Origin of the sequence: Streptomyces sp. NPDC058632 (genome assembly GCF_042717095.1) — a bacterium.
Classification (GTDB): Bacteria; Actinomycetota; Actinomycetes; order Streptomycetales; family Streptomycetaceae; genus Streptomyces.
In genome coordinates this window covers 1-40,743 of sequence record NZ_JBHXQZ010000027.1, presented here as the reverse complement: position 1 = coordinate 40,743, position 40,743 = coordinate 1, and the positions used below count along the sequence as shown (strand labels likewise).

Sequence of the window (40,743 nt, the reverse complement as noted above, 5' to 3'; positions counted from 1 at the left end):
CCCGGCCCCCCCCTCCAGGCGGGCCGCGCGGGGCGGGGGGGGCCCCCCCCCCCCCCGCCCCGCGGGACCCCCGACCCTGCGGCCGGCCTCCCGCGCGGGAGGCGGTGTCAGGTGCGGGAGGCGACGCCGCATTCCTCGGCTGCCCCGTCCAGTTCCTGGCTTCGGTCGTACGGATCCCGTGCCTCCCCCGTCGTCGTGGGGCCCACGCCCAGGTCGGCGAGGAAATACGGACGGATCACTCCGTCGCCGTCGCGGCAGTCGTCGTTGCTGATCTCGCCGTTGATGTCGGCGAGCCAGATGTGTCCGTCGGTCGCCTGGAACCTGGCGGGATCCACCGCCTCGACCTCGATCACCCGACGCACGATCACACGGGCCACCTCGCCGCCACCGGGGCGGTGGAGCGCGTACACGAAGGTGTAGTCACCCTTGACCACGGCCTTCCCGGCGGTTCCGCGCACGGGCTCGACCGCCAGACGGCCACGGACCCTCACATCATCCATCAGTTCGACCTCATCGGGGTCGAACCGGGTGAACAGCCACACCGGGTCGTTCTCCACCGTGGGCTCGCGCAGTCCCGCGCGCAGATCGGTGAGGTAATCCCCCATCAACGGGTCGAGGAGGGCCAGCGCCTTCTTCGGCTCGGCGCCCATGACCACCTCACGGTCGAGGTTCGAGGCGATCAGGAAGTCCCTCGCTCCCTCCAGGGCCGCCTCGACAGCGGCGGCCGAGACACCGTTGACGGCCTTCGCCTTCTCTTCCGGCAACCGGACCGCCTCCGTGCCCGACTCCCACCGCGCGGCCGGAGATCCGGCGAACGGCCGCTCACGGGTCGGCATATCGGCGAGCTCCGCGGGCGGGGCACTGCTGGGGCGGGCGGTTTCGGGGACCAGCGGCGCGATGGAGGCGCCGGTGACCCCGTCCGACGTGCCCGACCCGTCACCGAGGCCGCCGGGGAGCCAGGAGAGCGCGCCGGACGGGTCGACTGCGACCACGGCCACGGCAGCGGCCACCAGCACGCCGACGACGCTCCAGCCCTTGCGCCGGCGCGTGGCCCTGCCGTCCATGTCCTGCCAGGCGGGCCCGGTACGCCATCCTTCAGGCCGGGCGGGCGGGGCGGCGGGCCTGTTCCGGCCCCAACCCCGTTTCTTGCCGCCGTTGGACCTGGCCTGGGCCTCGTCCATGGCACGCAGCCGTTCGGTCACCGTCCGCGCCCGCGCGGACGGTTCCTTGGGAGCGGAGCCACGGATGTCGCGCTCACTGTCCTCGACGAATCTGCCCCACACGTCGTCGGGCAGGGGAGAGGACTCCGGTCTTGCGGGTTCCTCGGGCGGCTGCTGCTCGGGCACTGGGTGACGCGCTTCCTGTCAGGCGATGTCGGATTCCGTCCACGCGGATCGGAGAGTGAGCGTACGCCGGTGTTGATCAGTTCATATGAGTGATCCAGCTCACATAAAGCCCCTGTCGGACCCGGGACAACCATTCACAGGGTTCGGTGATCAAACCCACCGGAACCACGGGCCACTCCCGCGCCCCACCGCGGAGGCCTCCACCCGACGCGTACCGCAACCGGCGGTACACCCGACTTCCCGAGGTCTTCATGAAGCTCCGCCGTGCCATGGCTGTCGCCGCAGCGACAGCAGTGATAGCCCCGGCAGCGCTCCTCGCGGCTCCGGCCGCCTACGCCACCGAGTCGGCGACCCCGTCGCCGAGCGTCACCTCGACCGACGGGCCCGGGGCGGGCGAGGACGGTTCGGAGAAGACGGACACCCCGCCCACCTCGTCGGCCCCGGCCGAGCCGACCGACGACACGGACAACCCCGACACCCCCGACGACACCGAGACCGACGGGTCCGGGGACGACGAGGAGCCGGAGCCCGCTCCCAGCGACTCCGAGGACGAGGCGGAGCCGGCCCCGAGCACCTCCGTCTCCCCGACCTCCCCCGCGCCGAGCACGTCCACGCCGAAGGAGTCGGAGTCCCCGGAACCCGAGCCGCCCATGTGCGAGGACACCAAGGTCGACGTCGGCATCTCCGGTCTGCCCGGCAAGATCGCGACGGGCAGTGGCTGGCACGAGTTCTCGCTGGACGTGGTGAACACCTCCGACTCGACGCTCGAGCAACTCCGATACCTCGCCGGAGCCGCCGCCGACGCGGAGGGCGCGGCCCTGTTCAAGAGCAGGCAGATCGAGCTGCAGGCCTGGAACCCGGACGGCAAGAGCTGGGCCACCCTCGACAAGGACGGCTACGCGGTCGGTTACATCGGCTACAGCACCGAGCTCGAGCCCGGCTACCAGGTCAACATCCCGATGCGGCTCAACGTGAAGGCCTCCGCCCCGGTCGGCGCCGGCTTCACCATCGGCATGACCGTCTACGGCGACAGCGACGGTGAGTGCACCGGCGACGGCTCCATGGCGTACAAGTTCCAGATCGTGGGCGCCGGTACGGACACGGACGGCACCAAGCCGCAGGAAGGCGGCAAGGCACCCGTCACCGACAAGAAGCCGGTCCTCAGCAACACCCCGAAGATCACCGGAAGCCTCGCCGAGACGGGCGCCGGCTCCGACCTGCCGATGATCAGCTTTGTCAGCGGTCTCGCCCTCGTGGCCGGCACCGGCGCGGTGTACCTGGTGCGTCGCCGCAAGGCCGGCGCGGTGGCGTAAGCACGCCGCACGGCGGTTGACGCCGGACCAGTCAGGGTGAAGGACCTGCGCTCGGAGGGGGGCGCAGGTCCTTCACCCTTTCCCGTCTCTTGACGTCCTACTTCTCCCTACTTCTCCCTACTTCTTCGGCGGCATCGCCGGCATCCCCAGGAACGGCAGCTTCAAGGCGCCGAAGGCGTCCGCCGGGACCGCCGGGGACTTCGGCTCGACCGGCTGGAGCCGCTCGTAGGCCGCGCCCTGTTCCGGCCGCTGGTCGGGCTCGCCCTTGTTGGGCCAGTACGACATCGCCCGCTCGGCCTGGGCCGTGATCGTCAGGGACGGGTTCACTCCCAGGTTCGCCGAGACCGCCGCTCCGTCCACGACGGAGATGCCGGGGTGGCCGTAGAGCCGGTGGTACGGGTCGATCACGCCGGTCTTCCGGTCGGAGCCGATGGGGCAGCCGCCCAGGAAGTGGGCCGTGAGCGGCATACCCGTCAGCTCGCCGATGTTGGAGCCGGCGAACCCGTTGATCTCGGCGGCCAGGGCGGACGCGCCCTCCGTGGCCGCCTTGATCTGCTTGGGGTTGGCGGCACCGTGCCCCTGCCGGGCGGTGAGCAGCCCGCGCCCCGGGCCGGACGGCTTCAGGTACGTCGTCAGGGAGTTGTCCAGCGACTGCATCACCAGACCGATGATGGTCCGTTCCGACCAGCGCCGGTTGGAGAGCGAGCGCACCAGCAGCAAGGGGTGCCTCGCCGCGTTGCCCAGCCAGCCCAGGACCCTGGCCGGGCCCGAGTCGCGGCCCGCGTAAGGGACCTGGAGGATCGAGAGGCCGCCCATCGAGTTCGAGCCGCGACCATAGCGGACCGGCTCGATGTGGGTGTTCTCGTCGGGGTGGATCGACGACGTGATGGCCACGCCGCGGGTGAAGTCGGCCTTGGGTGCCCCGGACACCTTGCGATAGCGGCGGTCGTCGGTCTGCGCGCCGACGAGGGCCTCGGAGTTGGTGCGGGTCAGCTCGCCCAGCCTGTCCGAGAGGTGCGGCAGCTGTCCGTTCGCCTTCATGCGGTGCAGCAGCGTCTGGGTGCCGTAGGTGCCGGCGGCCAGCACGACCCGGCGGGCGCGGAAGGTCCGGCCGCCGCCCTTGCGGCGGTTGTCGGTGGGGAGGGTGGCGACGGCGAATCCGCCCTGCGAGTCCTCCGTCACCGACATGGCCGTCGTCATGGGGTGGACGACCGCGCCGGCCTTCTCGGCGAGGTGCAGGTAGTTCTCGTTGAGGGTGTTCTTCGCGCCGTGCCGGCAGCCCGTCATGCACTCGCCGCACTCGGCGCAGGCCCGGCGTGCCGGCCCCACCCCACCGAAGTACGGGTCGGGCACCTCCTGCCCCGGCTTCGCCTTCGCCGTCGCCTTCCCGCCGGCGTCCTCGCCGTCGCCGAAGAAGACGCCGACCGGGGCCATGTGGAAGGTGTCACCCACACCCATCCGCTCGGCCGCCGCCTTCAGGTGCACGTCGGTCGGGGTCGTCGTCGGATTGAGCCGTACGCCCAGCATGCGTTGCGCCTGGTCGTAGTACGGCTCCAACTCCTCCTGCCAGTCGGTGATGTCGCGCCACTGCGGGTCGTCGAAGAAGGGTTTCGGCGGTACGTACAGGGTGTTGGCGTAGTTGAGGGAACCGCCGCCGACGCCCGCGCCGGCCAGGACCATGACGTTGCCCAGCAGGTGGATGCGCTGGATGCCGTACATGCCCAGCCTGGGGGCCCACAGGTAGTTCTTCAGGTCCCAGGAGTTCTTCGGGAGGGACGCGCGGGTGAAGCGGCGGCCCGCTTCAAGAACACCGACGCGGTACCCCTTCTCGGTCAGGCGCAGGGCCGTGACGGAGCCGCCGAAGCCCGAGCCGACGACGAGGACGTCGTAGTCGTACGCGGTGGACGCGGTGGACGCTGTGTCGTCTTCGTGTTCGTCGTTCCGTTCCTGGACGGAGTTCTCCTGTGACACGTGCTCTCCTCGTTGAAAGCTGCGGTGCCGGCCCGGTCGGCGCGGTGCCGGCTAGCGGAAACGGAATGCCTTCATCAGGCGCAGGCTCCGGCTCATGAACGCCGCGTACTGCTCGTCGTCCATGCCGAGGGCGGGGGCCATGGGCAGCAGCCGCTGGTGGGCGACGGTCTGGGCCTCCGTGTACTTGAGGATGCCCTCGGAGCCGTGCCGGCGGCCGAGGCCGGAGTCCTTCATGCCGCCCATCGGCGACTGGACGCTGCCGTAGGCGGGCGCGTACCCCTCGTTGATGTTGACCGTGCCGGTGCGCAGCCGGGCGGCCACCTCACCGCCGCGCCGGGCGTCCTTCGTCCAGACCGAGGAGTTCAGGCCGTACGGGGTGGAGTTGGCGCGCTCGACGGCCTCGTCGTCGGACCCGAAGCGGTAGAGGGAGACGACCGGGCCGAAGGTCTCCTCCGCGCAGACGCTCATGGACTCGTCGACGCCGTCGAGGATGGTCGGCTCGTAGAAGTAGGGGCCGATGTCCGGGCGTGCCGTGCCGCCCGTGATCACCTTGGCGCCCTTGGCGACGGCGTCGTCCACGTGCCGGGTGACCGCGTCCAGCTGGCGTTCGCCGACCAGGGAGCCCATGTCGGCGCCGTAGGCCAGGGAGGTGCCGAGGCGGATCGCGCGGGTCCGGGCGGCGAAGCGCTCCAGGAAGGCGTCGGCGACCGACTCGTGGACGTACAGCCGCTCGATGGAGATGCAGAGCTGGCCCGCGGAGGAGAAGCAGGCGCGGACGGCACCCGCGGCGGCCCTGTCCAGGTCGGCGTCCTCCAGGACCAGCATGGCGTTCTTGCCGCCGAGCTCCAGGGACACCCCGACGAGCCGGGCGGCGGCGATCTGGGCCACCTCGCGGCCGGTGCGGGTGGAACCGGTGAAGGACACGTAGTCGGCGCGCTTGACGACCTCCGGACCGACGACGGGCCCCTCGCCGAGCACGACCTGGAAGACGTCGGCGGGCAGTCCGGCCTCGATCAGCAGGTCCCGGGCCCACAGGGCGGTGAGGCAGGTCTCCGTGTCGGGCTTCATCACGACCGCGTTGCCCGCGACGAACGCCGGGAGCGCGTCGCCGACGGACAGTTCGAGCGGGTAGTTCCAGGGGGCGATCTGGCCGACGACACCGCGCGGGTGACGCCGCTCGACGGCCTTCGTGAGGGCCGGCACGGCGCCCGCGTGCCGCTTGGGCCGGAGGTACGCGGCGGCCCTGCGGCCGTAGTGACGGGCGGCGACGGCGACGGCCTGGACCTCCTCGTGGGCGTGCAGGCGGGCCTTGCCGGTCTCCAACTGGATCAGGTCGAGCACCTCGGCCTGGCGTTCGAGCACCAGGTCGTGGAAGCGGAGCAGCACAGCGGCCCGCCGGCGTACCGGGATCCGCTCCCACACGGCCTGGGCGGCGCGGGCCGCCTCGAAGGCCCACCGCACGTCCTCGGGGGTCGACTCGGGCAGGTCGGCCAGCTTCTCACCGGTGAAGGGCGTGTGGTTGGCCGTCCGCCCGGACCCGACGACGCCCTTGGTGAGCTGGGCGACCAGCTCGGGCGTGACCACGTCGACCGCGGTGCGGGCGCCCTCCGGGGCGGCGGCGAGAGGATTGGTACCGGTCGTGTCCCAGGTCTGCGCGTCCGTCATGAGCCGCAGGGTATGCCCGCGCGAACACTTTGTGTACCCGTCGGTAACAGATTCACCGACTGCTCACACACCACGCCAGTGAACGCTGGCAGCAAACCCGCTGATCAGGGCGTTGCCGACCGGACCGCCCCGATCTCGAGCCGGTCGCGGGCACCCTTGAACACCGCCGTCCCCTCCTTTTCCCTTGGTGTGCCCTTGGGCATGTCGGCACGGAGCTCGTACATGCGGTTGTCGTCGGCGAGGATCATCAGCTGCATGATCCGGCTGCGCCGCTCGTCCGGGCCGTACGTCGTGTCGGCGAGGACGGCTTCGTACCCCTCGAAACTGGTACGGGTGTACTGCGTGCGCGCGTCCCCCTCGTACGCGTCCCAGTCCGCGTGCGCCTGTTGCGCCTGGGCCATCGGGGACCGGGGTGCCCGGTCCCACTGGGTGAGGCGGACGTCGACGCTGTCCCGGGAGTTTCCGTCGTTGAACCCGTAGACCACGATCCTGGGCTGTTCGCGCGCACTGCCTTGGCGGGCGAACTCCTGGTAGCCGTGCGGGAGGGAGAGGACGGCCGCCATGGCGGTCTCGCGGTGGGCGGTCCAGAGGGGCGGGGCGGGAGCGACCGTGGGGGTGGGCGTGGGGGTGGACATCGAGGTGGCGGAGGCGGAAGCGCGAGCGGTGGGCTCGGTGGCCGCCCCCGTGTCCGCCACGAGGGTGGCGGCGGACCAGGCACCGCCTACGAGCAGAGCGCCGAGGGCCGCCACGGGGGCGGGGCGGAGAAGGCGGCGCGCGAGGGACTGGGGCGTGGGGGCGCCGGGATCGGAGGTACCGGGATCGGGGGCGGGCTCGGATTCAGGTTCGCGTTCGCGTTCGGGCTTGGAGACGTCGGGCGTCGACTCGGACTCCGGAATCGCCTCGGGCATCGGCTCCGACTCGGGCTCCGACTCGGGCTCGGGGATCGGCTCAGGTATTGACTCGGTTATCGGCTCGGGCCCCAGCTCCGGCCCCGGTCTCGGCTCCGGTACGCGTGGGTCGTCGTCGAGTGCGGGTGCCGGCGCCGGTACCGGCGCCGGCGCTGCGGTGGAGCGGCCCAGCCGCACCGTTCCGGCGTCGTCCGTCAGCTCCCGTATGCCGGAGGCGTCCTGGCTGCTCGCCACGGATGCCGCCGACGCGGGTTCCGGCCACCTGCTCGTCGCCGCCTCCAGTTCCGCGGCGACCTCTTCCCCGTCCGGCCGGTCCTCGGGCTCCTTCGCCAGCAGCCGTACGATCAGCGGCCCGAGCCCGCCGGCCTGCTTCGGCTCGGGCGTGTCCTCGGTGATGATCGCGGCGAGCGTGGACTCCAACGTCGTACGGCGGAACGGGGACCAGCCCTCGACCGCGGCATACAGCAGAACGCCCAGGGACCACAGGTCGGAGGCGGGACCGGCGAGGCGGCCGGACATCCGCTCGGGTGCGACGAACTCCAGCGAACCGATGAACTCCCCGCTGGCCGTGAGGGATTCCTCGCCCTGGACGTGGGCGATGCCGAAGTCGGTGAGGACGACGCGCCGGTGCGGTCCGAGCAGGACGTTGGCGGGCTTCACATCGCGGTGCACGATGCCGACGGCGTGCGCCGCCCGCAGTGCGCCGAGGACGGCGAGGCCGATACGGGCAGCCTCGGCGGGCGGCAGCGGACCGCGCTCGAGCAGCTCGTGCAGCGACTCGCCGCGGACCAACTCCATGACGATCCAGGGGAGTCCGTTGGTACCGTCCCGCCCCTCCGGCTCCTTGGCCCCGTCGTCCTCGATCACGACGTCGTGGATGGCGACCGCGGCGGGATGGTCGACGCGGGCTGCGGCGCGGGCCTCGCGGTGCAGCCGGTGGGCGGCCCGCCGATGCCTCTCGTCCCCGGGGTGCCCCGGTAACCGCGGCTGCTTCACGGCGACTTCACGCTGGACGAGTTCGTCGAGCGCCCGCCAGACGGTGCCCATGCCGCCGGAGCCGATCTGCTCGATCAGCCGGTAGCGACCGCCGACCAGGCGACCCCGGGCGTCCGTCGCGCCACCGTCGTTGCTCATGCCCCATCAGTACCGTGCGGGGCACCGCGTTGTCGACGCGGTGCCCGTACCGGGCGCGGCACGGCCCCTCCCGGACCGGATCAGGGCTTGTCGACGTCCAGGTTGGCGATCACGGTCTTCGCCACTTCGCGCCCGCGCTCCGTGAAGTCGCCCTTGCCCGGGTAGCTGATGGTGAGCTTGTACATGTCCTCGTCGGACGTCATGTAGTAGAAGATCCGCATCTCGCGGGGAAGGGGGTTCTGGCTGTCGTTCGTGGTGTAGACGACGGTGTTCTCCGCGGCCTTCCTCCCCTTGTACGTGAGGTCCGGCTTCGGCTCCGTCCTCGCGTTCTCCGGCATGCCGAGGGCGTAGCTGCCGGTCTCCTTGAAGTCCTTGTTGTCGTCGTACATCTCGGCGTCGGCGGAGGCCTCGATCTCGTTGCCGGCGTCCTCGGCCTTCCGGTCCAGCGTCAGACCGATCCAGATGCTGCCGCTGTGGTCCGTGTACCTGACCCAGCGCTCCTTGTCGCCGCCCGGGGAGTCCTCCGGGTCGGGCACGGTGCGCTGGTAGTCCTTCGGTACCGACACGGAGGCAGCGACGTCCCTCTCCTCGTGGGTCTTCCAGTCGTCCGGCAACGGCCCCGCGAACGGATCCGCGATCACCAGGTACGCGGCCACCGCTCCGGCGACGACCGCCGCGCCCAGTCCGGTCAGCGTTCTGTAGCCGATCCGGATGCCCTTGCCACCGGATCCACTGCCGGAACCGGTACCGGAGCCGTCGCCGAGGCCGTCGCCGAGGCCCGGGGCGTGGACGATCTGCGTGGGCCGGGGCGCGGGCGGGTTCGCGACGGCGTCCAGCAGCGCGCGGACCCGGGCGGCGTTCGGACGGTGCGCCGGGTCCTTCTGCAGCAGGCCCGTGATGACCTCGGCGAGCGGCCCCCGCGCGGCGGCGGGCGGCGCGGGCGCGGCGTTGAGGACGGACTGGAGGGTCGCGGGCGTGTTGCTGCGCCGGAACGGCGAGACGCCCTCCGTGGCCGCGTACAGCACGACGCCGAGGGACCACAGGTCGGAGGCGGGCCCGGGTCGCTGGCCCAGCACCCGCTCGGGCGCGATGTACTCGGGCGAGCCCACGAAGCCGCCGGTGTCGGTCAGGCTGGTCTCGCCCTCGATCTGGGCGATGCCGAAGTCGGTGAGGACGACCCGGTCGTGCCGGCCGAGCAGCACGTTGTCCGGTTTCACGTCCCGGTGCAGGATGCCGGCCGCGTGCGCGGCCTCCAGCGCGCCGAGCACCTCCAGGCCGACCCTGGCCGCCTCGCGCGCGGAGAGGGTGCCCTCCTCCTGCAGGACGGCGCCCAGGGAACGTCCCTGGACCAGTTCCATCACGATCCACGGCTGCCCGTCCACGACCGCGACGTCATGGACGTTGACCACCGCGGGGTGATCGAGCCGGGCGGCGGCACGGGCCTCGCGGCGCATGCGTTCGAACGCGTTGGCACGTTCGCGTTCGGGAAGGTGGTCCGGGACGCGGGGCTCCTTGACGGCGACCTCGCGGTCCACCGTCTCGTCCGCCGCCCGCCACACCGTGCCCATGCCGCCGTGCCCGAGCTTGGAGAGCAGCCGGTAACGACCGGCGATGAGCCGGCCGGCGCCGAGGTCGTCCTGCGACGACCGAGGGGGCGACGGCTCATGGCGGGGCGGCCGCGACGGCGCCGACGGCGGTGCAGGCGGCCGGCCGGACGCCTGCTGCTGCGGATGCGGCTGCTGCGGAACCACCTGCGTGGGTGTCGCGTACGGGTTGCCCGGATGCGGCACGGACGCGGGCGGGTTCGGGTTCGGGTTCGGCGGTTGCAGACCGAAACTCGTTGGTTCGTCGGCCGCGCCGTGGCGGGCTCCCCCGTTGCTGCTCATGCTCCATCCATATCGCGCCAGGCCCTCGCGGAGCCACAGCGGGTGCCGTCCGGTCACAGACCCGTGACGCCGTTCGCGGCTTATCCGCCTTTTATGCGACTACGCGCCCGACGAGGAGGTGCCGGACATCACGGACCGCGAAGGTGTCACCGATGTCACCGCGGCGGAAGACGGGGTGGAAGAAGGCGTGGGAGAGGCGGACGGACCCGCCGTACGGGGCGGGTGGGGCCCCGGAGGCCGGCTCGCGGGCGTCAGCGGTCCGGTGCTCGACGGCGTACCGCCCCCGCCCCCGTCACCGCCGCGGTCCAGGAACAGGAGCGCCGCGGACGCTCCCGCCCCCACCAGCGCGGCGACGGCCAGCGCGGCCAGCGCGCCCACGAGCACGCTCCTCGTGGGCCGCCCCGGCGAGCGCACGGCGGCGAGGCCGCCGGACACGCGCCCCCGCCCGCGTGCCGGGTGTCCGGGCGGCAGGTGGCCGAACGGCGGGGACTGCGGTGTGCGGCCCGTCTCCAGGAAGGACCGCAGCATCCCCTCCGCGCGGTCCGCGTCCAGCCGCCGGGCGGGGTCCCGTTCCAGCAGGCCGCGCACGACGGGCAGGATCGGCCCGGCTTGCGCGGGTGGCCGTATCTCGTCGGCCACGACCGCGTGCACGATTCCGCCGATCGAGTCCCGGCGGAACGGCGACTCGCCGCTGAGCAGTGTGCACAACAGCGCGCCCAGCGACCACAGATCGGACTCGGGTCCGCTCCTGGCCCCGGACATCCGCTCGGGGGCGGTGTACTCGGGCGAGCCGACGAAGGAGTCGGACTCGGTGAGCGTGGTGGCACCGGCGACCTGGGCGATGCCGAAGTCGGTGAGGACGACCCGGTCGGTACCGCGCTCCAGCAGCACGTTCGCGGGTTTGAGATCGCGGTGCAGCACACCCGACGCGTGGGCGGCACGCAGTGCGCCGAGCAGGGCGATGCCGATGCGCGCGACCTCCACCGCGTCGACCGGGCCCCGTGCGGCGAGACGGTCGGCGAGCGAACCGCCGTCGATCAGCTCCAGGACGATGTACGGGCGTTCGTCGTCCTCGACGACATCGTGGACGACGATGATGTGCGGATGGCTCAGCTGGGCGAGCGCCCGCGCCTCCCGCAGGGTGAGGTCCCGCTGCCGACGGGCCTCCGTCGCGGTGAGCGTCTCGTCCAGGGGGAGTTCCTTGACGGCGACGCCACGCCCGAGCAGTTGGTCCGTCGCCCGCCACACCACGCTCATGCCACCGCGCCCGAGCCTCGCCTCCAGGCGGTAACGGCCCGCGATGACACGGGCGTTGTGCCGCGCGGACCCGCTTCCGGGTTCCCCCTCGGTCACCATGGGCCCATCATGCCCCACCGGATGTCGTCCCTCCGGTAGGCCTATTCGGCCAAGCGCCGCCGTCGCGGCCCCGAACGGCCGGATCCCCCCGGGACCGGAGCCCCCCGGGACCGGAGCCCGTCTCAGTCGGGTTCCCGCCATCCCCGCAGGACCGTTTCGAACTGCCGGCTCGTCGTGACCCAGTCCTCGGCCGGGGACGCCATGTAGATCGCGTACTCGACCCCGTCACGGGAGATGTACATCTGATCCACGGCCCGGTACGGCCCGGGGAACTCCGTGTCCTTCGCCAGTGCGGTCCAGGTGTACTCCAGCCGCGCGCTCTCGCGGTCGCGGTAGACACGGCGTTCCAGCGTCACCTGCCGGTAGTCGACCAGCCGCTGTCCTATCTGCTCGTCCAGATCGCTCAGATGCTCGTACGAGTCGTCGAAGTCGGGAGGGTCGTTGACAGCGATACGGAGGAGGGTCCTGCCGCCGTCGGGCGTGTAGTCGACCTGACGGGTCGCCTCGTCGAAGACGATCCGCTCCCAGTCGTCGCCGGGCAGGGCGACGCTGAAGCCGAACGGATCGTCGCGGCGCACCCAGCCCGCCGGCAGCCCACCCGTCTGCTCGCTGCCGCCCGCGCCGGTCTCTCCGGACGACGGCGACGGCGTGGACGTGGGGGTGGGGGTGGAGGTCGGTCCGTCGAAGGGTGACGCCGAGCTGCTGTTGTCCTGTTCCTTGCCGTCGCCCCCTTGCACGAGCAGCAGCGCCGTCCCTCCGCCGACGAGCGCGGCCAGGACCGCGACCAGGGCGATCGGACGCCCGCGCCCGGGCCGCCGCGGCCCGGCGGGGGCGACGCCTCCGGAAGGCGACTGGACGGCCGTGGCACCGGAACCGTAACCCGCCCCGGGCCCGTACGCCGCCGATCCCGAGGGCCATGGAGACGGCGATGACGCCGGCATCGGCACCGGCATCGGCGACTGCGAGGGTGCCGACGCCTGCGACGACGACGGCGATGTCTGTGCCGACGGCGTCCGGCCGCCGTCGGCCTGCGTCAGGACGTATGTCTGCGCCGAGACGGGCCGCCGCCCCTCCGCCGCCTCGGCGAGCATCTGCTCGGCCGCCGCCGCGTCGGGCCGCGTGACCGGATCCTTGCGCAGGAGTGCGCTGATGACGGGCGCGAGCGGGCCGGCGTGCCGCGGCTCGTCGGGCTCCTCCTCCACGACCGCCTGCATGGTGGTCAGCGGAGACGTGCGGCGGAACGGAGATCTGCCCTCCACCGCCGTGTACAGCGTCGCGCCGAGCGCCCAGAGGTCCGAGGAGGGGCCGGGATCCTGGCCGCGGATCCGCTCGGGTGCCAGGTAGTCGACCGAGCCGACGACTTCTCCGGTACGGGTGATCGCCGTGTCGCCCTCGATCTGCGCGATGCCGAAATCGGTGAGCAGCACGCGTCCGTCGCCGCCGAGGAGCACGTTGCCGGGCTTGACGTCGCGGTGCACCACTCCGGCGGCGTGCGCGGCGCGCAGGGCGCGCAGCACCCACAGGCCGATGCGGGCCGCCTCACGGGGCTCGACGCACTTCCGCTCCTTGACGGCGTCGGCGAGCGAATGGCCTTCGACCAGTTCCATGACGATCCACGGCCGGCCGTCGTGCTCCAGCACGTCGTGCACGGTGACGACCGCGGAGTGGTTGATCCGTGCCGCCGCGCGTGCCTCGGCGCGGGTCCGCGCCAGCATCATGGCCTGGTCCGCGTCGGAGACGTAGAGCGCGGCGGTCAACTCCTTGACGGCCACCGACCGGTGCAGCACCTCATCATGCGCGCGCCACACCCGGCCCATGCCACCGCTGCCGATGGCATCGCCCAGCCGGTAGCGGCCCGCGACGAGCAGGCCCTGCATCTGATTCACCTTGCCCCGCAATGGTCTTGACAAGGTCAGGTTAGGTTTCCGGGGCCCGGCCTGGGAACAGCGGGCGGGCCATGGAAACCGCACTGTGATGGTTGCCACTGCGGGGAACGCGCGGTGGCGGATGCGACAGCGGCGACTGCCGGGGCGTGCGGCGCCGGGTCAGCCGGTGAACCGGTAGGTCACCGAGGCCTGCTCGAACAGCCGGGTCACCTCGTCCCGTTCACCCTCCGGGCCGCGCACCTGCAGTACGTGGTACCGGCCGTCGATCAGCGCGGCGAGGTTGCGGATGTACAGCTCGCCGCTGTCGCCGGTCCAGGTGAACTGGCCCTCGGCCATGGCCCGCCCGCCCACCTCGATGGTCTTCAGACCGGTGGAGGTGGCCCAGCTGGAGTCGCGGTACGGCTGGAGCTCGCGCTCGTCGTCCCGCTGATAGGCCATCGGGTCGTCCCCGTACTGCGCGGCGCTGTCCCGGCCCGGGACGACGATCAGCTCGAAGTCGCCGCTGGAGTAGAGGACCTGACCGCTGCCGTTCTTCCCGGTGCGCTGCCAGCCCTCCGCCACGGCGACACGGAAGCCCTCCGGGTCCTTGCGCAGGGTGAAGCCCTCGGGGACATCGGGACCGTCGGGGTCGGTGGTCTGCGTCTCGTCGGCCGCGTCGGACTCCCCGGTGCCGCCCTCCGGGTTCTTCGGGTCCCCCGGTTCCGCCGGGGAGTCGCCGGAGCCGGATCCCGGCGCGCCGCCCGCATCCTGCGAGGGAGACGCCTCGCCCGCCGCGCCGGTGCGGTCGGCCGCCCCCGCGCCCCCGGTCTCCTCACCGGCCTTCGGCATGAACATCACGGCGTACGTGATCGCCGCGGCCATGACGAGCAGCACCAGCAGGAGCAGCGTGCGGCCCAGCCGGCGCGGGGACCCCGCCTCCTGCTTGGCCCGCTTGTGCCGTCCGTGGTGCGCCGGCAGTCCGGCGCGGCGCCTGCGCACCAGCTCGCCCCGGCGGCGCACCATCGGCAGCCGGCTGGTGTCGACCGGCGGTGCCGCTATGACGTGCACGCCGGCTTCCGGCTCGGGCGCCGACCGCACCAGCGAACGCAGCCAGCCCCGCAGTTCCTCGAAGTCGAGCCGCTCGGTGGGATCCTGGCGCAGCAGTGACTCCACGACCGGCCTGAGCGGCCCGCACTCCTCGGCGAACGCGGGCGGCTCGGCGCACACCATCTGCACCAGCTCGGCCGTCGACTCCTCCGGGTAGGGCGCGTGTCCCTGTACGGCCCGGAACAGGAGCGCGCCCAGCGCCCACAGGTCCGTCGCGGGGCCGATGGGCGCGGCCAGCTGCCAGTTCTCGTGCACGGGCCCGGCCTGCTCCGGCGCCCACCGCTCCGTCACGGGGCCGACGACGGCCATCCGCGCCTGTCGCGCCCGCTCGGCGGCCAACGCGGTGGTGGGGCCCCGGCGCGCGGGTGCGTGGGCCGCAGACTCGTCCCAGCGTGCGGCGGGCGGGGCGGCTCCGCCGGGCGGCAGGGCCGTACCCCCGTGCCGGCCGGCGGCGGGGGGAGCGCTGCGGGGCGTGGCGCCGTGCCGGCCGGTGGCCTCCACGCCGTACGGGTCGGCTGTCTGCCCCGGCGGGACCGCACCGGAGCCGCTCCCGCCCGGAGTGGCCGACGAACCATGGGTGTGCGGTGCGAGGGCGGCCCGGTCGCCGTCCCCGGTGGCGGGAGCGGCGCCGGGCAGGGCTGCCCGGCCCGACCGCTGCGCCTCCTGCACCCGGGCGGCGGCACGGGCACCGGCCCGGTACGCGGCGATCGCTCCCGCGCGGGCGGCCCTGACGTCTCCGGCGCTGTCGATGGCCCGCGCGGCCGCCGCGGCCGATGTCCCGGTGTCCGGGTCCGTCGCCCCGCCCCCGGGAAGCCGCCCGGCCCGCGCCTCGATGGCGGCCCGTCGCGCGGCATCGGGATGTGAGTCGGAGCCGGAACCATAGGCGGGACCGGAGCCGTGTACGGGGTCGGGGTCGGCGGTGAAGCCGGGCGGCCATGACGCAGTGCGCCCCGGTTCCTGTGCCGGAACACCGGTTCCCGTGGGCGCGACGGGTCCCAACGCCCCGGCTGCCGAGCCCGCACCCGCCCTCGGCACCACAGGGTTCGGAACAGCCCTGCCCGGAACAGCCGTACCCGCAGCGGCAGTACCCGGAGCGGTAGGTGCCGCAGCGGTAGGTGCCGCAGCGGTAGGTGCCGCAGCGGTAGGTGCCGCAGCGGTAGGTGCCGCAGCGGCAGCATCCGGAGGAAACGTGTCGGGGACGGGCACCGGGTCGTACCCGCACAGCGCCTCTTCCGCCGCGCCGACCGCGAGCCCGGTCAGCATCACGCGGCCGTCGTCGCAGACCAGCACCGTACGCGTGGTGATGTTCCGGTGCACCCAGCCGTGGCCGTGCAGTACCCGCATGGCCATCAGAACGTCGGCGGCGACCTCGGCCGCCCGGTACGGGGTCAGCGGCTGCTCGGCCAGCAGCGCCGCCAGCGGCCGGGCGGACACCAGTTCGCTGACGATCCAGAGGGAGCCGCCCTCCGCGAACACGTCGAAGACCTGATCCAGCCGAGGATGGTCGGGGATGGCCGCCGCGGCCTGCGCGGCCTCGACCGCTCGCCGCACCACGGGGTCGGTGGGCCGCCGTGTGCTCGCGCGGTCGGCCGTACGCCCGACAGACCGGCGGGCACTTCCGTCGCGCGCCGTGAAACCGTCGGGCAGCCCTTCCGCGTCGAGCACCTCGGCCTCGACGACCTCCGGCAACGGGATCTGCCTGACGAGGACTTCCTGTCCGCTGTAGGTGTCGAAGGCGCGGGTCTCGGTCAGTTCGTACTCGTCGGACGGCGGCAACGGCAGGCGGTAGCGGTCGGCGAGAACCCGCCCCGCGTATTCGTCCACTGCGCCTCCCCCGGCATTACGGTCGGTCAGGTCCGCTCGCCAAGCGGCCTGTTCCGGCAGCGTACGGTCCGCGGACATTCACGATACGTGCCGGAGGCAACCCGAAGAGAGGGGATGTCACATCTCACTCCCCATTCCGGCGGCCGCTCATGCTCAGGACTTGGGTTCAAAGGACTGCGTCAGCGCCTTCCAGGTCTCCTTGCGCTGCTCACCGCCCCAGCCCTCGGCCTTCGCCGTGTACATCAGCGCATACCCGACCCGGCCGTCCACGACGAACCCCCGGTCGATGGTCCGGTACTTCGTACCGCCGTCCACGTAGGTGAACTCCCAGTCGGCGGTGTTCCACCCCCGGTAGTCCACCGCCTCTATCCGGATCCTCTTGTACTGCGAACGCACCATGCCGCGTTCCTGGTTCTCCCAGTCGGCCACCGGGTCGTCCTTCGGAGTGGACGTCCAGGCGACGAGCAGCCTCTGTCCGTCGGGCCCGGTGAACCGGTCCCCGGCGCTGTCCGTCGACTGGTACTTCCAGCCCTCGGGCAGCCCGATCGTGTACCCCTGGCTCCCGTTGTGCGTCGCCACCACCGAGGTGTCCCCGTCAGCCCTGGCCGACTCCCCGGACCCGCTGTCGCCTGCCCCGGTGCCGGCGTCGGCGTCGCCGGATCCCGCTCCCGTGCCCTTCGATTCGGCTGCCTCGCCGTCGGTTCGGGTGCCGTCGTCCGCGCCGCCCCCGGAGCCGTCGTCCTTCTTGGTCTCGGCGCTGGGTGCCTGGCCGGAGGCAACCTGCTCCGTGCCGTCCTTCGCTCCCGCGCCGCCCTCGTCATCGCCGCCGAGCGTCAGGGCCAGCACGGTACCGATCACGGCGAGCACCACGACCACCGCGATGAGGACCAGCGTCCGCCGCGGCACCACATCGGTGAGCGACGCCTTCGGCGTGGGCCGCGCCGGCAGGTCCGGCGGCGTCATCACGGGCCACCCCGAATCCCGGGCACCCGACGTCGAGTTCGTCGCCGCCCCGGAAGCCGAGCCAGGAACCGAGCTGCGCACCGAGCCGGGCCCGCGGTTCGCCGCCGGACCACTCGGCCGTCCCCCGCTCCCCTTCCCGGCCCCGGTTCCAGCCCGAGGCGTGGTCGGCGTGGTGGCAGGGTTGGCCGGGTTTGCCGAGGCGTTCTTGCCGGCCGTCGAACCGCCGGTACGGCTACCGGGCTTGGCGCGCGTCGCAGCCGCCGAACCGGCCGCCCCTGCCGACACCGCGGCCTTCCGTACGGACCGCATCGCGCCGCGCAGCCGCTCCCCGGCCTCCTCGCCGCTCCGCCTGCCTCCGCCACGCCCGCCGGGCTGCTCGGGCAGCGGCACGACCTTCGTCGCGTCCGCCGGTTCCGAGTCGCCGCCCTTGGTCGCGGATGCGTTGATCACCGCGTTCAGCATGGCCCGCGCAGTGGCGTCGTCGAGCCGCTGGGCCGGGTCCTTGGTGAGCAGTCCGTGGATGACGTCCCTGAGCGGTCCGGCGTTCCTGGGCTCCTCGAGCGGCTCGGTCATCACCGCCGTGAGCGTCGCGATCGCGGATCCCTTGTCGTACGGCGGCGTCCCCTCCACCGCCGCGTACAACAACCCGCCGAGCGACCACAGGTCGGCCGCCGGCCCCGGTTTGTGCCCGCGGGCCCGCTCCGGGGAGATGTACGAGGGGGCGCCGACCAGCATGCCGGTCGAGGTGATGGACGGGTCGCCCTCGACCTGGGCGATGCCGAAGTCGGTGAGCACCACCCGGCCGTCCTCGGCGATCAGCACGTTCGACGGCTTCACGTCACGGTGCAGGATGCCCTCGCGGTGTGCGGACCGCAGTACGTCGAGCACCGCGAGCCCGACCTCGGCGGCACGCCGGGGTTCCAGCAGGCCGTCCTCCCGGATGGCCTCGGCGAGCGACTTGCCCTCGACGAGCTCCATCACGATCCAGGGCCGGTCGTCCTCCTGCACCACGTCGAAGACCGTCACGGCACTGTTGTTACGGATCCGCGCGATCGCCTTGGCCTCGCGCAGCGTCCGTGTGATGAGCCGCCGCTTCTCCTCCTCGTCGATGCTCGACGGGAACCGAAGCTCCTTGACGGCGACGGTCCGCCCCAAGGTCTCGTCCTCGGCGCGCCACACCGTCCCCATGCCGCCGCGGCCGAGCACATCTCCCAGCCGGTACCGCCCGGCGAGCAGACGTGCGCTCTCGTCCTGACGGGTTGTCCCCGCCCGCTCCGGCTCCGACATGCGTCCCCTCATGCAACCCGCCCCGACAGAGCCTTCATTGTCCCTCACTCGACAAGTGCTCCACGCCCAGGGTGCCCCTGGCCGTACCCCGCGCCCGGCGCACCCGGAACCCGGGTGGAGGACGTACTCCGCGGCCCTGCATGATGTCCCTCCGACAAGAGAGGAACCGGATGCCGCCGCCTCGGACGCTCCTGGCCATCGCTGTGTCCGTGGCCTTGCTCGCCCTGGCACCGACGGTCTCCTCGGCTCTGTCGGCCCATCCCGCCGACGTGCTCCTCCCGCTGCTGGTCACACGGGGTGGAGCCCCGGCGGCGGCCCTGCTGGCCGTGGAGGAATCCGGCCCGCGCTACGCCCAGGCCGGCGAGGGCATGGGCCGGACCGACCACTTCCGCGCCGGCAGCGTCACGAAGACGTTCATCGCGACGCTCGTGCTGCAACTGGCGGACGAGCACCGCCTGTCGCTGTCCGACACCGTGGAGAGACATCTGCCGGGACTGGTGCGGGGAGCGGGCAACGACGGCCGCGCGCTGACCCTGCGTTCCCTGCTCAACCACACCAGCGGTCTGTACGACTTCGCCGAGGAGACCCGTGGCACGGCCCCCGTCACTGCCCGTCAGGCACTGCGTATCGCCCTCACCCACTCCCCGGCCGCCCCCGGCCGCTACTCCTACTCCAACACCAACTACGTCCTGCTCGGCCTGGTCGTCGAACACGTCACCGGTCACTCGTACGCCACCGAGGCCGAGCGGCGCATCATCGCTCCACTGCGTCTGACGGGCACCTCCTTCCCCGGCTCCCGCTCCTCCCTGCCCTCTCCGCACGGCCGCGCGTACACCGCCGACGGAACCGACGTCACCGCACTCGACCCGCGGGTGGCCGGTGCCGCGGGGGAGCTGGTGACCACGCTCGCCGACCTGGACCGTTTCTACGCGAGCCTGCTCGGCGGTGAACTGCTGCCCCCGCGCCGGCTGCGCGAGATGCTCGACACCCGTGCCACACACGGCTCGTACGGCATGGGCCTGTACCCCGTGGAACTTCCGTGCGGCACCACCGTGTGGGGGCACAACGGACACATGTCCGGCAGCTACGTGCGCAGCGCGGCCACCGTCGACGGCCGGCATGTCCTCACCTTCCGGGTGAACACGGACGCGATAGCGGACCCCGGCCTCGAACCCGCGGTACTCGCGGCCGAGTTCTGCCCTCGCACCCCGTAGAACGGCCGGGTTCCGAACGGAGATCCCAGTTCACGACACTCCTTCGAGTGAACGTGACCCCGAACCCCGAACCCCGAGGGCCGGGGGCCGGGGGCCGGGGGCCGGGGGCCGGGGGCCGGGATCGTCCTGCCCCGGCGGACGGCCCTTCCCCTACAACGGAATGATGTCCGGAGCCCCCAGCCGTGCCGCGTCCGCCGTCAGGTCGTCCGGCTGCCGCTGCGACTCCCGTTCGGCCTCCACCCGCTTCTCGTAGTGCTGCACCTCGCGCTCGATCCGGTCCTTGTCCCAGCCCAGCACCGGCGCCATCAGCTCGGCGGCCTCCCGTGCGCTGCGCGTTCCCCGGTCGAACGTCTCGATGGAGATGCGGGTCCGCCGGGTCAGCACGTCGTCCAGGTGCCCTGCCCCCTCGTGCGAGGCGGCGTAGGTGATCTCGGCGCGCAGGTAGTCGTCGGCCGCCTGCAGCGGTTCGCCCAGCGAGGGGTCCTCCGCGATGAGTTCCAGGACCTCTTCGGCCAGCGACCCGTACCGGTTCAGCAGGTGCTCGACCCGCACCACGTGCAGTCCGGTGCGTGCGGCGATCCGTGCCCGCGCGTTCCACAGCGCCCGGTATCCCTCGGCGCCGACCAGCGGTGTGTCCTCGGTGACGCAGGCGGCGACCCGCACGTCGAGCCCGTGCACGGCCTCGTCCACCGCGTCCTTGGCCATCACCCGGTAGGTCGTGTACTTGCCGCCCGCGACCACCACGAGTCCGGGTACGGGATGGGCCACGGTGTGCTCGCGCGACAGCTTGCTGGTCGCGTCGGACTCACCGGCGAGCAGCGGCCGGAGGCCGGCGTACACGCCCTGGACGTCGTCCCTGGTGAGCGGGACCGCGAGGACCGAGTTCACATGTTCGAGCAGGTAGTCGATGTCCGCGCTGGACGCGGCCGGATGCGCCTTGTCGAGGTCCCAGCCGGTGTCCGTGGTTCCGACGATCCAGTGCCGGCCCCACGGGATGACGAACAGGACGGACTTCTCCGTGCGCAGGATGAGCCCGGTGGTGGAGTGGATGCGGTCCTTGGGGACGACCAGGTGGATCCCCTTGGAGGCCCGTACGTGGAACTGGCCCCGCTCGCCCACCATCGCCTGGGTGTCGTCGGTCCACACACCTGTGGCATTGACTATCTGCTTGGCGCGGACTTCGTACTCCCCGCCGCCCTCGACGTCCTGCACCCGGGCGCCGACGACCCGTTCGCCCTCGCGCAGGAATCCGGTCACCCGTGCGCGGTTGGCGACCTTCGCGCCGTACGCCGCCGCGGTGCGCACCAGCGTCGCCACGAACCGGGCGTCGTCCATCTGGGCGTCGTAGTACTGGAGCGCCCCGACCAGGGCGCCCTTCTTCAGACACGGTGCCACGCGCAGCGCGTGACGGCGGCTCAGGTGCCGGTGCACGGGCAGCCCCCGTCCGTGTCCGGGGGCCATCGACATGGTGTCGTAGAGCGCGACGCCCGCCCCGGCGTACAGCCGTTCCCAGCCCTTGTGCTGCAACGGGTAGAGGAACGGCACAGGTTTCACCAGGTGCGGGGCGAGCTTCTCCAGCAGCAGACCGCGCTCCTTCAACGCCTCCCGTACGAGGGCGAAGTCGAGCATCTCCAGGTAGCGCAGGCCGCCGTGGATGAGTTTGCTGGACCTGCTGGACGTGCCCGACGCCCAGTCACGTGCCTCGACCAGCCCTGTGGACAGGCCGCGTGTCACGGCGTCCAGTACGGTGCCGGCGCCGACCACGCCACCGCCCACCACCAGTACGTCCAGTTCACGCTCCGCCATGGATGCGAGTGACTCGGCGCGCTCCGCCGGCCCCAGTGTCGCTGTCCTCACCGCTGCCTCCCGCTCGTCGGTCGCATCGGCCGCACCCGTCGGGCGAAGCCCGGTCCCCCTTCCCCCATGCCCAGATTCTCGCCGGGTTGCCCGATTCCAGCCACCACGCGCCCCCAACCTGTGGACAACTCTCACCGCGACTCAGCGAAACTCGGCCGACCAATACCGCATATCGGTCATATTTACTCCTAGTCTGACATTGCGCTCGCTCGTTCTGTCCACCGAGCTTGCGCGCCTGTCCCGCTTCGGTTATTGGGAAGGACGGCCCACGCCATGCCCGCAGATCTCGCCGTCATCGGACTCGGCCCCTACGGCCTGCCCCTGGCCCAGGCCGCCGTCGCCGCCGGCATCCCCACCATCGGCTACCGGACCGGCCCGGAGACCGCCTCCCTCAGCCCCGCCGAACTGCGCCGCATGGCCGCCCAGGGGTTCCGCGCGATCACCGGCCCCGCCGAGCTCGGCCGGGTGCGCACCGCCGTCATCTGCGCGCCGGTCCCGCGCGGCGCGGAGGGCGGGCCGGACCTCGGCCCGGTGGAAGCGGCCGCCCGCACCCTGGCCGCGCGGCTGCGCCCGCACACCACGGTGATCCTCGAGTCCCCGGTACCCCCCGGAACGACCGAGGAACTCCTCCGCCCCCTGCTCGAATCCGGATCCGGCCTCCGCGCGGGCCGCGACTTCCACCTCGCCTACTCCCCCAGCCGCGTCGACCCGGGCAACCGCGACTTCACCCCCGCCAACACCCCGAAGGTCATCGGCGGTCTCACCCCGGCCTGCACCGAGTCGGCCGCCGCCTTCTACGGGAGGCTCACCGACAAGGTCGTCCGCGCGCGCGGCCCGCGGGAGGCGGAGACCGTGCAGTTGCTGGAAACCAACTTCCGGCACGTCAACACCGCCCTCGTCAACGAGATGGCCGTGCTCTGCCACGACCTGGGCGTCGACCTGTGGGACGTCATCCGCTGCGCGGAGACCAAGCCCTTCGGCTTCCACTCCTTCCGCCCCGGCCCCGGCGTCGGCGGCCACGCCCTCGCCCAGGACCTCACCGCCCACACGGGCCGCACCCTGCGGATGGCGGAACTCGCCCAGCAGGTCAACGGCCGGATGCCCCACTACGTCGTCCAGCGCGCCGCCGCGCTCCTCAACGAGCACGGCAAGTCGGCCCGCGGCGCACGCGTGCTCCTTCTCGGCGTCACCTACAAGGCCGACCTCGCCGACCAGCAGGGCAGCCCCGCGCGGGAGATCGCGATGCGGCTGATGGAGCTGGGCGCCTCCGTCAGCTACCACGACCCGCACGTCCCGTCCTGGAGCGTGCTCGACCGCCCCCTCCCCCGCGCCGACTCCCTGTACGAGGCCGCCGCCGACGCCGACCTGACGATCCTGCTCCAGCAGCACCGCACGTACGACCTCCAGGGCCTGTCCGTGAAGGCCCAGCTGCTGCTGGACACCCGCGGGGCCACTCCGACGGGGGCGGCGCACCGGTTGTGAGAGGGACGAGGGGGGGCGCCCACGGCGTCCCGTGCTTCAAGAGCTGATGGTGGGCGGCACACGGCGCAGGTATTTTGGGATTCAGGCGGGGACCACCGCAGAAGGCACTGCGGCAGGCTCCGGATGGATCACGGAGCGCCCACCCCTATGTCTCGTAGGGGTGGCCGCTCACCATCCAAAAATCCGCAGGACCCACCTCCCCCGGCACCGGACCGGCCATCGGCGAATCCGGTACCGTACAAAGAGGTGGAGCCCACCGCAGAGGCTACTGCGGCGGGCTCCGGATGGATCACGGAGTGTCCACCCCTATGTCTCTTAGGGGTGGCCGCTCACCATCCAAAAATCCGCAGAATCCACCTCCTCCGGCACTTCACCGTCCACAGACGGATCCGGTCCCAGCGGGTGGGCTTGCGGTGGCGACCCATGGGCACGCCCCCTTCCACGAGGCCGCCCGTCAGCCCGGTTGGGCGGTCCGTTCGGATCGGGCCGGGCCCCGAAGGGCGGGGTCCGGATCGTGTCCTTGGAAGGGGGCGTCCCGGAGAACTGGGCCGCCGGACACGGACATTACCGCCCCGAATCGGCCCATCTCCCGATATTCACGCCGAAGGCAACCGCGCGCCCTCCTCGCGCCCCACGCGCCCCCATCACCACGCACCACCCTCGTGGACATGCGACGGGGCCCGGCCATCCGTTGTGGATGGCCGGGCCCCGTCCTCGCTCTCAAGGGCGTCGTGCGCACCGCGCTCCGTGCGGGCGCGGCATCACGTCATCGCCGGTGCTGCGAGTCCGCCACCGTCACCTCGACGCGCTGGAACTCCTTCAGGTCGCTGTACCCGGTGGTGGACATGGCGCGGCGCAGGGCGCCGAAGAGGTTCATCGAGCCGTCGGGCGTGTGCGACGGCCCGGTGAGGATCTCCTCTATCGTGCCGACGGTGCCGAGGTCGACCTTCTTGCCGCGCGGCAGCTCCTCGTTCACCGCCTCCATGCCCCAGTGGTTGCCCTTGCCGGGACCGTCGGTGGCGCGCGCGAGCGGGGAGCCCATCATCACCGCGTCGGCGCCGCAGGCGATGGCCTTGGGCAGGTCGCCCGACCAGCCCACGCCACCGTCCGCGATCACGTGCACGTACCGGCCGCCGGACTCGTCCATGTAGTCGCGGCGGGCGGCCGCCACGTCGGCGACCGCGGTGGCCATGGGGACCTGGATGCCGAGCACGTTGCGGGTGGTGTGCGCGGCGCCGCCGCCGAAGCCCACCAGGACACCGGCCGCGCCGGTGCGCATCAGGTGCAGGGCCGCGGTGTAGGTGGCGCAGCCGCCGACGATCACCGGCACGTCGAGTTCGTAGATGAACTGCTTCAGGTTGAGCGGCTCGTGCGAGCCGGAGACGTGCTCCGCGGAGACGGTCGTCCCGCGGATCACGAAGATGTCCACGCCGGCGTCGACGACGGCCTTGGAGAACTGCGCGGTGCGCTGCGGGGAGAGCGCGGCCGCGGTGACCACGCCCGAGTCGCGCACCTCCTTGATGCGCTGCCCGATCAGCTCTTCCTTGACGGGGGCGGCGTAGATCTCCTGGAAGCGGCGCGTGGCCGTCTCGGCGTCCAGCTCGGCGATCTCGTCGAGCAGCGGCTGCGGGTCCTCGTAGCGCGTCCACAGTCCTTCGAGGTTCAGCACGCCGAGGCCGCCGAGCTCACCGATACGGATCGCCGTGGCCGGCGAGACGACCGAGTCCATGGGGGCCGCCAGGAACGGCAGCTCAAAACGGTAGGCGTCGATCTGCCAGGCGATCGAGACCTCCTTCGGGTCCCGCGTACGGCGGCTGGGAACGACGGCGATGTCGTCGAAGGCGTACGCCCGGCGGCCGCGCTTGCCGCGCCCGATCTCGATCTCAGTCACGTCTGTGGCCTCTCCCTGATGCGTTGCAGCGCCTTCCAGTATCCCCGACCGTCACGCCCCGCATCACCCCGCGTCGCTCCGCGTCCCCCCGGACGAACGACGAGGGCGGCCCGGACCTCTCCCGGGCCGCCCTCGGACGACTGGAACGAACCTGTCGCACGCCCGTGCGTCACACGCGCGTACGTCACACGCGCGTACGTCACACGCGTGTGCGTCACACGCCCGTGCGGGCCGTCAGCGCCTGCGGCTGTGGTGCTGTCAGCGCTCGCTGCTGTAGTTGGGTGCTTCGACGGTCATCTGGATGTCGTGCGGGTGGCTCTCCTTGAGCCCCGCGGAGGTGATCCGCACGAACCGGCCGTTCGCCTGCAGGTCGGGCACCGTCCGGCCGCCGACGTAGAACATCGACTGGCGCAGGCCGCCGACCAGCTGGTGGACCACCGAGGAGAGCGGGCCGCGATAGGGCACCTGGCCCTCGATGCCCTCGGGGACGAGCTGCTCGTCGGAGGCGACGCCCTCCTGGAAGTAGCGGTCCTTGGAGAACGACCTGCGGTCGCCGCGGGTCTGCATCGCGCCGAGCGACCCCATGCCGCGGTACGACTTGAACTGCTTGCCGTTGATGAACAGCAGCTCGCCCGGCGACTCCGCGCAGCCCGCGAGCAGCGAACCCAGCATCACCGTGTCGGCGCCCGCGACCAGGGCCTTGGCGATGTCTCCGGAGTACTGCAGGCCGCCGTCGCCGATGACCGGGACACCGGCCTCCTTGGCGGCGAGCGCGGCCTCGTAGATCGCGGTGACCTGCGGCACGCCCACGCCGGCGACGACACGCGTGGTGCAGATGGAGCCGGGGCCCACGCCGACCTTGATGCCGTCGCAGCCCGCGTCGACCAGGGCCTTCGCGCCGTCGCGCGTGGCGATGTTGCCGCCGATGACGTCGACGCCGGCGGAGTTCGACTTGATCTTGGCGACCATGTCGCCGACGAGGCGGGAGTGGCCGTGCGCGGTGTCGACGACGATGAAGTCGGCGCCCGCCTCGATCAGTGCCTGGGCGCGCTCGAAGGCGTCGCCCGCGACGCCGACCGCGGCGCCGACCAGCAGCCGGCCCTCGCCGTCCTTGGCCGCGTTCGGGTACTGCTCGGCCTTCACGAAGTCCTTGACCGTGATCAGGCCCTTGAGGACGCCGTGGTCGTCGACCAGCGGAAGCTTCTCGATCTTGTGGCGGCGCAGCAGCTGTACGGCCTCCGCGCCCGAGATGCCGACCTTGCCGGTGACCAGCGGCATCGGCGTCATGACGTCGCGCACCCGCCGCGAGCGGTCGGTCTCGAAGGTCATGTCGCGGTTGGTGACGATGCCGAGCAGCTTCTTGTTGCCGTCGGTGACCGGGACGCCGCTGATGCGGAACTTGCCGCACAGGGCGTCGGCCTCGGCGAGGGTGGCGTCCGGGTGAATGGTGATCGGGTCGGTCACCATGCCCGACTCGGAACGCTTCACCAGGTCGACCTGGTTCGCCTGGTCCTCGATGGACAGGTTGCGGTGCAGGACACCGACGCCACCCTGGCGGGCCATCGCGATCGCCATGCGCGATTCGGTCACCTTGTCCATGGCGGCGGACAGCAGCGGGACGTTGACCCGCACGTTCCTGGAGACGTGCGAGGCGGTGTCGATCTCGTCGGGCGCCATGTCCGACGCGCCCGGCAGCAGCAGCACGTCGTCGTAGGTCAGCCCGAGTGTCGCGAATTTACCGGGCACTCCGTCGACGTTCGCAGTCATGACACCTTCCCCAAATGGCCTTGATCGGTGCGGATGTCCATGCTAACGGGAAGGAGAGCTGTCTCATTCCATGGTTCCGCGAGGCTCCGGTCTTCGTATGTTCGTACGGAATCGACCGCGAGCCCGTTCAGCGCCCGCGGGGCGGCCGGGCGGCGGACGGTCCCGGCAGTGGCGGCAGTGGCGGTTACTGCTCCGCCAGCGCGCGCAGCCGGCTCAGGGCGCGGTGCTGGGCGACCCGGACGGCACCGGGTGACATTCCCAACATCTGGCCGGTTTCCTCCGCCGTGAGGCCCACGGCGATCCGCAGCAGAAGCAGCTCGCGCTGGTTCTCGGGCAGGTTGGCCATCAGTTTCTTGGCCCACTCGGCGTCGCTGCTGAGCAGAGCGCGCTCCTCCGGGCCGAGGGAGTCGTCGGGACGCTCGGGCATCTCGTCGGAGGGCACGGCCGTCAGACCGGGGTGGCGCATGGCGGCTCGCTGCAGGTCGGCGACCTTGTGTGCGGCGATGGCGAAGACGAACGCCTCGAACGGGCGGCCGGTGTCCCTGTAGCGGGGCAGTGCGAGGAGCACCGCCACACAGACCTCCTGGGCGAGGTCCTCGACGAAGTGCCGGGCGTCGCCCGGGAGCCGGGACAGCCTGGTGCGGCAGTACCGCAGTGCCAGGGGGTGGACGTGGGCGAGCAGATCGTGCGTGGCCTGCTCGTCTCCGTCGACGGCGCGGTGGACGAGCGCACCGATCGCCCCGTGGGCCGTGCCCGCCTCGTCGTCGCGCATCGGTCCATGGTGCCTTGCGGGCGTCGGCTCCGCGGCACCCCGCCCGTTGTTGTGCACCGAAGCGTTATGAGCAGGTGCGCCGGAACTCATCGCCTGCGCCCTCCCCTTCCGCTCGACCGACTTGTCCCCGAGGAACTCCACACCTCAAGGATGCGTCATCCGCGGCGAAACAGGCACAGGGCACTCGGCAACCGGCTTCGGCACCCTGGTGGACCAGGCGTTTCACGCCTCTGCCGACGAGGTGCGCGCGGACGCCCGCGGGACCTGTCGTCCGGATCGGTCCGGGGCCGCCCTGCGCGGTACGCGTCCTGCCGGAGCAGCGTCCGCGTCCGGCAGGGTGACGGCAGCCCGCGCCAGGGGCGTCGCCCGTGTCCGGCGCGATCCCGCGCGGGCGCGGTCCACGCCTGTGCGGTCCGGGCGGGCGCTTCCACGTGCCCCCACCCGCCGACCACCACTCGGTGCCGTACACCGAAGCCGGTCCGGTCCGGCCCGGCCCGAAGGACAGGCCCTAGCGCACCAGGCCCCACCGGAATCCGAGCGCCACCGCGTGGGCCCGGTCCGACGCGCCGAGCTTCTTGAAGAGCCGCCGGGCGTGCGTCTTGACGGTGTCCTCGGAGAGGAACAGCTCGCGGCCGATCTCGGCGTTGGAGCGGCCGTGGCTCATGCCCTCGAGGACCTGGATCTCACGCGCGGTGAGCGTGGGCGCGGCACCCATCTCCGCCGAACGCAGCCGCCGCGGGGCGAGCCGCCAGGTCGGGTCGGCGAGAGCTTGCGTGACCGTCGCACGCAGCTCCGCGCGGGAGGCGTCCTTGTGCAGATAGCCGCGGGCGCCGGCGGCCACCGCGAGTGCCACGCCGTCGAGGTCCTCGGCGACGGTGAGCATGATGATCCGTGCGCCGGGGTCGGCGGACAGCAGCCGCCGGACGGTCTCGACACCGCCCAGGCCGGGCATGCGCACGTCCATCAGAATCAGGTCCGAGCGGTCGGCTCCCCAGCGGCGGAGCACTTCCTCGCCGTTGGCAGCCGTCGTCACGCGCTCGACGCCGGGCACGGTCGCGACCGCGCGGCGAAGCGCCTCTCGGGCAAGCGGGGAGTCGTCGCAGACGAGGACGGAAGTCATGACCGCCCTCCGCAGCTGATGCGCGTCACCTTGAGCCTCCAGGCTGGTACGAAATCGTCACCTGTGCGGTCGACCGCTTCGGACACCTGCCCGAGCGCTTGTTCCTTCAACCGCCTCGCACTCTCAACGACGGTCACCCGAAAGAGTTACGGGGCCGTCTGCCGACTTCGGCACTCTACGTGAGGGGACGGACACGGTGCAGACACGCGCGGCACACCCTCGAACTTTCATCACAACCCATGCCCCGTTTGGACCCTTTTCTTCCCATTCACTGGTGTCTGAGGCTAGATTCGCAATGAGTCATATTTTCATCTCCTTGGATCGTAGTTGTACGGTCGTGGACACAGGATCCGCCCAGAACGGCTACAAGGGGTCACAATGGCAGATTTCTCCCGCCTTCCAGGACCGAATGCGGACCTGTGGGACTGGCAGCTCCTGGCCGCGTGCCGCGGGGTGGACAGCTCGCTCTTCTTTCACCCCGAGGGCGAGCGGGGTGCGGCACGAAGCGCTCGCGAGCACTCGGCCAAAGAGGTCTGCATGAGGTGCCCGGTACGCGCCGAGTGCGCCGCCCACGCGCTGGCCGTACGCGAGCCGTACGGCGTGTGGGGCGGACTGACCGAGGACGAGCGCGAAGAGCTGATGGGCCGGGCGCGCCACCGATTGGTGCCGGCCTCGCCGGCGCCCGCGACATCGAATGCACCGGCGGCATCGGCGGTGTCGACACCGGTCTCCACGCCGGTCGCGACAGCGGGCGGGCACGCCTCTTCGAACAATTGAAAGAACGTTTCTTCACCTCGGGCACACACACGTGCCCTTCGTTTTTTGTGTCGGCCGCCCGTGAGGGCCGGGTGGTTCCCGGTCAGCGGCCGCCCGCGCGCGCCAGTTGGTCGAGCGTCGCGCCGACCGCGGGCACCTGGGCGAGGTCGGGGAGGGTCAGGGCGACGATCTCCCGCCGCACCGCGGGCTCCAGGGTGACGGTACGTACACCCCTGGGCCGTACGGAGTCGACGGCCAGCTGGGGCAGGACGGCGACCCCGAGTCCCGCACCCACCAGTCCCGCGACCGCGGGGTAGTCGTCGGTCGCGAAGTCGATGCGCGGGGTGAAACCGGCCGACTCGCACACTTCGACCAGTTGCCCCCGGCAGCGCGGACAGCCGGCGATCCACGGCTCCTCGGCGAGTTCCCCTATGGACAGGGACGCCGCGTGCGCCAGCGGGTGCCGCTCGGGCAGGAGCCCCACGAGCCGGTCCGTGAGCAGGGGCCGCACGACGAGGTCGTCCCACTCCTCGGCGCCCGACGCCCCTTCGTAGCGGAAGGCGAGGGCCACGTCGCAGTCCCCCTCCCGCAGCATCTCGACGGAGCGGGGCGGCTCGGCCTCCTCCAGGGAGACACGGGTGCCCGGGTGGGCGTCGCGGAGCGCGGCGAGGGCTGTCGGGACGAGCGTCGAGCTGCCGCTGGGAAAGGACACGAGCCGTACCCGCCCCGCCCGCAGCCCGGCGATGGCGGCGACCTCCTCCTCGGCGGCGGCCAGCCCGGCGAGGACGCCGGAGGCATGGCGCACCAGCGCGTCCCCGGCCTGCGTCATGCGCATCTCCCGTCCGGTGCGGACGAGCAGCGGTGTGCCGACGGACGCCTCCAGCGCCTTCATCTGCTGACTGACGGCGGGCTGGGTGCAGCCCAGTTCCCTGGCCGCCGCCGAGAACGAACCGGTGGCGGCCACGGCGCGCAGTACGCGGAGATGACGGGCTTCGATCACACTCCAAGAATAAGCCGCCCTTTGGCGGGGCACTGAATATTGAGTCGACGCTTTGATCCGGCATCGCCTACGGTGCGCCCTCATGAAGCTTCTGTCTGTGAACCTGGGTCGTCCCAAGGCCGTGCCGTACACGGACCACCCCGAGGGCGTGACCGGCATCGACAAGCGGCCGGTGGACAGGCCGGTGCGGGTGGCGGCGCCGGGACCGAAGGGGTTCGGCGCGAGCGGCCTGGCCGGGGACGCGGTGTGCGAGACGCGGCACCACGGGGGCGATGACCAGGCGGTGTACGCGATGGCCCGCGAGGACCTCGACGAGTGGGAAGGCGTGCTGGGGCGCACGCTGCCGAACGGCTCGTTCGGCGAGAACCTCACCACGGAGGGGGTCGACCTGTCCGGTGCCCGGATCGGCGAACGGTGGGCCATCGGGCCCGAGGTGGTGCTGGAGGTCACCTCCGGCCGTATTCCCTGCCGTACCTTCCAGGGCCATCTGGGTGAGAAGGGCTGGGTGAAGCGGTTCACGCAGCGCGGCGCGCCGGGCGCGTACCTGCGAGTGATCCGGCCCGGTGAGGTCCGGGCGGGCGACGCGATACGGATCGCGCACCGGCCGGATCACAAGGTGACGGTCGCTCTGCAGTTCCGGGCGACGACCACCGAGCGGACCCTGTTGCCGCGGCTGCTGGCCGCGGGGGACGCGCTGCACCCGGAGGCGATGGCGACGGCGCGGACGTACCTGGAGAAGTACGGAGAGAAGTACGTGGCGGAACTGGACTCCTGACGAACAGCCGCCGCGCACCGGCCACCCGTCACCGGCTGCCGAACAGGAAGTCGGGGGCGGGTGGAGGGGCGGGCGTGGGGGTGGCTGACCCGGACGGGCTTCAGTTCACCGGTCGGGGCGGCGGTGCCGAGCGGACGCCCGGACTCCGGGTAACTAGTCTTGAGCCATGACAACCGCTCTGATTACGGGTTCGACGGCCGGGATCGGTGCCGCGTTCGCGCGGCGGCTGGCGGCCGACGGGCACGACCTGGTGCTGGTGGCCCGCGACCTCGGCAGGCTTCGGGAGCAGGCGACCGAGCTTCACGACCGTCACGGTATCGAGGCGGAGGTGCTGTCGGCCGACCTGTCCGAGGACAAGGGCATCGAGGCGGTGGCCGAGCGGCTGGGCGACCGCAGGAACCCCGTGGACCTGCTGGTCAACAACGCGGGTTTCGGCAACAAGGGCCGGTACCTCGAAGTCTCCATGGCGGACGAGCTGAGGATGCTCAAGGTGCACTGCGAGGCGGTGCTCCGGCTGACGACGGCTGCGGTGGAGTCGATGCGGGAGCGCGGGCGCGGGGGCGTCGTGAACGTCGCCTCGACCGCGGCGTTCGTGCCGCGCGGGACCTACGGGGCGTCCAAGGCGTGGGTCGTGCAGTTCACCCAGGGCGCGGCACAGGACCTGGCGGGCAACGACGTCCGTCTGATGGCTCTGTGCCCCGGCTTCGTCCGCACCGAGTTCCACGAGCGGGCGGGGATGGGGACGGACAACATCCCGAACTGGATGTGGCTGGACGCGGACAAGGTGGCCGAGGCCGCCCTCGCCGACCTGGCCCGCGGCAAGACGGTGTCGATCCCGGACCCGCGCTACAAGACCCTGATGGGGGCGGCGAAGCTGGTACCGCGGGGCATGCTGGGCGGGCTCACCTCACGGTCGGGGCGGAAATACGGACCGCGGTGACGGCGGGGCCGCGGTCTGCGCATCTCGCAGGCACCGGCGGGTGTCCGCCCCGAGACCGGTATCACCACCGCGGATCTGCTCTCCCGGGTCCGTGCGCGGTTCCCCGGCCTCACGGTGCTGGACGAGACGACGTACGGGGAGCCGACGATCGCCGGGCGGGGGAAACGGGTGGCGAGGGATCCGAAGCGGGACGGCCGGAGGGTTCCGAGACGTGAGTCCACACTGCGCCGCAGGCCGGCGTACCGGGACGCGTTACCGACGATTCTGGTGGTGTGCGGGGCGCGGAACACCGAACCGGCTTGCCTCAGAGGCCTTTTGAGGGCGGTCGACAACCGCGCCGTCCGGCGGGCGTCCGACCCGCCCCCGGCGACGGGCTGCGGGGCCCGCGCCGGACGACCTCACCGCGCCGGACGTGACACCCCCTCGTTTGCGACTGGTGGCAGCGTTCTCGACCGGCACCCCGTGTTCGGGGTCAGGTGCGGCGGGCGGCCCATACGGTGCGCTCGGTGCGTACCGTCAGGTCGTCGCGGCGCAGGATGCCGTGCGGGCTGCCGGTGTCGAGGAGCCGGTCGAGCGCGGTGAGGTCCTCGGGGGAGAGCCTTTCGGCGATGACACTGCGGATGCGCCGCAGGATGCCGAGGGCGTAGAGGCCGATCGCTTCGCTGCGGGAGCCTTCGATGTTCACGGCGATGGTGCGTTCGTCCTCGACCGTGAAGCCGGCGGCGGTCAGCATCGGGCCCCAGTCGGCGCCGCGGTGGGGCATGTGTTCGGCCTGGAGACGGTCGGCCGCGGCGTGGACGCGCTCTTCCAGGCCGGGCCGGTCCGTGGGGGCGTTTTCGGGCAGGAAGCGGGGGTGGCCGGCCAGTTCGACGACGGCGAACAGGCCGCCGGGCGCGAGCGCGTCGTGGACGGTGCGCAGTGCGCGGTCGGGGTGGGCCATGTGGTGCATCGAGGCCGACGCCCATACCAGGTCCGGTGAGCCGAGGTCGGGCCAGTCGGCTTCATCGAGGTCGGCCTGGACGGTGCGCACGCGCTCCTGGACGCCGCGGGTGCACACCTTTGTGCGCAGGCGCTGAAGGTGTTCGGCGGACGCGTCGACGGCGGTGACGTGCGCGTCGGGGAAGCGGTCGAGGAGGGCGAAGGTGCCCGCGCCCGTGCCACAGCCCAGATCCACGATGTGGTGTGGGCCGGTATGCAGTGGCAGCCATGCGGTGATGGAGGCTGTGTGCTCGGCGAGGACCTCGGCGTCCAGGTCGAGGATCTCCGCCTGGCCGTCGGTTCCGTGCTCGTGGTGGTGACCGTGCGAAGCGCCGTGGTGGGGGGTGTGCGCGTGTGCTTGGTTCATGCTCTTCACGCTAAGACGGTTATGCGCCTGCGGCACGAAATCTTCCCGTTTACGCAAGATGGTGGTCGGGTGTGCTGCCCGACGCGCAAGAGGTCACCGCCGCGGAGGCCGTCGCGCGGCCCGCGCCGTCATTCGGGAGTGCCCTGAGCGTCGCCGCCGCCGTCGCCGTCGCGCTGGTGACCCCGGCGGGCATCGCGGTCGAAGATGCCCAGGATCTCGCAGGGCCCGCCCTCGGCGCCGATCGCGTGCGGCATCATCGTGGGGAACTCGGCGGCCTGGTTGGTCCCGAGGCGGAAGCGGCGGTGGCCGAGCATGAGGATCGCGGTGCCGGACAGGACGACGAGCCATTCGCGCCCCGGGTGGGCGCGCATGCGGGCCGGGTTCTCGGGTGGCGGTTCGGTCATGCGCTGGCGCACCACGCTCATCCCGGGGTCGGCCTTGACGGGCCAGCGCATCTGGCCGTGGGCGCTGTCGATCGTCGGGCTGGTGACCACGTCGTCGGCGGCGGTCTCCACGAGCTGATCCAGTGTGGTGTCCAGGGCGCGGGCGAGAGTGACCAGCTGATCCAGCGCGAGGCGGCGCCGGCCGTTCTCGATGCGGCTCAGTGAGGACTGGCTGAGGTGGGCGCGGGTGGCCAGTTCCTCCAGCGACCAGCCCTGCGCCACCCGCAGAGCACGGATGCGTTTGCGTACGAGGCTGTCCAGCTCTCCACCTTCTTGCGTCATGAGCAACATCGTATGCCCCTGATGCAATGCGGGGTTGGCATCGCGTGCGGACGGTCCGGCCCTGCTCCGGCGCCGACTCGACATGCCCGTTTTGAGAAGAATGCATGAGTGCGAACCAGCCCGTACGGGCCGCGCAAGCCGGCGGCGGGGGTGTCACCGACGTGCGTCGGCTGCGCACGATCCTGATCGCCGTCTCCATCGCCCTGATGGTGGTCATCGCCTCGGCGACCGGGTTGAACGTCGCGCAGACCCACATGGCCGTGGAGTTCGGCGCCTCCCAGAGCACGGTTCTGTGGATCATCAACATCTACCCCCTTGCCCTGGCCGCGCTGCTGCTGCCGCTCGGCGCCGTCGGCGACCGCCTGGGCCGCAAGCCCGTGCTCATCGCCGGGCTGGGTGCCTTCGGCGTCGCCACCGTTGTCGCGGGCCTGGCCCCGACGGCGGAGGTGACGCTCGCCGCGCGCGTGGCCGCGGACACCGCCCGGGAAGGCGTCGCCAACGCCGTCGAAGCGGCGGGCAGCACCGGCCCGCACGCACAGGACCTGCTCCACGCGGCCCAGCAGTCCTTCGAGGCGCAGGACCGGCACGACGCGCACTTCCGGGCGAACCCGTCGAAGAACGACCGGGACCGGCTGCTCGACTCCTTCGACTCGCTCGCGAAGTCGCACCGCACGGTAGGACGCACAGGCATCATCCACACCGAAACCAGCACAAGTTGCGACGAACGAGTGAACGACCCTCCCACCCTCCGGGCAGGGTCCGTCCCCTTGAAGTGCGGGCCGAGGCCGCCGCCTTACCGGAGGGCGAAGGCGCCGGTCACGGCGTGGAGCGCCACCTCATGCAGTTCCGGCCGGCCGACGCGCAAGGAAGCGGTCCGGCCCGTCTCGTCGATACGGCGTGCGTGAGTGCGGTCGGAAGCCGAACCCCACCCTCTTCACTCAACGCGTCCACGCGCGCACGTTCCGTGCGGTACGGTCGCCACAAGTCGGCCCCCGCAACGGTTGCAGCCGTTGGCGAGGGCCTGAACCACCAGTGGACAGGACCTCCACCCGTGATTTATCGGCACCATATCGCGCCCTCGCGCGTTCACTCAGCTCTCGCACGAGATCATCCGGCACCCGCGTCTGTCCTCCGACGCCGTCCGACTCCTGACCTGGCAGCTCTCCCTTCCCGAGGGAGCCCGCGAGTCCCTGTCGCGCACCGCCGAACGTGCGGGCATCCGTCCGTGTGCCTTCACCCGGGCCAAGAACCAGCTCAAGGCCGAGGGCTTCGTCCACGAACGGCGCCTCCAGGGATCCGGCGGCCACTGGGCCACCCAACAGCTCATCTCCAGCACCCCGCTGAGCGCGACCGAAGCCGCCAAGCTCCTCGCCCACACGCCCGTGGGGACCGTCACGGAACGGGTGCCGCCGCAGGTCGCACCGAGTCGTCGTTTCCCGGCCGTCGGCCACCCGACCCCTCGGCCCACCGACGGTCATCCCAATAAAAACCTGTGGGAAAACACCTCCAACCCACCCCCCGAACCCCCCAGGTCCGAGCCGGAACCGGAGCCCGGACCGGAGCCGGAACCGGCGCCCGAGGCGACGGCCCCGGAGACCGCCCCACCTCTCCTCGAAGAGGCCCGCGCCCTCGTCTCCACCTTCCCCGGCCTCTCCCCCGCCCTGCGCCACATCCCCCGCGCCATGCACGCCGAACTGGCCGGCCTCACCGCCCGCTGGCTCGCCGCAGGGCACCCGCCCGCCGCCGTCCGCCTGCACATCCTGCGCGGCCTCCCCGACGACGGCAGCACCGTCCACCGCCCCGGCGGCCTGCTGCGCTACCTCCTGCGCGACGTGCCGCTGCCGGAGCCTGCCTCCTCCGCCGACGGCGCGCGTCCTCCCGTACCGCCGGACCCCGCTCGGCCCGGCCCCGGCCGCCTGTCCGCGCGGCTGACCGCCCTGCGGGAGTGCGAGGGCGAGCACGTACAGGCCACGCTGTTCCGGCCGGTCGACGACGAGGCACTGTGCCACGACTGCCTCCGGCGCAGCCTGCAGGTTGCGTAAGCGGGAGCGGGAGCGGGAGCGGGCGACGTTCGTCGATGGTTTTGGGCAGCACTTGGCGATCGGACGGCTCCAAGATGTCGATGAGAACCGGCAACTCCGGGCAGCCGCTGGTGATTTCGGCGTGCCAACTGCGGTAGCCGCCGGTGCGCGTGCGATCCGGGTTCAGGCGCCGGAGAAAAAGATCGCTCACCGGCGATGACTTTGCTCCGGAGCGAAAGTCTCCTTGGGGAACGCCCCTGCCGGACGCCCGCTGTTCGGGCCGGGGACACCGCAGATCACGATCCTTGACAGGAGTCCAGCCCATATGACTGATCCGGCACTGACAGCGGACCGCAATCGCGAGACCGGGATCTGGCCCTTGATCCGCACCGAGCGAGCGGCGCTGGCGGCCGATCTCGCGGATCTGACGGACGAGCAGTGGGCAACGCCGTCGCTCTGCAGCGGTTTGACGGTGCGTGAGGTGCTGGCGCACCTGACCGCGGGCGCGAGCCTCAACACCATGAGCTGGCTGGCGGGTGTGATCCGCTGCCGGTTCGACTTCGACAAGCAGGTGGCCGTGCGGCTGGCCGAGCAGCTCGGCGCGACCCCGGGCGAGACCCTTGGACGTTTCCGGCGCGTCGTCCCGAGCACGACCAAGCCTCCCTTGCCTGCCATCGCCATGCTGGGCGAGACGATCGTGCACGGAGAAGACATCCGGCGCCCGCTGGGCATCCGTCGCGACTATCCGATCGGGGTCGTCACGGAGACGGCCGAGTACTACCAGGGCTCGGACCTCGTGGTCGTTGCCAAGGGACGCATCGGCGGCCTGAGACTTGTAGCGGATGACGGCCCGTTCACGACCGGTTCCGGGCCTCTCGTGTCCGGCCGCACCTTGACCCTGGTAATGGCCATGACTGGGCGCGCGACGTACTGCGACGATCTCGAAGGCGACGGTGTGGAACTCCTCCGCAGTCGCTGCGGGACGGCGTGACATGGCTCTGGAAGCTTCACTGCGAACTGCTGCACCCCTGGTCGGCGCGGGCCTGGACCGCATCATCCACGCCGACTGCACCGAGGGCCTCGATCCACTCGACCTGGCCGCTCGCGCCGACGTCTCCCTCACCCTCGTCAATGGCGAAACCGGGCTGTCCGTCGTCGATCTCCTGGAGCGCCCTTGAGCCAACACCCCTCGTACGTCGTTCCGCCCCTCGTTGTCAGTGACGCCTGGCACGATGCGCGCCATGGGAACGAGAGACGTCAGTGACGAGGCGTACGTGGTCGGCCTGTGCAACCAGGTCCTCGGCGAGGAGGCCCTGACCCAGCACAAGTTCGACTGGCTGCTGGGTGACCCCGGGGCCGGAGGCCGACGTGCCAGGCTGCCGGTCGACGCGTACTGGCCCGGCCACCGACTGGTGGTCGAGTACCGGGAACTGCAGCACGATCAGCCCATGCCCCACTTCGACAAGCCGGACAGGCTCACCGTCAGCGGAGTCCACCGGGGCGAGCAGCGGGCCCTGTACGACGCCCGCCGTGACACCGAGATCCCCGCCCACGGGCTGCGGCTGATCGTGATCCGCCCCGCCGACCTCGACGCGGACGGCCGCGGGCGGCTGCGGCGCAGCCAGGAGGCCGATCTCGCGGCGCTGCGGACGATCCTGGCCCGGGCCGGCGACGAGGACCGGGTCACCGACGCCTTCCGCACCTGGCTGCTCACCGAGGGCTGGACACCGGTCGAACCCACCGACCGCTGGACCGACGTCGAAGCCGTGCGCGGCGACGAGCGGCTGATCTGCGAGGCCAAGGGCCGCACCGGCGAGAAGGGCATCGACGCCGACATCGCCTACGGGCAGCTGTTGCGCCGGATGACGAGTCAGGACCCCCGGATACGGTACGCACTCGTCGTGCCGTCCTCGTCCGTGAAGGCCGTCGAACGCGTTCCGGTCCATGTCCGGGCGCTGCTGCGCATCGAGGTGTACGAGGTGACGGACGAAGACAGGGTGCGTCCGCTGCCGGCCTGAACGGGCACGCCATGAAGGGGCGGCACAAGCGCGGGCGACGGGCAGCCGCCCCCGACAAGTCCCACACTCTCGCCCACCGCTCCCACAGAGCGCCGCCGTGGGGGCGTCGGACCTGGTGAACGGGGCTGCCGCCACGGGATCTTCGTGGCATGACGAGTTCCCCCAGCGGCAGCGACCGGCTGCTTCCGCCGTCCCCTTCGCCGAGCAGAGAGCCCTCACCCTCCGCTTCTCCGCCACCCCCGCGGGGCGCCCGGCTCGCCCGGGGCCTCGCCTCCCAGCAGACGGACGCCTGGGGCTGGACCTACGGCAGCCCGGTGCACGACACCGTCGAGCTGGTCGTGGCCGAGCTGGCCGCCAATGCCGTCACCCACGGCCGGGTCCCCGGCCGGGACGCCGGTGACGTGCGCCGGCGGACGCCGTGGACACCGCCTCCGCCGGTCTTGTCGCCCCTCAGCGCCGGAGCCGCGGAGGCAGCTCGACCCAGCGGCGTGGGCTGCTCAGTCCGGCCGCGTCCCGGCCGTCGTCGATGCTCAGGCCGGCCGCGGCGCACGCGTAGGCCATGATGTCGGCGCCGTGGGGGAACGCGTGCCCCCGCTGCCAGAAGCGGAAGGTCCAGAAGGCGGCCGGGTCCGACGCGTGCGGCCCCAGGCCGATCTCCTCGGACTCGACGACTTCGCCGTCCCGGGCCAGGGTGCCGAAGGTGCCGCCCTTCGGGTTGAAGTACACCCCGTAGGCGGCGGTGCCCGCCGATATCGCCTTCAGCACGGCGTTGTCGCTCGGCATGTACCCGTCCTGCGCGATCGCGCAGCCGCCCGGGGCGCCGTCCACACCCAGGACGCCCACGTAACGCAGGGACTCGTCGTAGTCCGCCGGGTCGAAGGGCGCGTCGTCGAGTGCCTCCCTCGGGCACCGCGCGGGGTCGGCACCGAGCCGCCGGATCACCTCGTCCTCGCTCAGGCCCCGTACGAAGCAGATGCCGAGCCCTTCCGTCCACAACCGCTCCTCGCCGAAGGCCGCTATGAGCGCGTCCGCCCTCTGCTGGGCAGCGGCCTCCTCGGCGGGCAGCTCCACCGCCCCCGGCAGGTCACGCACAAGAGGTGCGAGCGACGTGGTCGACAACAGCCGACCGGGCGACCAGGGCCCCGACTGCGGTGTCCACACATCCGCCCCGGCGTCGATCAGGGCGCGGACGGTGCCCTCGTCCACGTTCTGGGCGGCATACCACAGTGGGGTGTGCTCACTGTGGTCGCGTGCGTCGACGACGCCGTACGCGTCCTTGTCGGTGGCCTCGTTCTCGTTCTCGGCCACCTCGTGCGTCAGGAGCGCCGTCACCGCTTCCGTCGTGCCCCACTCCGCCGCCAGGTGCAGCGGGGTGGTGCCGAGCTGTCCGACGGTGGCGGCCACAGGCGCGCCTCCGGCGAGCCGGGCCCGGATCAGATCCGCGTCCCCCCAGTCCCGGTAGCCGATCTGCTGCCAGTCGGCCCGCGGCACATAGCGCTGCCGTGCCTCCTCCTCCCGGCGCAGCGTCTCCAGCTGGTGCCGGGTCAGGGGCGGTGCCAGGAACGTCGGCGGCCCGCTCATCTCCATCGTCGCGAAGGTGCCCGACTCCTGTGCCGGCTCCGGCAGCTCGGGGTCCGACCACACCTCGAGCGCACGGCTCGACGCGGCACGCAGCGTCGCCACGTCGATGGCGGTACGGGTCTCGGCCATCGACTCGTCCGGCCACTCGACCACCAGCTCCGCTTCCCCGGGGGGCGGGAGTTCCGCCAGGTACAGGTCGACGTCGGTCTTGAACAGGGACCTGTGGGAATGGTGCAGGCCCGGATCGAGCGGAATGAGCCCGACCGCTTGGTCCGTCTGTGCCACGCGCGCCTGCCCCTGCGGCCCGGTGAACGGGATTCTCCGCGACACCTTGCCGTCCAGCGAGGTCACGCGACGGCCGTCGGAGAACCGCAGCCCCACCCGGAGCCCGGACTGCCGCTGCGCGTCCGCACCCTGACGGCGGACGCTGCGGAAGACCGCCAGATGCAAGGTGACCGACCGCGGCCACACGGACCATCCCGTCAGCAGCACCCTGGTTTCCGGACCGGCACCGACGACTTCCAGCTGCGGCACCCGCGCGGGTGCGAACCGGTCGACGGGCGGCGCATACCGCCCCTCGTCCTCTCCGGGCGGCCGTATGGTCACCAGCACGGCCCGCTCACCGGCCTGTTCCTCCGGCAGCACAAGATCATCGAAGAATCCCATGCGCCGAGCGTGGCACAGGGCACTGACATTGCCACCGACAGTGCCGTCGACTGCGAACACGGGCGCAGCACGGAGGCGCGGGGCCCGGGGGGGGGGGGGGCGGGGCCCCTAACACCCCCCCCCCCCCCCCCCCCGCGTCCGGGATCTCAGGTGCCGCTGGATGCCGCCGCGCACTCCGCGCACGTGCC

General features: G+C 71.9%; 28 protein-coding genes and 1 pseudogene. 11 read left to right on the top strand and 18 right to left on the bottom strand.

Annotated elements, in window-relative coordinates; translation table 11 throughout:
• Positions 1 to 107 precede the first annotated feature (107 nt).
• The gene (locus tag ACFWVE_RS13065; protein WP_384012196.1) at positions 108 to 1,346 is read right to left on the bottom strand and encodes a hypothetical protein; all 1,239 of its coding nucleotides are present in this window, start codon (positions 1,344 to 1,346) and stop codon (positions 108 to 110) included.
• A gap of 269 nt (positions 1,347 to 1,615) precedes the next feature.
• On the opposite strand from ACFWVE_RS13065, the gene ACFWVE_RS13060 reads away from it, so the two are divergent.
• A complete protein-coding gene (locus ACFWVE_RS13060; RefSeq protein WP_384012193.1) occupies positions 1,616 to 2,659 on the top strand; it encodes a hypothetical protein in 1,044 nt (347 codons plus the stop codon).
• Positions 2,660 to 2,776: 117 nt separating this feature from the next.
• Here ACFWVE_RS13060 and ACFWVE_RS13055 read toward each other — a convergent pair whose 3' ends face one another.
• The 8 genes from ACFWVE_RS13055 to ACFWVE_RS13020 form a co-directional block, all read right to left on the bottom strand.
• On the bottom strand, positions 2,777 to 4,630 hold the full coding sequence (locus tag ACFWVE_RS13055) for a GMC oxidoreductase (protein ID WP_384012190.1): 1,854 nt from the start codon (positions 4,628 to 4,630) through the stop codon (positions 2,777 to 2,779).
• Positions 4,631 to 4,681: 51 nt separating this feature from the next.
• Complete coding sequence (locus tag ACFWVE_RS13050; RefSeq protein ID WP_384012187.1) at positions 4,682 to 6,295, bottom strand: succinic semialdehyde dehydrogenase; 1,614 nt, start codon at positions 6,293 to 6,295, stop codon at positions 4,682 to 4,684.
• Between the two features lie 104 nt (positions 6,296 to 6,399).
• Entirely contained in the window at positions 6,400 to 8,337 is a 1,938-nt protein-coding gene (locus ACFWVE_RS13045; RefSeq protein WP_384012184.1) for a serine/threonine-protein kinase, read from the bottom strand.
• A gap of 80 nt (positions 8,338 to 8,417) precedes the next feature.
• Positions 8,418 to 10,223 (bottom strand): serine/threonine-protein kinase, encoded by a 1,806-nt coding sequence (locus tag ACFWVE_RS13040; protein ID WP_384012181.1) that lies wholly within the window; start codon positions 10,221 to 10,223, stop codon positions 8,418 to 8,420.
• A 99-nt stretch (positions 10,224 to 10,322) separates the two neighbouring features.
• Complete coding sequence (locus tag ACFWVE_RS13035) at positions 10,323 to 11,579, bottom strand: serine/threonine-protein kinase (protein ID WP_384012178.1); 1,257 nt, start codon at positions 11,577 to 11,579, stop codon at positions 10,323 to 10,325.
• 122 nt (positions 11,580 to 11,701) lie between these two features.
• The gene (locus tag ACFWVE_RS13030; RefSeq protein ID WP_384012176.1) at positions 11,702 to 13,456 is read right to left on the bottom strand and encodes a serine/threonine-protein kinase; all 1,755 of its coding nucleotides are present in this window, start codon (positions 13,454 to 13,456) and stop codon (positions 11,702 to 11,704) included.
• A gap of 168 nt (positions 13,457 to 13,624) precedes the next feature.
• A complete protein-coding gene (locus tag ACFWVE_RS13025; RefSeq protein ID WP_384012173.1) occupies positions 13,625 to 16,375 on the bottom strand; it encodes a protein kinase in 2,751 nt (916 codons plus the stop codon).
• A gap of 153 nt (positions 16,376 to 16,528) precedes the next feature.
• Entirely contained in the window at positions 16,529 to 18,625 is a 2,097-nt protein-coding gene (locus ACFWVE_RS13020) for a serine/threonine-protein kinase (RefSeq protein ID WP_384012170.1), read from the bottom strand.
• Between the two features lie 170 nt (positions 18,626 to 18,795).
• Between ACFWVE_RS13020 and ACFWVE_RS13015 the strand changes: the two genes are divergently transcribed.
• Positions 18,796 to 19,839 carry a serine hydrolase domain-containing protein gene (locus ACFWVE_RS13015; protein WP_384012167.1) on the top strand — a complete coding sequence of 348 codons (1,044 nt, stop codon included), beginning with the start codon at positions 18,796 to 18,798 and terminating at the stop codon, positions 19,837 to 19,839.
• A gap of 150 nt (positions 19,840 to 19,989) precedes the next feature.
• On the opposite strand, the gene ACFWVE_RS13010 is transcribed toward ACFWVE_RS13015, so the two are convergent.
• Entirely contained in the window at positions 19,990 to 21,696 is a 1,707-nt protein-coding gene (locus ACFWVE_RS13010; protein ID WP_384012162.1) for a glycerol-3-phosphate dehydrogenase/oxidase, read from the bottom strand.
• 273 nt (positions 21,697 to 21,969) lie between these two features.
• Between ACFWVE_RS13010 and ACFWVE_RS13005 the strand changes: the two genes are divergently transcribed.
• Positions 21,970 to 23,178, top strand: coding sequence for a nucleotide sugar dehydrogenase (locus tag ACFWVE_RS13005; protein ID WP_384012159.1), 1,209 nt, complete (start codon positions 21,970 to 21,972; stop codon positions 23,176 to 23,178).
• 766 nt (positions 23,179 to 23,944) lie between these two features.
• On the opposite strand, the gene ACFWVE_RS13000 is transcribed toward ACFWVE_RS13005, so the two are convergent.
• From ACFWVE_RS13000 to ACFWVE_RS12985, 4 genes are all read right to left on the bottom strand, one after another.
• Positions 23,945 to 25,069: a GuaB3 family IMP dehydrogenase-related protein gene (locus tag ACFWVE_RS13000; RefSeq protein WP_384012157.1), complete on the bottom strand. Its 1,125-nt coding sequence runs from the start codon at positions 25,067 to 25,069 to the stop codon at positions 23,945 to 23,947.
• A 258-nt stretch (positions 25,070 to 25,327) separates the two neighbouring features.
• Positions 25,328 to 26,836, bottom strand: coding sequence for an IMP dehydrogenase (gene guaB, locus ACFWVE_RS12995; RefSeq protein ID WP_384012154.1), 1,509 nt, complete (start codon positions 26,834 to 26,836; stop codon positions 25,328 to 25,330).
• A 184-nt stretch (positions 26,837 to 27,020) separates the two neighbouring features.
• Positions 27,021 to 27,608 carry a sigma-70 family RNA polymerase sigma factor gene (locus ACFWVE_RS12990; protein WP_266080582.1) on the bottom strand — a complete coding sequence of 196 codons (588 nt, stop codon included), beginning with the start codon at positions 27,606 to 27,608 and terminating at the stop codon, positions 27,021 to 27,023.
• A gap of 508 nt (positions 27,609 to 28,116) precedes the next feature.
• Complete coding sequence (locus ACFWVE_RS12985) at positions 28,117 to 28,728, bottom strand: response regulator transcription factor (protein WP_003948568.1); 612 nt, start codon at positions 28,726 to 28,728, stop codon at positions 28,117 to 28,119.
• Between the two features lie 378 nt (positions 28,729 to 29,106).
• On the opposite strand from ACFWVE_RS12985, the gene ACFWVE_RS12980 reads away from it, so the two are divergent.
• Positions 29,107 to 29,505, top strand: coding sequence for a WhiB family transcriptional regulator (locus ACFWVE_RS12980; protein WP_384012148.1), 399 nt, complete (start codon positions 29,107 to 29,109; stop codon positions 29,503 to 29,505).
• An 82-nt stretch (positions 29,506 to 29,587) separates the two neighbouring features.
• Here ACFWVE_RS12980 and ACFWVE_RS12975 read toward each other — a convergent pair whose 3' ends face one another.
• Positions 29,588 to 30,484, bottom strand: coding sequence for a LysR family transcriptional regulator (locus ACFWVE_RS12975; RefSeq protein ID WP_384012145.1), 897 nt, complete (start codon positions 30,482 to 30,484; stop codon positions 29,588 to 29,590).
• Between the two features lie 82 nt (positions 30,485 to 30,566).
• Here ACFWVE_RS12975 and ACFWVE_RS12970 point away from each other — a divergent pair, with 82 nt between their 5' ends.
• Together ACFWVE_RS12970 and ACFWVE_RS12965 are read left to right on the top strand one after the other, a co-directional pair.
• On the top strand, positions 30,567 to 31,259 hold the full coding sequence (locus ACFWVE_RS12970; RefSeq protein ID WP_384012140.1) for an MOSC domain-containing protein: 693 nt from the start codon (positions 30,567 to 30,569) through the stop codon (positions 31,257 to 31,259).
• Positions 31,260 to 31,425: 166 nt separating this feature from the next.
• Positions 31,426 to 32,199, top strand: coding sequence for an SDR family NAD(P)-dependent oxidoreductase (locus ACFWVE_RS12965; protein WP_384012135.1), 774 nt, complete (start codon positions 31,426 to 31,428; stop codon positions 32,197 to 32,199).
• Positions 32,200 to 32,671: 472 nt separating this feature from the next.
• On the opposite strand, the gene ACFWVE_RS12960 is transcribed toward ACFWVE_RS12965, so the two are convergent.
• Together ACFWVE_RS12960 and ACFWVE_RS12955 are read right to left on the bottom strand one after the other, a co-directional pair.
• A complete protein-coding gene (locus tag ACFWVE_RS12960) occupies positions 32,672 to 33,544 on the bottom strand; it encodes a class I SAM-dependent methyltransferase (protein ID WP_384012131.1) in 873 nt (290 codons plus the stop codon).
• A 128-nt stretch (positions 33,545 to 33,672) separates the two neighbouring features.
• On the bottom strand, positions 33,673 to 34,269 hold the full coding sequence (locus ACFWVE_RS12955) for a helix-turn-helix domain-containing protein (protein WP_384012126.1): 597 nt from the start codon (positions 34,267 to 34,269) through the stop codon (positions 33,673 to 33,675).
• Between the two features lie 104 nt (positions 34,270 to 34,373).
• Between ACFWVE_RS12955 and ACFWVE_RS12950 the strand changes: the two are divergent.
• The 5 genes and pseudogenes from ACFWVE_RS12950 to ACFWVE_RS12930 all read left to right on the top strand — a co-directional run.
• Positions 34,374 to 34,742: pseudogene (locus ACFWVE_RS12950) on the top strand (MFS transporter); the annotation flags it as partial.
• 909 nt (positions 34,743 to 35,651) lie between these two features.
• The gene (locus tag ACFWVE_RS12945) at positions 35,652 to 36,311 is read left to right on the top strand and encodes a hypothetical protein (RefSeq protein WP_384012121.1); all 660 of its coding nucleotides are present in this window, start codon (positions 35,652 to 35,654) and stop codon (positions 36,309 to 36,311) included.
• 304 nt (positions 36,312 to 36,615) lie between these two features.
• Positions 36,616 to 37,281 carry a maleylpyruvate isomerase family mycothiol-dependent enzyme gene (locus ACFWVE_RS12940; RefSeq protein ID WP_384012116.1) on the top strand — a complete coding sequence of 222 codons (666 nt, stop codon included), beginning with the start codon at positions 36,616 to 36,618 and terminating at the stop codon, positions 37,279 to 37,281.
• Between the two features lies 1 nt (position 37,282).
• Positions 37,283 to 37,468 (top strand): hypothetical protein, encoded by a 186-nt coding sequence (locus ACFWVE_RS12935; protein WP_384012112.1) that lies wholly within the window; start codon positions 37,283 to 37,285, stop codon positions 37,466 to 37,468.
• A 63-nt stretch (positions 37,469 to 37,531) separates the two neighbouring features.
• A complete protein-coding gene (locus tag ACFWVE_RS12930; RefSeq protein WP_384012109.1) occupies positions 37,532 to 38,308 on the top strand; it encodes a hypothetical protein in 777 nt (258 codons plus the stop codon).
• Between the two features lie 450 nt (positions 38,309 to 38,758).
• Here the strand turns inward: ACFWVE_RS12930 and ACFWVE_RS12925 are convergent, their stop codons facing one another.
• Positions 38,759 to 40,555, bottom strand: a complete 1,797-nt coding sequence (locus ACFWVE_RS12925) for an ankyrin repeat domain-containing protein (protein WP_384012104.1) — start codon at positions 40,553 to 40,555, stop codon at positions 38,759 to 38,761.
• Positions 40,556 to 40,743 lie beyond the last annotated feature (188 nt).

Excerpts from the sequence above, each read along its gene's own strand:
- ACFWVE_RS13005 (WP_384012159.1), top strand. The coding sequence starts at position 21,970 with ATGCCCGCAGATCTCGCCGTCATCGGACTCGGCCCCTACGGCCTGCCC.
- ACFWVE_RS12925 (WP_384012104.1), bottom strand. The coding sequence starts at position 40,555 with ATGGGATTCTTCGATGATCTTGTGCTGCCGGAGGAACAGGCCGGTGAG.
- ACFWVE_RS13035 (WP_384012178.1), bottom strand. The coding sequence starts at position 11,579 with ATGGTGACCGAGGGGGAACCCGGAAGCGGGTCCGCGCGGCACAACGCC.
- ACFWVE_RS13050 (WP_384012187.1), bottom strand. The coding sequence starts at position 6,295 with ATGACGGACGCGCAGACCTGGGACACGACCGGTACCAATCCTCTCGCC.
- ACFWVE_RS12985 (WP_003948568.1), bottom strand. The coding sequence starts at position 28,728 with ATGACTTCCGTCCTCGTCTGCGACGACTCCCCGCTTGCCCGAGAGGCG.
- ACFWVE_RS12955 (WP_384012126.1), bottom strand. The coding sequence starts at position 34,269 with ATGACGCAAGAAGGTGGAGAGCTGGACAGCCTCGTACGCAAACGCATC.
- ACFWVE_RS13045 (WP_384012184.1), bottom strand. The coding sequence starts at position 8,337 with ATGAGCAACGACGGTGGCGCGACGGACGCCCGGGGTCGCCTGGTCGGC.
- ACFWVE_RS12960 (WP_384012131.1), bottom strand. The coding sequence starts at position 33,544 with ATGAACCAAGCACACGCGCACACCCCCCACCACGGCGCTTCGCACGGT.
- ACFWVE_RS13060 (WP_384012193.1), top strand. The coding sequence starts at position 1,616 with ATGGCTGTCGCCGCAGCGACAGCAGTGATAGCCCCGGCAGCGCTCCTC.
- ACFWVE_RS12980 (WP_384012148.1), top strand. The coding sequence starts at position 29,107 with ATGGCAGATTTCTCCCGCCTTCCAGGACCGAATGCGGACCTGTGGGAC.
- ACFWVE_RS13040 (WP_384012181.1), bottom strand. The coding sequence starts at position 10,223 with ATGAGCAGCAACGGGGGAGCCCGCCACGGCGCGGCCGACGAACCAACG.
- ACFWVE_RS12990 (WP_266080582.1), bottom strand. The coding sequence starts at position 27,608 with ATGCGCGACGACGAGGCGGGCACGGCCCACGGGGCGATCGGTGCGCTC.
- ACFWVE_RS12940 (WP_384012116.1), top strand. The coding sequence starts at position 36,616 with ATGACTGATCCGGCACTGACAGCGGACCGCAATCGCGAGACCGGGATC.
- ACFWVE_RS12965 (WP_384012135.1), top strand. The coding sequence starts at position 31,426 with ATGACAACCGCTCTGATTACGGGTTCGACGGCCGGGATCGGTGCCGCG.
- ACFWVE_RS12970 (WP_384012140.1), top strand. The coding sequence starts at position 30,567 with ATGAAGCTTCTGTCTGTGAACCTGGGTCGTCCCAAGGCCGTGCCGTAC.
- ACFWVE_RS12935 (WP_384012112.1), top strand. The coding sequence starts at position 37,283 with ATGGCTCTGGAAGCTTCACTGCGAACTGCTGCACCCCTGGTCGGCGCG.
- ACFWVE_RS12930 (WP_384012109.1), top strand. The coding sequence starts at position 37,532 with ATGGGAACGAGAGACGTCAGTGACGAGGCGTACGTGGTCGGCCTGTGC.
- ACFWVE_RS13020 (WP_384012170.1), bottom strand. The coding sequence starts at position 18,625 with ATGTCGGAGCCGGAGCGGGCGGGGACAACCCGTCAGGACGAGAGCGCA.
- ACFWVE_RS13015 (WP_384012167.1), top strand. The coding sequence starts at position 18,796 with ATGCCGCCGCCTCGGACGCTCCTGGCCATCGCTGTGTCCGTGGCCTTG.
- ACFWVE_RS13030 (WP_384012176.1), bottom strand. The coding sequence starts at position 13,456 with ATGCAGGGCCTGCTCGTCGCGGGCCGCTACCGGCTGGGCGATGCCATC.
- guaB (WP_384012154.1), bottom strand. The coding sequence starts at position 26,836 with ATGACTGCGAACGTCGACGGAGTGCCCGGTAAATTCGCGACACTCGGG.